Raw genomic sequence first — 56,986 nt, 5'->3', positions numbered from 1 at the left:
GGGCGGTCGTACGGCACTTCGCGGACCGCGCCCTGGAGATGCGGGACGGGCGGATCAGCTCTTCTTGACCCCGGCGATCACCTGGCGCAGCCCTTCGGCGAGCTGCTCCGCGCCGGGCGCGGTGTTCGGGTCGAACTGCCACTGCGCGATGAGACCCGTCATCAGCGTCACATAGAACATGCCGAGGGTGTCCGCGGTCTCGTCCGAGACATCCTCCTCACGCCCGCCCATGAGCATGGGGATGAGCCCGCGCCCGGCTTCGCGCTGGGCCCGCGCCAGATGGTCGCGCACCTCGGGCAGCTGGTCGCCCATGACCACGATCTCCATGCTGAGGTGCCAGAGCGAACCGGGCTCCCGCATGGTGGCGATGATGTTCGACCACACCTCCTGGAACCGCTCCAGGGAACCCGGCTCGGCGCTGGCGCTCCCGTCCCCCTCGAAGGCGTCCCCCATCCCCTCGGCCAGGGCCACATACGCCTCCGCCAGCAGCGTGTCCTTCGAGCCGTAGTGGTAGCCGATCGAGGCGAGGTTGGTCCCCGACTCCTTGACGATGTCGCGCGCCGTCGTGCGCACGAAGCCCTTGGCCAGCAGGCAGCGCTTGGCGCCTTCGAGCAGATCCTCACGGTGTCCCATGCGCTCACCCTATCTAGACAAGCGATTTATACAAGCGTCATAGACAAGCGTTTAAGACGTACGTATAGTCGCCGTCATGACGAACCCGACGAGCACTCCCGCCGGCACCCTCGCCGGTCGCCGTGAATGGACTGCCCTCACCGTCCTGATGCTTCCGCTGCTCCTGGTCTCGATGGACGTCTCCGTCCTCTACTTCGCGATCCCGTCGATCAGCGCGGACCTGGAGCCCAGCGGCACCCAGCAGCTGTGGATCTTCGACATCTACGCGTTCGTGCTGGCCGGCCTGCTGATGACGATGGGCTCGCTCGGCGACCGCATCGGCCACCGCAGGCTCCTGCTGATCGGCGCCGCCGCCTTCGGCGCCGCCTCGCTGGTGGCGGCGTACGCGAACAGCGCCGAGACCCTGATCGCCGCCCGCGCGGTCCTCGGCATCGGCGGCGCGACCCTGATGCCGTCGACGATGGCCCTGCTGCGCACGATGTTCACCGACCCCGGCCAGCGCGCGAAGGCGATCGGCCTGTGGTCCGGCGTGATGACGGCCGGGATCGCACTCGGCTCGGTGATGAGCGGAGTGCTGGTCGAGCACTTCTGGTGGGGCTCGGTCTTCCTGGTCAACCTGCCCGCGATGGCCCTGCTGCTGCTCCTCGGCCCGATGCTGCTCCCGGAGTCGAGGAACACCTCCCCCGGCCGCTTCGACTGGCTGAGCGTCCCGCTGTCGATGGCCGCCGTGCTCCCCGTGATCTACGGCCTCAAGGAGATCCCCTCGGAGGGCTGGAACGTCCGCTACGTCGTCTCGATCACCGTCGGTCTGCTCTTCGCGGCCCTCTTCGTCCACCGCCAGCGCACCACGGCCTCACCGATGATCGACCCGGCCCTGTTCCGCGGCCGCGGCTTCGCACCCTCCGTCGCCCTGAACCTCGTCTCGGCGTTCGGGATCATGGGGTCGGCCTACTTCACCACGCAGTACCTGCAGTCGGTGCTCGGCAAGAGCGCGCTGGAGTCGGCCCTGTGGGCACTGCTGCCGTCGGTGCCGATCGGGGCCGCGGCGCCGATCGCGGCCGCTCTGGTCCAGAAGGGCGTCAACCGCGCCCACGTCATCACCGCCGGTTTCGCGATCTCCGCGTGCGGCTTCGCGCTGCTGGCGTCGGCCGGTACGGACTCGATGTGGCTGGTGCTGGTCTCCTGCGCCGTCCTCGCGGTCGGCGGCGTCACCGTGATGTCCCAGATCATGGACCTCGCCATGGGCACCGCCCCGGTCGAGCGGGCCGGCACCGCGTCCTCCCTGATGGAGACGGGCTCGGAGTTCGGCGGCGCGCTGGGGATGGCGATCCTCGGCTCCATCGGTACGGCCGTCTACCGCCACGACATCCCGGCCTCCGCGCCCGACGTGGCCCACGAGACGCTGGGCGGAGCGCTGGCGGTCGCCGATCAGGTGCCCGGACTGGCGACCGTGGCCCGGGAGGCGTTCACCAACGGGATGCAGGGGGCGTCGATCGCGGGGGCGGTGGTTCTCGCGGGGGCGGCGGTGCTGGCGGCGGTGATGCTGCGGGGGGTCGAGGTGCGCCGGCCCGAGGAGGCTCCGGAGCCGGAGAAGTCGCTGGTGTGAGAGAGAAAGGCCGGGCCGGTCGAGGATGCCTCGACCGGCCCGGCCTTTCTGTCTGTCGGTCGTCAGACCAGGTTCACCGCACGAGCCGACGTCGCGCCGATCTCCTCGGCCACCTCGGCCAGCACGCCCGCCGGCACCGTGTCGTCGACGGTCAGTACGGCCAGCGCCTCGCCGCCGGCCACCGCACGGGACACCTGCATGCCGGCGATGTTGATGCCGGCCTCGCCGAAGACGCGGCCCACGGTGCCGACGACGCCCGGGCGGTCCTCGTACTTGAGGACGACCATGTGATCGGCGAGGGCCAGGTCGACGTCGTACTCGCCGACCGCGACGATCTTCTGGAGGTGCTTGGGGCCGGCCAGCGTGCCGGAGACCGCGACCTCCTCGCCGTTGCCCAGCGTGCCGCGCACGGTGACGACGTTGCGGTGGTCGGCCGACTCCGAGCTGGTCGTCAGGCGCACCTCGACGCCGCGCTCCTGCGCGAACAGCGGGGCGTTGACGTACGACACGGTCTCGTCGACGACGTCCTCGAAGACACCCTTGAGGGCGCTGAGCTCCAGCACCTTCACGTCGTGCTGGGTGATCTCGCCGTAGACCTCGACGTCGAGGCGGACCGCGACCTCACCGGCGAGCGCGGTGAAGATCCGGCCGAGGCGCTCGGCGAGCGGCAGGCCCGGCTTGACGTCCTCGGCGATGACGCCGCCCTGGACGTTGACCGCGTCCGGGACCAGCTCACCGGCGAGCGCGAGGCGCACGGAGCGGGCGACGGCGATACCGGCCTTCTCCTGGGCCTCGTCGGTGGAGGCGCCGAGGTGCGGGGTGCAGACGACCTCGTCGAGCTCGAAGAGCGGGGAGTCCGTGCAGGGCTCCTTCGCGTACACGTCGAGGCCGGCGCCGGCGACGCGGCCCTCCTTGAGCGCCGAGAACAGCGCCGTCTCGTCGACGATCCCGCCGCGCGCGGCGTTGACGATGCGCACGCTCGGCTTGACCTTGTGCAGGGCCTCGTCGCCGATGAGACCGAGGGTCTCGGGGGTCTTGGGCAGGTGCACGGTGATGAAGTCGGAGACCTCGAGCAGCTCGTCGAGGGAGAGGACCTTCACGCCCATCTGCGCGGCCCGAGCGGGCTGCACGTAGGGGTCGTAGGCCACGACCTTCATACCGAAGGCCGACATGCGCTGGGCGACGAGCGCGCCGATGCGGCCGAGGCCGACGACACCGAGGGTCTTCTCCGCCAGCTCGACACCCGTGTACTTGCTGCGCTTCCACTCGCCGTTCTTCAGGGCGGTGTTGGCCTGCGGGATGTGGCGCGCGGTGGCCAGCAGCAGACCGCAGGCCAGCTCGGCGGCGGTGACGATGTTGGAGGTGGGGGCGTTGACGACCATCACGCCGGCCTTGGTGGCGGCGGAGACGTCGACATTGTCCAGGCCGACGCCGGCTCGCGCGACGACCTTCAGCTTCTTGGCTGCGGCGATCGCCTCGGCGTCCACCTTGGTGGCGGAGCGGATCAGGATCGCGTCCACGTCGGCGATGGCGGGCAGCAGCTCGGCCCGGTCGGCGCCGTTGCACTGCCGGATCTCGAAGTCCGGGCCAAGCGCGTCGACGGTCGCGGGCGACAGCTCTTCAGCGATGAGTACGACAGGTTTCGAGCTCACGTGAGTCCTCACATGTCCAATGCGGACGGCCGTCCCGACGGCCGCATGCGGTGGAGGTGGCAAGCCGCGTGGAAGACGCACGACGCTGTGGGCCTGACGCGAATGTTGTGCGCCAGTGTAGTGGCGCGGCGGAGGTCGTCTTGCGCCTCTGCGGAAGGATCACCCGTCCGTGCTTCGACGGGCTGGACAACGGGGCCGGAGCATGGCGCTCCGGCCCCGTCATCCGAGGCTTACGCCTCCTCGTCCACCCAGCTCATCAGCTTGCGCAGCTGCTTGCCGGTGGTCTCCAGGAGGTGCTCGGAGTCCTGCTGCTTGTACTCGTTGTACTTCTTCAGACCGCCGTGGTACTCGGCCATCCACTCACGCGCGAAGGTGCCGTCCTGGATCTCGGCGAGGACCTTCTTCATCTCGGCCTTGGTGGCGTCCGTGATGATGCGGGGACCGGTGACGTAGTCGCCCCACTCGGCGGTCTCGGAGACGGACCAGCGCATCTTCTCCAGGCCGCCCTCGTACATGAGGTCGACGATCAGCTTCAGCTCGTGCAGGCACTCGAAGTACGCGATCTCGGGCTGGTAGCCCGCCTCGGTCAGCGTCTCGAAACCGGCCTTCACCAGCGCGGCCGTACCACCGCAGAGAACGGCCTGCTCACCGAAGAGGTCGGTCTCGGTCTCCTCGGTGAAGGTCGTCTTGATGACGCCCGCGCGGGTACCGCCGATGCCCTTGGCGTACGACAGGGCCAGCGCGAAGGCGTTGCCCGTGGCGTCCTGCTCGACGGCCGCGATGCACGGAACGCCGCGACCCTCCTCGTACTGGCGACGGACGAGGTGGCCCGGACCCTTCGGGGCGACCATGCAGACGTCGATGCCGGCCGGGGGCTTGATGAAGTCGAAGCGGATGTTCAGACCGTGGCCGAAGAACAGCGCGTCGCCGTCGTTGAGGTTGTCCTTGATGGACTCCTCGTAGACCTGGGCCTGGATCGGGTCCGGCACCAGGATCATGATGACGTCGGCCTCGGCGGCGGCCTCCGACGGCGTCACCACGCGCAGGCCCTGCTCCTCGGCCTTGGCCTTGGACTTCGAGCCCTCGTGCAGACCCACCCGGACGTCGACACCCGAGTCACGCAGCGACAGCGCGTGGGCGTGGCCCTGGCTGCCGTAACCGATGACCGCGACCTTGCGGCCCTGGATGATGGACAGGTCGGCGTCGGCGTCGTAGAACAGCTCGGCCACTTTGGGTTCTCTCCTTGAGTGCAGGTGTTGCTTCCCACCGTATGACGGCGGGGTGAAGTGAAGTTTCGGGGTCTCGCCATACGGGCGGCCGATGATCGCGACCGCCCGTGTCAAGCGTCACGCAGATCGGTCGAGGGCGCGCAGTGAGCGGTCCGTGATCGAACGGGCGCCGCGGCCGATGGCGATCGTGCCGGACTGGACGAGCTCCTTGATGCCGAACGGCTCCAGCATCTTGAGCATGGCCTCCAGCTTGTCGCTGCCGCCGGTGGCCTCGATGGTGACGGCCTCCGGGGAGACGTCGACGGTCTTGGCGCGGAACAGCTGGACGATCTCGACGATCTGCGAGCGCGTCTCGTTGTCGGCGCGCACCTTCACCAGAACGAGTTCACGCTGAACGGCGTTCGCCGGTTCGAGCTCGACGATCTTGAGCACCTCGACGAGCTTGTTGAGCTGCTTGGTGACCTGCTCGAGGGGCAGCGCCTCGACGCTCACCACGATCGTGATGCGGGAGATGTCGGCGTGCTCGGTGACACCGACGGCGAGCGAGTCGATGTTGAAGCCGCGGCGGGAGAAGAGCGCGGCGATGCGGGCGAGGATGCCCGGCTTGTTCTCCACCAGGACGGAGAGCGTGTGCTTGGACATGATCTTTTACGTCTCTCTCGCTCAGTCGTCTTCGTTGTCGCCGAAGTCGGGGCGGACGTCCCGGGCGGCCAGGATCTCGTCGTTGGAGGTGCCGGCGGCGACCATCGGCCACACCATCGCGTCCTCGTGGACGATGAAGTCGACGACGACCGGGCGGTCGTTGATGGAGTTCGCCTCTTCGATGACCTTGTCGAGGTCGTCCGGGGACTCACAGCGGATCGCGTAGCAGCCCATGGCCTCCGACAGCTTCACGAAGTCGGGGACGCGGGTGCCCCTGGCCTCCGGGTTGACGTCTTCGGGGCCGGAGTGCAGCACGGTGTTGGAGTACCGCTGGTTGTAGAAGAGGGTCTGCCACTGGCGGACCATCCCGAGGGCACCGTTGTTGATGATGGCGACCTTGATCGGGATGTTGTTCAGGGCGCAGGTGGTGAGCTCCTGATTGGTCATCTGGAAGCAGCCGTCGCCGTCGATCGCCCAGACCGTCTGGTCCGGGGCTCCGGCCTTGGCTCCCATCGCGGCCGGGACCGCGTAGCCCATCGTTCCGGCGCCGCCGGAGTTCAGCCAGGTCGCGGGCTTCTCGTACTGGATGTAGTGCGCGGACCACATCTGGTGCTGGCCCACGCCCGCGGCGAAGATCGTGCCCTCCGGCGCGAGTTGACCGATGCGCTCGATGACCTGCTGCGGGGACAGCGTCCCGTTGGTGGGCTGGTCGTAGCCGAGCGGGTAGGTGTCGCGCCAGCGGTTGAGGTCCTTCCACCAGGAGGTGTAGTCGCCCTGGTGGCCCTCGCTGTGCTCCTTCTGCACCGCCTGGACCAGGTCGGCGATGACCTCGCGGGCATCCCCGACGATCGGCACGTCCGCGGCGCGGTTCTTGCCGATCTCGGCCGGGTCGATGTCGGCGTGGACGATCTTGGCGTACGGGGCGAAGCTGTCCAGCTTGCCGGTGACGCGGTCGTCGAAGCGGGCTCCGAGGGCGACGATCAGGTCGGCCTTCTGCAGCGCGGTGACGGCGGTGACCGCACCGTGCATGCCCGGCATTCCCACGTGCAGCGGGTGGCTGTCGGGGAATGCGCCGAGCGCCATCAGGGTGGTGGTGACGGGCGCTCCGGTGAGCTCGGCGAGAACCTTGAGCTCCGCGGTGGCGTGTGCCTTGATGACACCGCCGCCGACGTAGAGGACGGGCCGCTTGGCGTTGGTGATGAGCTTCGCGGCCTCGCGGATCTGCTTGGCGTGCGGCTTGGTGACGGGCCGGTAGCCGGGCAGGTCCATGGCGGGCGGCCAGGAGAAGGTGGTCCGTGCCTGGAGGGCGTCCTTGGCGATGTCGACCAGGACCGGGCCGGGGCGGCCGGTGGAGGCGATGTGGAACGCCTGCGCGATCACCCGCGGGATGTCCTCGGCCTTGGTGACGAGGAAGTTGTGCTTGGTGATCGGCATCGTGATGCCGACGATGTCCGCCTCCTGGAAGGCGTCCGTGCCGATCGCCTTGGACGCGACCTGCCCGGTGATCGCCACGAGCGGCACCGAGTCCATGTGTGCGTCCGCGATCGGCGTCACCAGGTTGGTGGCACCGGGTCCGGAGGTCGCCATGCAGACGCCGACCTTGCCGGTGGCCTGCGCGTAACCGGTGGCCGCGTGGCCGGCGCCCTGCTCGTGACGGACCAGGACGTGGCGCACCCGCCGGGAGTCCATCAGCGGGTCGTACGCGGGCAGGATCGCACCGCCGGGGATGCCGAATACCGTCTCGGCGCCGACCTCCTCGAGAGAGCGGATGAGGGACTGCGCGCCCGTGACGTGCTCGGGGGCGGACTGCTGTCCTCCGGATCGGGGCCGCGGCTGCGGATGGGCCCCGGTGGCCTGCTCGGTCATCGTCATTCTCTTCTCGATGCTGAGGGTTTTTGCGAGGTTTGTACGGTGTGACGCTTTTTACGCCTGGTGTCTGTGCAACAAAAAACCCCTCGTGCCAAGAGGCAAGCGAGGGGAGCGCGCCGGGTGTGGTCGCTGGGAGTTCCGGGTCGATCCGGACGTCACCAGCTCAGCCGACGCGCTTTCCAAGTACGAGAATTCGGGTGCGCATGGCACTGACCCTCCCCCCGGCGCACACCCAGTGTCAAGCGGGTGGGACGGGAGTCTCATTATGTGAGCGAAGGGCACTTCCGCCTCCGAGAACAGCGGGCACACCACTTGTGTACACCCCCGCACCGCCCCCCGCGAACGCGGGCTCCGCCGGTCCGTGCGGAACCGGATAATGACCGGAACCGAGCGCCCGGCGCAGCCGGTACTCGTCCAATGGACCGGAAAACGCCATTCCCTGTCCATGTGTGCACCCCATCGCCCGCAGCGCCACGACCTGCTCGGGCAGATCCACGCCGTCGGCCACGGACTGCAGCCCGAGATCCCCGGCGATCCTGAGCAGCCCACTGGTGATCTTGTGCAGCCGCGCGGACTCCACGACCCCCTCGACCAGACTGCGGTCGAGTTTGAGCACGTCGACGGGGAGTCTGCGCAGTGCCGTGATCGCCGCGTATCCGCTTCCGAAGCCGTCCAGGGCGATCCGGACACCGAGCCTGCGCAGGGCGCCGAGACGGCGTTCCAGCTCGTCGAGGGAGACCCGGGGGTCGGTCTCGGACAGCTCGATGACCAGCGACCCGGAGGGCAGCCCGTGCCGGGTCAGCAGGGCCTCGATCGAGCCGAGCGGAAGGGAGCGGTCCAGCAGCCGGCGGGCGTTCATCCGGACGGACACCGGCATGGTCAGCCCGGTCGCGGCGCGCTCGGCGGCCTGGTCGACGGCCTCCTCCAGCATCCAGCGGCCCAGCTCGGCGGTCTTGTCGCTGTCCTCGGCGACCCTGAGGAACTCGGCCGGCGTGAAGAGCACCCCCTGCGAGGAGCGCCAGCGTGCCTGGGCGGCGACCGAGGTGATCCGGCCGTCCTCCAGGCAGACCACGGGCTGGTGCAGCAGCGCGAACTCGCCGTCGTGCAGTGCGGCGCGCAGGCGCGTGGCGAGCTCCGCCTTGCGTACGACGTCCTGCTGCATCTGGGGCGCGTACAGCTCGACGCGCCCCTTTCCGGCTGACTTGGCGCGGTACATGGCCAGGTCGGCGTTGCGCAGGATCTCGCCCGCGCCGAGACCCGGCTCGGAGAACGCGACGCCGATGGAGGCGGCGACGCGGACATCGTTGCCGTCGATGAGGTAGGGCTGCGAGAGCGTGATCCTGAGGCGGTCGGCGAGCTCCAGGATGTGCCGTTCACGGGCGCTGCGGTCACGGGTGCCGTCACCGACGATCAGGGCCGCGAACTCGTCGCCGCCGAGCCTGGACGCGGTGTCGCCGTGCCGGACCGCGTCCTGGAGTCTGCGGGCGGCCTGGACGAGCAGCTCGTCCCCGGCCTGGTGCCCGATCGTGTCGTTGACGGCCTTGAAGCCGTCGAGGTCGATGAAGAGGACGGCGGTGCCGCGGTCGGAGGCGCGGCGGCCGGAGAGCGCGTGCTGGACGCGCTTGGTGAACAGGGCGCGGTTGGGCAGGTCGGTGAGCGGGTCGTGTTCGGCGTTGTGCTGGAGCTGCGCCTGCAGGCGCACTCTTTCGGTCACGTCCCGGCTGTTGAAGATGAGGCCGCCGTGGTGGCGGTTGACGGTGGACTCGACATTGAGCCAGCCTCCGTCGCCGGACCGGAAACGGCACTCGATGCGCGTAGTGGGTTCATCGAGAGGGTTGGCGGCAAGGAAGCGGCGCACCTCGTGCACCACGCAGCCCAGGTCCTCCGGGTGGATGAGATTGGCCAGTTCGGTGCCCACGAGGTCCTCCGCGGGGCAGCCGTAGACACCGGCGGCGGCCGGGGAGACGTAGCGGAGGATCCCGTTGGGTGCGGCGATCATGATGACGTCGCTGGAGCCCTGCACCAGGGAGCGGAAGTGGTTCTCCTTCTGCGCCAGTTCCTGGGTGAGGGTGATGTTGTCGAGCAGCATGATGCCCTGGCGCACCACGAGGGCGAGCACGACGGTGCCGCCGGTGAGGAGCACCACGCGGTCGACGCTGTGGCCGTTGAGGACGTTGTAGAGGATGCCCAGCGTGCAGACGGCGGCGGCGAGATACGGAGTGAGCGCGGACAGGGAGCCGACAATGGGCCCCGCGGCCGGATACCGGCTGTGATCACCTCCCTGCGGGGGTGCGTGGTGATGGATGCCGCCGCGCTGTCCCGGCACATGCTCGTGGACCACGCGCGTGTGTCCCGCGCCGTCCTGCCCTTCGGTGCCCGGCTGCCCCTGGCGAGGTGCGGCCCAGGGCGCATAGGCGAGCAGGAGCGAGCCCGCGAACCAGCCCGCGTCCAGCAACTGGCCGGAGCGGTAGGCGTTCTGGACCAGCGGCGAGGTGAACAGGGCGTCGCACATGACGGTCAGGGCGAGTGCGCCGATCGCGGTGTTCACCGCCGTACGGTTCATCGCCGAGCGCCGGAAGTGCAGCGCGAGCACCATGCTGACCAGGGCGATGTCCAGCAACGGGTAGGCGAGCGACAGCGCGATCTGCGACACGCTCGACCCTTCGGACCGCGCCGCCTGGGCGAGGGCCAGGCTCCACGAGAGCGTGAGCAGCGAGCCGCCGATCAGCCAGGCGTCCAGACCGAGGCAGACCCAACCGGCCTTCGTCACCGGCCGTTTGGCGAGGACCAGCAGGCCCACGATGGCGGGCGGCGCGAAGCACAGGAAGAACCCGTCGGCGTAGCTGGGGGTGGGCACGGGCCGTTGCAGAACGACCTCGTACCACCCCCAGACCAGGTTGCCCAGGGACGCCATGGCGGAGGAGAGGGCGAACAGTATCCAGGCGAGTCGAAAGCGGACGCGCCGGTTACGGGCGTAGAGGAAGCAGGAGACGGCGGCGATGCCCGCCGCGGCACTCAGTCCGAAGTCGCCCATGATCAGCGCGACTTCCTGGGAGCCCCAGCCGAGCGCGGAACCGACGGCGTATCCCGCGCACACCAGGGCCAGTACGAGTTGGTGGACCAGGCTCGTCCGGCTGGCGGAGGCCGGCGGCCGGGGTGGCAGCGCCCCTGGCGAAGGCTGTGCCCGCAGCGCTCCGTTGAGGGTGGTCGTGGGAGGCGGCGGCGAACTCACCGAACCCTCCTGGTCCGCGCCGCTCCAGGGTCCCGGGAGTCCGGGGTCGCTGGATGCGCATGCCTCCTGCGGCTGCTGTGCCTGCGGTGGTGATGGCTGTGACGGCAGCTGTGGCTGCCGTGGTGACCGCGTCTGCGCGCGGCCGTGCGCCAGGGTCGCCGTCGGCGGCTTCGCCGCGTCGGATCGTTCGTCCATAGGCCGTGCATCGCCCGTCGCCCCCCTCACAGTCTGCAATGTCCATCCCCGGCGCCGAACGGTGCGCGGCGCAGCCCCTGTCGGGACGATACACCAGTCTCGTCACTCAGGGACATAGTTCCTCTACGCTCCGTGACGACCAGCGGGGATGCGAGCACGGACCGCGTCCGGGGGGTTGCGGAGGGTACCGGAAACGGATTACGCGCTTGTTGCTCCGCGGATCTCAGCGCTTGTGGGGCCCGTCGTAAGGATCACGTTGCGCAATGGCTCCTGGTTCACGAATCGCCCCAACTGGTCCACCAACAGCCGCTTGGCGCGCGGCAGGAACGCGGACGTCGGTCCGCCCACGTGGGGGCTGATGAGCACGCCGGGCGCCTGCCACAACGGGTGCCCCGCGGGCAGGGGTTCGGGGTCGACGACGTCCAGGGCCGCGGTGATCCGACCGCTCTCCAATTCGGCGAGCAGGGCCTTGGTGTCGACGACGCCACCGCGCGCGACGTTCACCAGAAGAGCGCCGTCCTTCATCCGGGCCAGGAACCCGGAGTTCACCAGACCACGGGTGGTGTCGTTCAGCGGCGTGGAGAGGATGACGACGTCCGCCTCCGGTAGCAGGGCGGGCAGTTCGGTGAGGGCGTGCACCGGTCCGCGCTCCGTGGTGCGCGCGGAGCGCGCGACGCGCGCCACCCGCGCGACCTCGAACGGTACGAGCCGGTCCTCGATGGCGGCGCCGATGGAGCCGTAGCCGACGATGAGCACCGACTTGTCGGCGAGCGCCGGGTGGAAGTCGCCCTGCCAGTGCTCCTGTTGCTGGGCGCGGACGAACCCGGGGATGCCGCGCAGCGAGGCCAGCGTGAGGGTGAGGGCGAGCTCGGCGGTGCTCGCCTCGTGCACACCGCGCGCGTTGCACAGCTCCACGCCGGGCACGATGTCGTCCAGTTGCGCCAGGACGTCGTCGACGCCTGCCGTGAGCGTCTGGACGAGCCGCAGGTTGCGCATCTCCTTCAGCGGGCGGACCTTCACGGGCTGCCGCTTCATGTAGGGCACGACGTACACGACGCAGTCGGCCGGGTCCCCGGGGAACTCCCGCCTGCCGTCCTCACCCCCGTCCCAGAAAAGGTAGTGGGGTCCTTCCGGGAGCCCTGCGATCTCTTCCGGCGGGATGGGGAGCCACACGTCAGCGGTCATGGTCCGAGGCTATGTCAGGTGCGTGAGGGCGCAGAGGTTAGGTTGTGGGGTGCCGGAAGAGGGAGGGTCACGAGCAGGTGGAGCGCAGGACGATCGGGGCGGCGGCGCTCGCGGTGGGGGATGTCGGACTCGGTTGCATGCCGATGAGCTGGGCCTACAGCGGGTCGCGGCAGCGGGGTGAGGAGTCGTTCAGGGCCGTGCACCGGGCGCTGGACCTGGGCTCGACGCTGCTGGACACGGCCGACATGTACGGCCCGTTCACCAATGAGCTGTTGGTGGGGCGGGTGTTGAAGGAGCGGCGCGGGGAGGCCTTCGTGTCGACGAAGGTGGGGCTGCTGGTCGGCGAGCAGCACATCGTGGCCAACGGCCGGCCCGGTTATGTGAGGCGGGCGTGCGACGCGTCGCTGCGGCGGCTGCAGACGGACGTGATCGACCTGTACCAGCTGCATCGGGCCGACCCCGAGGTCCCGGTCGAGGAGACCTGGGGCGCGATGGCGGAGCTGGTGCAGGCCGGCAAGGTGCGGTCGCTGGGGCTGTGCGCGGTGGGCGCGCGAGGCGGCCGTCGGTCCGGGGCCCGTCTGCACGACGCGACGATCCGCCAGCTGCAGCGCGTCCAGCAGGTCTTCCCGGTGAGCGCGGTGGAGGCGGAGCTGTCGGTGTGGTCGCCGGAGGCCCTGGAGTCGCTGCTGCCGTGGTGCGAGGCCCGCGGCGTCGGCTTCCTGGCGGCGATGCCGCTGGGCAACGGCTTCCTCACCGGCACCCTGACCCCCGGCGAGGGCTTCGAACCGGACGACGTCCGCGCCCGCCACCCCCGCTTCACGGCGGAGATGATGGCCGCCAACCAGCCGATCGTCGTCGGCCTGCGCCGCATCGCCGCCCGCCACGGCGACGCCGTCACACCCGCTCAGGTGGCCTTGGCGTGGGTGCTGGCCCGGGGCCGCCACGTGGTCCCGGTCCCCGGCGCCAAGCAGGAGCGCTGGGTGACGGAGAACGCGGCGGCGGCCGAGCTGCGGCTCTCCGCGCAGGACCTGGCGGAGGTGGCGGCACTGCCCGGGGCACGGGGATCCTGGGACTGACGGGATCCTGTGTCTGAGAGGCCCTTGGCGGTTCGGGTCCCGGAGATCGGGAACCTGTGAGGCCCGAGCGGTGTAAGAACAGTAGAAGCCACCGCGTCGAAGGGACCGAGATCGTGCAACGACGAGCAGTGTCGGCCGTGTTGGCCGCAACCGCGCTCCTGGTGACGGCCGGATGTTCCTCGGACGATGGCGGTGGCGGGGCGCCGGGCGGTGGTACGACAGCGAGCAGCGGTACGACGTCGGAGGCCTCCCCCACCCAGCAGGCCGCCGAGGAGACACCCCCCGCGAAGGGCTCGGTGAAGGTGCTCCGCACCGCCGCCACCGGGCTGGACACTCCCTGGGGCCTGGCCCCGCTGCCCGACGGCGATCTGCTGGTCTCCTCCCGGGACAAGGCGACGATCACCCGGATCGACGGGGAGACCGGCAGGAAGACCGAGCTGGGCGAGGTGCCGGGGGTCTCCCCCGCCGGTGAGGGCGGGCTCATGGGCCTCGCGCTGTCTCCGGACTACGCCTCGGACCACATGGTCTACGCCTACTTCACCTCGGCCTCGGACAACCGCATCGTCCGCATGCTGTACGCGGAGGAGAAGCCCTCCGGCGAGCAGCTGGGCGCACCGGACACCGTCTTCAGGGGCATCCCCAAGGGCTATATCCACAATGGCGGCCGGATCGCCTTCGGCCCGGACAAGATGCTGTACGCGGGCACGGGCGAGAGCGGCAACACCGGTCTGTCCCAGGACAAGAAGTCCCTGGGCGGCAAGATCCTGCGGCTGACGCCGGAGGGGGAGCCGGCTCCGGGCAACCCGTTCCCCGACTCCCCGGTGTACTCGTTCGGCCACCGCAATGTGCAGGGCCTGGCCTGGGACGCCAAGCAGCGTCTGTTCGCCTCGGAGTTCGGCCAGGACACCTGGGACGAGCTGAACGCGATCGAGCCGGGTGGCAACTTCGGCTGGCCGGAGGTCGAGGGCACGTCCGACGACGGCGACTTCCGCAACCCGATAGCCCAGTGGGCCACGGATGACGCCTCTCCCAGCGGTATCGCCTACGCCGAGGGCTCGATATGGATGGCGGGGCTGAAGGGCCAGCGCCTGTGGCGCGTCCCGCTGAAGGGCACCGAGGCCTCGGCAGACCCGCAGGCGTTCCTGGAGAGTGAGTACGGCCGGCTGCGCACGGTGGTGTCGGCGGGCGGCGACAAGCTGTGGCTGGTCACCAGCAACACGGACGGGAGGGGGGACCCGAAGGAGGGGGACGACCGGATCCTGCAGGTACAGGTGAGCTGACCGGGCCGTCAGTCCTGGGCGGACCCGTCCTCGTCCGGCGTCGGCCGCCGTACGACGACCTTGCCGGACGCGAGGTCTATCGGCCCGCGTCCGGGGTCGTTGTCACCGATGTCCTCCCGTGTCAGCGCCAGCCGGTTCTCTTCGTCCTGGGTGTGTTTTCGACCCGGTGCGAACAGTTCCTCGAAGGCGTTGAACACGGGACCTCCCTGGGCCGACGTCCTTTACAGCGTAAGCCTGACTCCGTTCGTCCGAATGGTGAGCCCGTGGCCCCCGCTCCCTCGGGGCGTCACCCCGCCGTCCGGCCGGTGAGCGGCTCCGCCGGGAACAGCCCCAACCGGTGTGCCACGGCCGCGGCCTCGCCCCGGCCCGAGACGCCGAGCTTGGCCAGGATGTTCGAGACATGGACGCTGGCCGTCTTCGGGGAGATGAACAGCTCCTCGGCTATCTGGCGGTTGCTGCGGCCGGCGGAGACCAGGCGCAGCACGTCACGTTCCCGGCCGGTGAGGCCGAGGGAATCGGCCGTCGGGGCCTGGGACCGCTTCGGGGCGCGGGCCATGGGGAGGCGGGCGCGCTGGGCGAGCTGGGTGACGGCGTCGGTCAGGGGACGGGCACCGAGGTGGCGGGCGACGGCGTGGGCGAGGCGGAGCAGTTCCGTAGCGCGGTCGCGTTCGTCCTCGCCGCCGGTGGTCAGGAGGGCCTCGGCGAGGCGGTGGCGGACGCGGGCGAGGTCGTAGGGGCGGTCCAGGCGCTCGAAGGCGGCGGTCACCTCAGACCAGTCGTCGGGGTCGCTCATGCCCTCGGCGCGCAGAAGCTCCGCGCGGACCCAGCGTTCGTGGGCCTGCCACACAGGGACGTTGGTGGCCAGGGGTCTGGCGGCCGTACGGATGCGTTCGAGGAGTTCGGCGCGGCCGGGGTCGGCGGCGGGCAGGCCGAGGGCGTCGGCCTCCATGGCGGCGGCGGTCCGCAGGAGGGGCCAGGCGTAGCGCTGGGTGTCGGGCGGGAAGCCCGTGTCCATGGCGCGTTCGAGTTCGGCGCGGGCGTCCAGGAGGCGGCCCTCGCCGGCGGCGACGCCGATGGCGATGCGGGCGAGGGGGATCTCGTTCTGGGGCGGCCGGTCGTGGCTGCCGAAGTGGCTTCGGGACGCGGCCAGTTGGTGGCCGGACTCGGCCAGGTCACCTCGGGCGAGGGCGAGTTCGGCGCGCAGGCGGGCATGGAAGCCGCGGGGCTTGGCGCTCTGCCCGACCCGCCCGGCGTTGACTGAGGCTTCGGCGGCCTCGTCCCAGCGGCCCAGGCTGCAGAGGGATTCGGCGAGGTTGCCCCAGGCCCAGGCCTCGCTGTCCGGGAGGCCGAACTGCCGGGTGTAGGCGAGCCCTTCCTCCAGGATGGGCACGGCGTCGGCGGAGCGTCCGACGGCTTCGAGGGCGTCCGGCAGGTTCACATAGACGCGGGCCGCGACGGCGGAGAGGCCGTGCTCGACCGTCTCCCGCTTGACCTCCAGCATCTCGCCGAGTCCCGTCTCGATGTCACCGGCGTGGACCTTGAGGCTGCCGAGGGTGAGCCGGGCGTTCATCTCGATCTCGCGGACGCCGAGCATGCGCGCGTACTCCACGGCGCGCTCGGCGGCGAAGAAGGCGTTGGGGCCGGGGACGTGCACCATGGACCAGTTGGCGACGCTGGCGAGGACCTCGGCGTGCACCTCGGAGGGCGGCAGGCCGCGTACCAGCTCCTGGGCGGTGGCCAGTTCCTGCCAGCCGTCGCCCCGGGACAGCGCCGAGATCAGCCGGGAGCGCTGTACCCAGAACCAGGCGCTGCGCAGCGGATCGCCCTCCTCCTCCAGGAGGTGCAGCGCCCGCTTGGTGATCTTCAGGGCGCGTTCCCGTTCCCCGCAGAGCCGGCCGGCCACGGCGGCCTCGGCCATCAGGTCGAGATAGCGCAGCGGGGTGGTGGCCGGGTCGCAGCCGCAGGCGGGGTAGACCTCGGCGTAGTCGACGGGGCGCAGGGCGTCCCGTACGTCCTCGGGGGCGGTGTCCCAGAGCTCCATCGCGCGTTCCAGGAGCCGCAGTTGTTCGGAGTAGGCGTGCCGGCGGCGGGCGGTGACGGAGGCGTCCAGGACGGCGGGCAGGGCCTTGGCGGCGTCGTGGGCGTGGTACCAGTAGCTGGCCAGGCGCATGACGCGGCCGTCGGCCGGCACGAGCGCCGGGTCGGTCTCCAGGGCCTCGGCGTAGCGGCGGTTGAGGCGGGAGCGCTCGCCGGGCAGCAGGTCGTCGCTGACGGCCTCGCGGACCAGGGAGTGGCGGAAGCGGTAGCCGTCGCCGTCGGGTGCGGCGCTGAGGATGTTGGCGTTCACGGCGGCCCGCAGCGCCTCGATGAGGTCGTCCTCGGCGAGCCCGGCGACGGCGGCGAGCAGCCGGTACTCGACGGTGGAGCCGCCCTCGGCGACGACCCGGGCGACCCGCTGGGTGCTCTCGGGCAGTCCCTCGACGCGGACCAGGAGCAGGTCGCGCAGTGAGTCGGTGAGGCCGGCACAGCAGCCCTCGTGGGCGGCGACGGCGAGTTCCTCGACGAAGAAGGCGTTGCCGTCGGAGCGTTCGAAGATGTCGTCGACGGTGGCCGGGTCGGGTTCGCAGGCGAGGATGCCGGCGATCTGACGGCCGACCTCGGTGCGGTTGAAGCGGCCGAGTTCGAGGCGGCGGACGGTGCGCAGCCGGTCGAGTTCGGCGAGCAGGGGGCGCAGCGGGTGGCGGCGGTGGATGTCGTCGGCGCGGTAGGTGGCGAGGACGACGAGGCGGCCGGTGCGCAGGGTGCGGAAGAGGTAGGCGAGGAGGTGGCGGGTGGAGGCGTCGGCCCAGTGCAGGTCTTCGAGGGCGACGACGACCGTGCGGTCGGCGGCGACGCGCTCCAGCACGCGGGCGGTGAGTTCGAAGAGACGGGCCATGCTCTGCTCGTCGTGGCGTCCCGAGGGCGCCTCGCCCAGTTCGGGCAGGAGCCGGGCCAGTTCCTCCTCCTGGCCTGCGGCCGCGACGGTCATCTCGTCCGGCAGTGCGCGGCGCAGCGCACGCAGCGCGGTGGAGAACGGGGCGAAGGGCAGCCCGTCGGCGCCGATCTCGACGCAGCCGCCGAGCGCGACGACCGCGCCCTGTCCGCCGGCCGCGGTGGCGAACTCCTCGACGAGTCGGGTCTTGCCGACGCCGGCCTCGCCGCCGATCAGTAACGCCTGCGGCTCGCCCGCGGCGGCACGGGCGAGCGCCTCGTTCAAGTTGGTCAGTTCATCGGCGCGACCTACGAACACGGGACTGACGGACCTGGTCTCCACGGGCCCGAGCATCGCACGGGGGTCCGACAGCGCGGCACCGGTTTTCGCGGGGAGCGTGTCCGCTTCCGCCGTCATGGTGCCCACTGCCACCACCCCGGCGTTCAGGGGGACGGCCGCCTCGGTCGGCGGGCGGCCGTCCCCCTCCCCCGCGGTCACGCGGCGCGCAGGAAGCGGAGCCGGCGGCTGAGCCCGGTATGCACCTCGCCCTCGGTGTCGTGGCCGGCTGCCTCGCGGCGGGCGGCACGGCGGCTGCGGACCGCCTCGCGGGCCAGACGCTCCTGCTGGGCCTGACGGAGCAGGTCGGCGGAACGAAGCTGGGAGAGCTCGTACTCGTACATGGTGTCCCCTTGGGAGAGTCGGTTTCGTGCTTCGCTTTCTGCGATGCCTTTACCTTCGTCTCCAAGGCGGGTCCGCCACATCGGGAGAGTTCCGCATCTTCGGCCACCGTGGGGGCCTTAGACATGCCTAAGGGGCCTCAGGCGCCGCGTAAGGTGCTTACGCTCGGCCTAAGACCCCTTGGTGACCTGCGGTGATTCAGCTCGTGGACGGCAGTCCGAGCAGGACGTCGGTGTACTTGAGGACGGCCAGGAGCAGGCCGATGACCCCGAGCGAGACGCCCGCCCAGCCGACCGACTTGATCCACGGGGCCTGCGGCTTGCCGGGCGCCCCGAAGGCGGGCCGGGCCAGCACGAAGACGCCCACGATCAGCGCGGCCAGCGCGAAGAAGCCGGCCCACAGAGCGGAGGTCTGCCAGGCGTCGCCGTAGATCTCCTTGACCTGCGTGGCGACGGTCGCGGTCGACGCCGTCTCCAGCTGACCCACGAGGGTCTCGCGGGCGGCGGCGACCGTACCGATCCAGCCACCGGTGAGGGAGACAAGACCGAGCCCGGCGGACACGACGGCGGCCGCACCCTGGCCGACGCCGGACGGGCCCTCCTTCTCGTCCTCGCCGAGGCCCTCGAGGACCTCGGCCTCGTCGCCGTCCTCGGCGTCGTCGGCCTCGATCACCTCGTCGGCGCCCACGGCGTCGCTCTTCGTGACGTCCACCTTCTCCTCGTCGGTCCTGGCCTCGGGGCCCGTCTCGGCCCCGGTCTCGTCAACAGTCTTGGTTCCCATACCTCGCACCGTACGGACGCAGTCTGAGAGGTCTCTTAATGATCGCTGTGAGCGGCACGCGCGCGTGCCTCACGCCATTCGGGCGCCAGCACCGACCAAACCTCGAGATCGTGCCGCATCCCACCATAGGGGTGCGCCTGACGGTGGACGCCGTCGCGGGTCATCCCCAGCCGCCGGGCGACATTGAGGCTGTTGGTGTTGCCGGCGGCGGCGATCCATTCGACACGGTGGATGCCGCGCCCCTCGATCACCCAGTCGATGAGCACCCGCATCGCCCGGGTGATCAGCCCGCGCCCGGTGGCGGCGGGCTCCAGCCAGCAGCCGACCTCGGCGTTGCCCTGAGCGGCGTCGAAGTTGAGGGTGAGCACTCCGCCCACGAGCTTTCCGTCCAGCCAGATGCCGTGGTAGCCGCCGGTGTCGTCGGCGCGCATCCGGGCGTAGCGCTGGAGCGTCTCGCGCGCGGACTCCACGTCCACCGCCTTGGAGCCGAAGGGGATGAACTCCCCGATGAACTCCCTGCCGCGGTCCAGGTTCGCCAGGAACTCCTCCGCGTGCCACGGTTCCAGTGGGCGCAGTTCGGCACCGTCACCCAGCGATATCGCGTACATCGATGTCCCGCTCCTTCTCCAGCTCCGCCACGACGCCGTCCAGCCTCGCATGGGCGGCCCGGCGCTCGGGCGGCTCGATGCTGATGCGCGGCATCCGGCGGTCCAGCCAGCCCGGCAGCCACCAGTTGGCGCCGCCGAGCAGGTGCATGAGGGCGGGGACGAGCAGCGTGCGCAGGACGAAGGCGTCGAGGGCGACGGCGGCGGCCAGCGCGATGCCGAACATGGCGATCACGCGGTCGCCGCTGAGGACGAAGGCGAGGAAGACCGAGATCATGATGACCGCGGCGGAGTTGATCACCCGGCTGGTCTCGGCGAGCCCGACGCGGACGGCCCGCCGGTTGTCGCCGGTCTCCAGCCACTCCTCGTACATCCGGCTGACCAGGAAGACCTGGTAGTCCATGGAGAGCCCGAAGAGCACAGACACCATGATCACCGGTAGGAAGGGTTCGATCGGTCCCGCCCGGCCGAGGCCCAGGAACTCGCTCCCCCAGCCCCACTGGAAGATCGCGACGACGATCCCGAAGGCGGCGGCGACCGCGGCGACGTTCATCGCGGCTGCCTTCAGCGGGATGCCGACGGACCGGAAGGCGAGCAGGAGCAGCAGACAGCCCAGGCCGATGACGACGCCGACGAACAGGGGCAGCTTGCCGACGATCACCTCGGCGAAGTCGTCGTACGACGCCGTCACACCGCCGACCTGGATGTCGAGCGAGGTGCCGGTCTCGGCGCGTGGCAGCACCTCGGTGCGCAGCCGGTCGACGAGGTCGCTGGTCTTCTGGGACTGCGGGGACGACTCCGGGACGATCGTGAAGTATCCGGTGCCCCCGCTCGCGTCGTAGGTCACCGGTGTCGCCGAGGCGACGCCCTCGGTGGTGCGGATGGTGGCGTCGAGGTTGTCGAGGAGGAGCTTGTCCTCGGCGCCGTCGATCTGTGTCACCAGGGTCAGCGGGCCGTTGACGCCGGGGCCGAAGCCGGCGGCGAGCAGGTCGTAGGCCTGGCGGGTGGTGGACGCCTGTGGGTTGTTGCCCTGGTCGGAGGTGCCGAGGTGCAGCCCCAGCGTGGGCAGGGCCAGGACGGTCATGACGGCCAGAGCGACCGCGCCGAGCAGCTTGGGGTGGCGTTCCACGAACGCCGACCAGCGCGCGGCGAGCCCGGTCGGCAGCTCGGGCTGGGGCCCGTGCTCGTCCAGGTGCCGTCGCTCGCGCCGGCTCAGGGCGCGCATGCCGATGAAGGAGAGCAGGGCGGGCAGCAGGGTGACGGAGGCCGCGACGGTGAGGACGACGGTGAGCGAGGCGGCTATCGCGACGCCGTTGAGGAAGCTCAGCCGGAGGATCAGCATGCCCAGCAGGGCGATGCAAACCGTGGCACCCGCGAAGACGACGGCCCGTCCGGTGGTCGCGACGGCGTTGGAGATGGACTCGGCGACACCGAGCCCGCGTTTCAGTCCGCGCCGGTGCCGGGTCACGATGAACAGGGCGTAGTCGATGCCGACGCCGAGCCCGATCAGCATGCCGAGCATGGGCGCGAAGTCGGCGACGGTCATGGCGTGCCCGAGCAGCACGATCCCGGCGTACGCCGTGCCGACGCTCACCAGCGCGGTGGCGATGGGCAGCAGCGAGGCGGCGAGCGAGCCGAAGGCGAGGAACAGCACGACCGCGGCGACGAGCACGCCGACGGCCTCGGCGAGATGTCCGCCCGAGGACTCGGTGAGGGCGATGGCGCTGCCGCCCAGCTCCACCTGGAGTCCGTCGCCGCCGGCCGCCTCGGCGGTGTCGACGACGGCCTGCGGCTGGCCCTTGTCGATGTCCTCGGCCCGGTCGTCGAAGGTGACCGTGGCGTACGCGGTACGGCCGTTCTCGCTGATCTGGGCGGCGCCCTGTTCGTCGTACGGACTGACGACGGTGGCCACTCCGGGCAGATCGGCGATCTCGTCGAGGGTCCGGGTCATGGTCTGTTCGACGGCGGAGGCACGGACCGTGCCGGACGTGGTGTGCCAGACGACGGTGTCGCTGTCACCGCCGAGTTCCGGGAAGCCTTCCTGCAGCAGCTGGGTGGCGCGGCCCGACTCGGTGCCGGGGACCTCGTAGTCGTTCGAGTACGCCGAGCCGGTGGCCACGGCGGCCGCGGTCACCCCGCCGAAGGCGAGGAGCCACAGCAGAACGGCGACGAGGCGGCGCTGGACACACCAGCGTGCGAGGGCTGCCACGAAACGTGCTCCCGGGTGGATTTATGGATCTTTGACCGGGAACAGTCGCCCAAAAGATGAATGGCCCGCAAAGAACGCATGAGCAATGCGGAGACCACTCTTGCAGCCAGAAATGATCGTTTACCGCATTGGTGCGTTTATTCACAGGAGTGGGAGGCAGATCACAGGACAGTAACGTCCTCTCTGTCACCTCAGTCGAACTGGTCGCCCAGCGCCATCACCATCACACCGACGATCAGCAGCCACAGCGCCCTGCGGGTGCGTCCCCGGGAGCCGAGCACCGACGCGAGTGCACAGACCGCGGCCCCGCTGGCGTAGGCGGCCGGGACGAGCGCCGGGCCGGATCCCGTGAAGCGGAGCGCCGAGGCCGTTATGCCCGCGAGCGTCAGCACCGCCCCGGTGGCGAGAGCCGTCCAGCGGGCCCGCCGCGCGTCCTCGGCCGGGTCCGCGTACTCCTTTGGTATCTCGGAATCGCCGCGTCCGTCCATGGCGGGCGAGCGTAGCGCGTCTCCCTGAGAAACCAGGTGCCGGACGGCCTCGTCCCCTGCTACGGTCCCCCCGTCCGCAGTCTCCGGCCTCGCGCCGCCGACCGAAGCAGGTTGATTTTTTGAAGGTCCGACCGAGCTCCTACGCATCTCTCTTCCCTACGAAGGACTCAAGGAGCCCGTTCACCGATGTCAGACATCACCCCGAGAACCTCGAGTGAGGACCTCGTCCGGCGGCTGACCCAGAGCCGCTTTCCGCGCAGCAACGGTTACGACGTCCGCTGGGTCATCGAGAACCAGATGGGCCCGAACGCGCTGTGGCTGCTGGAGTGGCTGGCGCCCGCGCTGGGCCTGGACCGGCTGCGCCCCGGCGCCCGCGTCCTCGACCTGGGCTGCGGCCGCGCCATGACCTCCGTGTTCCTCGCCAAGGAGTACGACGTCCAGGTCACCGCCGCCGACCTGTGGGTCAAGGCCGACGAGAACGCCGTACGCGTCGCCGAGGCCGGTGTCGCCGACCGTGTGCTGCCGGTGTACGCCGAGGCGCACGACCTGCCGTTCGGCGAGGGCACGTTCGACGCGATCGTCTCCGTCGACGCGTATCAGTACTTCGGCACGAACGACCTGTATCTGCCCACGCTGGCGCGGCTGTTGAAGCCGGGCGGGCGGATCGGGATCGTCGTACCGGCACTTCGGGAGGAACTGGAGGGCGACGAGCCTCCGGCGCATCTGAAGGAGTACTGGGAGAAGGACCCCGGTTTCTGGGCGTTCCACTCCCCCGCCTGGTGGCGGCGGCTGTGGACGCGCAGCGGGGCCGTGACGGTCGAGACGGCCGACTGGCTGGAGGACGGCTGGCGCGACTGGCTGCTGTGGAGCGAGGTGTGCGCCGAGGAGAGCTCCAGCGAGTTCATGGCGGACATGGCGCACTGGTCGGTCGACCTGATGCACACCGACGTCGAGCATGTGCTCGGTTTCGCGCGGGTCGTGGGACGCCGTAAGTGACAGCAGGGGCCCCGGAGGTACGACCTCCGCGGCCCCTGCCTACGACGGGCCTCAGCCCTCGCCGACGCCCAGCTTCTCCAGGATCAGCTCCTTGACGCGGGCCGCGTCGGCCTGACCGCGGGTCGCCTTCATGACCGCGCCGACCAGGGCGCCGGCCGCGGCCACCTTGCCGGAGCGGATCTTGTCGGCGATGCCCGGGTTGCCGGCGATGGCCTCGTCGACGGCGGTGCCGAGGGCACCCTCGTCCGACACGACCTTCAGACCGCGCTTGTCGACGACCTCGTCCGGGGTGCCTTCGCCCGCGAGGACGCCTTCGATGACCTGACGGGCCAGCTTGTCGTTGAGGTCACCCTTGGAGACGAGCTCGGTGACCCGGGCGACCTGCGCCGGGGTGATGGCCAGCTCGTCCAGCGAGGTGCCCGACTCGTTGGCGCTGCGGGCGAGTTCGCCCATCCACCACTTGCGGGCGGATGCCGCGTCGGCACCGGCGTCGATCGTGGCGACGATCGGGTCCAGCGCACCGGCGTTGAGGATCGCCTGCATGTCGAGCGCCGAGATGCCCCACTCCGCGACGAGACGGTTGCGGCGGGCCAGCGGCAGCTCGGGCAGACCGGCGCGGATCTCCTCGACCCACTCGCGAGAGGGGGCCACCGGAACGAGGTCCGGCTCGGGGAAGTACCGGTAGTCCTCGGCCTCTTCCTTCACGCGGCCCGAGGTCGTCGACCCGGTGTCCTCGTGGAAGTGCCGGGTCTCCTGGATGATCGTCCCGCCGCTGTTGAGTACGGCGGCATGCCGCTGGATCTCGAAGCGGGCGGCGCGCTCCACGGAACGCAGCGAGTTGACGTTCTTCGTCTCGCTGCGGGTGCCGAACTTCTCGCGGCCGTGCGGGCGCAGCGACAGGTTCACGTCGCAGCGCATCTGGCCCTGCTCCATGCGGGCCTCGGAGACACCGAGCGCCCTGATGAGCTCGCGCAGCTCGGCGACGTACGCCTTCGCGACCTCGGGAGCACGCTCGCCGGCGCCCTCGATCGGCTTGGTGACGATCTCGATGAGGGGGATGCCGGCCCGGTTGTAGTCGAGCAGCGAGTGGGACGCGCCGTGGATTCGGCCGGTGGCACCGCCGACGTGCAGCGACTTGCCGGTGTCCTCCTCCATGTGGGCGCGCTCGATCTCCACACGGAAGGTCTCGCCGTCCTCCAGCTGTACGTCGAGATAGCCGTTGAAGGCGATCGGCTCGTCGTACTGGGAGGTCTGGAAGTTCTTCGGCATGTCCGGATAGAAGTAGTTCTTCCGGGCGAAGCGGCACCACTCGGCGATCTCGCAGTTCAGCGCGAGACCGATCCTGATCGCCGACTCGACTCCGGTCGCGTTGACGACCGGGAGCGCGCCGGGCAGGCCGAGGCAGACGGGACAGGTCTGCGTGTTGGCGTCCTGACCGAGTTCGGTCGAACAGCCGCAGAACATCTTGGTCTTGGTGCCGAGTTCGACATGGACCTCAAGGCCCATGACGGGGTCGTACGACGCGAGTGCGTCCTCGTACGACTCCAGGTCGGTCGTGGTGGTCACGGTGAAACTTCCCTCTCAGCCCAGCAGGACGTCGTCGTCGCCCAGCCGCTTCAGCTCGCGGTACAGGACGGCGAGGCCGGTGACTACGGCGACGGCGGCCACGGTCGCGTCGATCAGGACCAACGTGTCGCTCTCGGCGCGCGCCTTCTTGAGCCGCTTGGCGACACCGATGGCGCCGAACGCCGTGGTGGCGATGGACAGGTACGTGCCGGACTTGGACTTCTTGAAGTCCTTGGCCTTGGTCAGCTTGCTCACAGCGACGGTGCCTCCTCCAGGAGCGGGTGGCCCCACCTTTCCACGAAGGCGGCCTCGACGGCGGCGCCGACCTTGTAGAGACGGTCGTCCTTCAGGGCCGGGGCGATGATCTGCAGACCGACCGGGAGGTTGTCCTCCGGGGCGAGACCGCAGGGCAGCGACATGGCCGAGTTGCCCGCCAGGTTGGTCGGGATGGTGCACAGGTCCGCGAGGTACATCGCCATCGGGTCGTCGGCACGCTCGCCGATCGGGAAGGCGGTGGTGGGCGTCGTCGGCGAGACGATCACATCGACACCACTGCCCTGCTCGAAGGCCTTCTCGAAGTCGCGCGTGATGAGCGTGCGGACCTTCTGGGCGCTGCCGTAGTACGCGTCGTAGTACCCGCTGGACAGCGCGTACGTGCCGAGCATGATGCGGCGCTTCACCTCGGGGCCGAAGCCCGCCTCACGGGTGAGGGAGGTGACCTCTTCGGCCGAGTGGGTGCCGTCGTCGCCCGTACGCAGGCCGTAGCGCAGGCCGTCGAAGCGGGCGAGGTTGGACGAGCACTCGGACGGCGCGATCAGGTAGTACGCCGACAGGGCGAGGTCGAAGGACGGGCAGTCCAGCTCGACGATCTCGGCGCCCAGGTCCTTCAGCAGCGCGACGGACTCGTCGAACCGCTGGATGACACCGGCCTGGTAGCCCTCACCGCGGAACTGCTTGACGACGCCGACGCGCATGCCCTCGACGCTGCCGTTGCGGGCGGCCTCGACGACCGGCGGGACCGGGGCGTCGATCGAGGTGGAGTCGAGCGGGTCGTGCCCGGCGATGACCTCGTGCAGCAGCGCCGCGTCCAGGACCGTACGGGCGCAGGGCCCGCCCTGGTCGAGGGAGGACGAGAACGCCACCATGCCGTAGCGGGACACGGCCCCGTACGTGGGCTTCACGCCGACCGTGCCGGTGACGGAGGCCGGCTGGCGGATGGAGCCGCCGGTGTCGGTGCCGATGGCGAGGGGGGCCTGGAAGGAGGCGAGGGCGGCGGAGGAGCCGCCACCGGAGCCGCCGGGGATCCTGGTGAGGTCCCAGGGGTTGCCGGTCGGGCCGTAGGCGCTGTTCTCGGTGGAGGACCCCATGGCGAACTCGTCCATGTTGGTCTTGCCGAGGATGACGACGTCGGCGGCCTTCAGCCGCTTGGTGACGGTCGCGTCGTACGGCGGGATCCAGCCCTCGAGCATCTTCGAACCGACGGTCGTCGGGATGCCCTCGGTGGTGAAGATGTCCTTCAGCGCGAGCGGGACGCCGGCCAGCGGGCCGAGCTTCTCGCCCTTGGCGCGCTTCTCGTCAACGGCACGGGCCTGAGCCAGCGCGCCTTCGCGGTCGACGTGCAGGAAGGCGTGCACCTTCTCGTCGACGGCCTCGATACGGGCCAGGTGGGCCTCGGTCACCTCGACCGCGGTGAGCTCGCCGGAGGCGATCTTCGCGGCGGTCTCGGCGGCGGTGAGCCTGATGATGTTGACGTTGTCCGTCATGGCGGTTAGTCCTCCCCCAGGATCTGCGGCACCTTGAAACGCTGCTGCTCCTGGGCCGGGGCGCCGGAGAGCGCCTGCTCGGGGGTGAGCGACGGACGGACCTCGTCCGCCCGCATGACGTTCGTCAGCGGAAGCGGGTGCGAGGTCGGCGGTACGTCTTGGTCGGCGACCTCGCTGACGCGTGCGACCGCGCCGATGATGTCGTCCAGCTGTCCCGCGAAGTGCTCGAGCTCTTCGGGCTTCAGCTCCAGACGCGCCAGCCGTGCGAGGTGGGCGACCTCCTCGCGCGTGATGCCAGGCATGCAGCGATCCTCTGGGTGAGAGTGTGTGGTTTGGGGCCAATCCTATGGGGCGGCGCCCTGTGCCCGTGAAACGGTTTCCCCGCCCCCGGCCGGCGTCGGTGAATTCAGCCCCTGGGGATGGGAACGGGTAAGGGCGGCGGGAGCGAAAATCGCCTGGCTACTCGTCGGTGGCAGCCGCCGGCAGAGCCGCCCGCGGGCGCTGCCATCCGCGTGAACCCCGGGCCCGCAGCCAGGCGGTGGCCTCCTCCGCCGGCATCGCCGCCGCGACCAGCCACCCCTGTACGGCGTCGCAGCCCAGGTCCCGCAGCCGCTCCCACGTCTCGTCGTCCTCGACGCCCTCGGCGACCACGAGGAGGCCCAGCGAGTGAGCCAGATCCACCGTGCACCGCACGATCTCCGCGTCCTCGGTGTCGATCGCCAGCCGGGCCACGAAGGAGCGGTCGATCTTCAGCTCGCTGACCGGCAGCCGGCGCAGATGCACCAGCGACGAATAGCCCGTACCGAAGTCGTCCAGCGACATCTTCACGCCGTGCCCGGTCAGCCCGGCGAGGGTGTCGGCGGCGCGCTGCGGATCTTCGAGGAGCACGTGTTCGGTTATCTCCAGCTGGAGCGAGCCCGCGGGGACGCCGTGCCGGGCCAGCCGGGCGGCGACGGAGCCGGCGAAGCCGGGGGTGTGGACGTCGCGCGGGGAGACGTTGACCGCGACGGGCGCGTACAGGCCCTGGGCGCGCCACCGGGCCACCTGGGCGAGCGCGGTGTCCAGGACGTACTCCGTGAGGTGCGGCATCAGCCCCGACGACTCGGCGATGGCGATGAACTCGTCCGGCGGCACCTTCCCGCGCTCCGGGTGCACCCACCGGACGAGGGCCTCCAGGCCCGCCACCTGTCCGTCGAAGCGGACCTTGGGCTGGTAGTGCAGCTGGACCTCGTGCGCGTCCAGCGCGCGCCGCAGGTCGCCCAGCAGACCGAGGCGGTCGGGGGTGTTGGAGTCCCGCTTGGACTCGTAGACCTCGACGCCCGTACGGTCCCGCTTCGCCTGGTACATCGCCACGTCCGCCCGGCGCAGCAGCCCCTCGGCGTCCAGGGCGTGGTCGGGGAAGACGGCGACGCCGGCGCTGGCCTCCAGGACGAGGGTGAGCCCGTCCAGGTCGAGCGGGGAGCTGAGGGCCGCCACGAGGTTGCGGGCGACCCGGGTCGCGGACGTCGTGGAGTCGGCGACGGGCAGTAAGACGGCGAACTCGTCACCGCCGAGCCGTGCGGCCTCCGCTCCGCGCGGCAGGGCCGCCTGCAGCCGGTCGGCTATCTGCAGGAGCAGCCGGTCACCGGCCAGGTGGCCCAGCGTGTCGTTGACCGACCGGAAGCGGTCGAGGTCGATGAGCATCAGGGCGGCCCGGGCGCCGATGCGCTCGGCGTCGTCCAGGGCGGTCCAGATCCGTTCGAGGAGCCATTGCCGGTTGGGGAGCCCGGTCAGCGGGTCGCGCAGCTGCTCCTCCGCCCGGGCCCGGGCTATCCACAGGGTGGAGTCGAGGGCGATGAGCGGGATCGAGAAGAGCGGCAGCAGCACCGGTTTGGCGACGGCGACGACGCAGACCAGCGGTGCGATGCCGAGCAGCGCGACCGCGACCAGGCCCTGTCTGACGAGGGCGGTGCGGGCCACGGTGGGCAGGCCGCCGGTGCGCGGGGCGTGCAGGTACCACAGCAGGGTGCGGGTGACCGCGAGGTAGGCGGCCGCGACGAGGAGCACCGCGGGGGCGGTGTAGAAGGTCCAGGTGTCGGGGTTCCAGGGGGCCTCGACGGACGGGAGGCGTCCGAACGCGGCCAGCACCAGGGCGCCGGCGCCGATGCCGAGGATGTCCACCGCGCCGTGCAGGACGCCCTGTCGCCAGCGGTTCCGCCTGGCTGTGCCGACCAGGACGACGACGGTGAGGCTGACCATCCCGGCGGGCACCCAGCCGTACAGCAGCAGCACGGCGAGGGTGAGGGCGGCGCCCGAGCCGGTGCCGCCCCACCAGCGGGCGCGGCCGAGCGCGACCAGGTGGCCGACGATGATGCCGGTCAGCACGGCCAGGGACCAGCCGACGGAGCCGGACGGGAAGAGCGCGTGGCCTTCGGTGAAGGCCCGGTAGAAGCCGGCGCCGAGCACGAACCCGGCCGCCGCGACGACCCCGGTGGGCAGTGCGGGCCAGGACAGATGCCGCTCGGACCCGGAGCCCGGCAACCCGGGCGGGTGTTCGGCGAGCTGTACGGCGTTACGTCCGCCTGCCGCGGAGTACGGTCCGAGGGCGCGCCCCTCCTCGCCCGGACGGTTCGCGGACCGCGTCGACCAACGGCTCCCCCGCCAGGCGCCCGTCAGCCGGCGCAGCCGTGAGTCCGGGGCGGCGCTCTCGGTCGGTTCCATTCCCGTCCCTCTCACAGCCGGCGGTGCCCACGCCACGCGGCCCGTTGCCCGACAAACCCTCGACGGCGCCGCGTTGGAAAGCCCTTCCCCCTGCTCTGGAGGAGCAAGGGGATGCCCCAACCGCAGCTGGGCACGGCAGGCGCACATCTCAACAGTAGGCCGCAGAAGGCTTCCACGGGCAGCGGTCGTCGACGGTTGCCCGAATGCGCCCCGGCCACCCGTATGCATCTGGTATGCGCCGATCGGGTGACCTTCAACCGCTGCTCCGCCCTACTCCTCGCCCGCGTCGCGCCTACTCCTCGGTCGGAAGCGCGACTTCGGCGGCCGCCTCGGGGCCCTGTTCCAGCAGGACGTCGAAGCCGTCCTCGTTCAGGACGGGCACCTTGAGCTGCATCGCCTTGTCGTACTTCGAACCTGGATTGTCCCCCACAACGACGAAAGACGTCTTCTTCGAAACAGAACCGGTCACTTTCGCGCCCCGAGTTTGCAATGCCTCCTTGGCACCGTCACGGGTGAAGCGCTCCAGGGTGCCCGTCACGACGACGGTGAGGTCTTCGAGGGGGCGGGGGCCCTCGTCCTCGCCGGAGCCCTCCTCCTCCAGCCGGACACCGGCGGCCCGCCACTTGCGGAGGATCTCCTGGTGCCACTCCTCGGCGAACCACTCCTTGAGCGACTTCGCGATGATCCCGCCGACACCGTCGGTGCCGGCCAGCTCCTCTTCCGTCGCCTGCTCGATCCGCTCGATCGAGCGGAACTCACGGGCCAGCGCCTGAGCGGCGACCGGGCCGACATGACGGATCGAGAGGCCGTTGAGGAAGCGGGCGAGCGGACGGCTCTTGGCCTCCTCGATGTTCTTGAGCAGCGCGAGCGTGTTCTTCTTCGGCTCGCCCTGCTGGTTGGCGAAGACGGTGACGACCTTCTCCTCGCCCGTCTTGGGATCACGCTTGGGCAGGCCGCTGTTCTGGTCGAGGACGTACGCCCTGATCGGGAGCAGCTTGTCCACGGTGAGGTCGAAGAGGTCGCCCTCGTCGACGAGCGGCGGGTCGGCAGGCTCCAGGGGACGGGTGAGCGCGGCCGCCGCCACGTCGCCGAAGTGCTCGATGTCCAGGCACTCGCGGCCGGCGAGGTAGGAGACACGCTCCCTCAACTGCGCGGGGCAGGTGCGCGCGTTGGGGCACCGCAGGTCGATGTCCCCCTCCTTCATGGGCTTCAGCGGCGTCCCGCACTCCGGGCACTCGGTCGGCATCACGAACGCGCGCTCGCTGCCGTCGCGCAGGTCCACGACCGGTCCGAGGATCTCCGGGATGACGTCACCGGCCTTGCGGATCACCACGGTGTCACCGATGAGGACACCCTTGGCCTTGACGACGTCCTGGTTGTGCAGGGTGGCGAACTCGACCTCGGAGCCCGCGACCGTGACGGGTTCGACCTGGGCGTACGGCGTGACGCGACCGGTTCGACCGACGCCGACCTTGATGTCGATCAGCTTGGTGTTCACCTCCTCCGGCGCGTACTTGTAGGCGATCGCCCAGCGGGGCGCGCGAGCGGTGGAGCCGAGGCGCCCCTGGAGACGGATCTCGTCGAGCTTGACGACCGCTCCGTCGATCTCGTGCTTCACCGAGTGCCGGTTCTCGCCGAAGTACGCGATGAACTCCCGTACACCGTCGAGGCCGTCGACCACCCTGTTGTGCTCCGCGGTGGGCAGGCCCCATTCCTTGAGCAGGTCGTAGGCCTGGGAGAGACGGGTCATGCCGTCGAAGCCCTCCAGGGCACCGATGCCATGCACCACCATGTGGAGGGGCAGGGTCGCCGTGACCTTCGCGTCCTTCTGCCGCAGCGAACCCGCGGCGGAGTTACGGGGGTTGGCGTACGGCTTCTCACCGGCCGCCACCCGGCGGGCGTTGAGCCCCTCGAAGGCCTCCATCGGGAAGTAGACCTCGCCGCGGATCTCGACAAGGCCCGGCACACGGTCGCCCTTCAACCGGTGCGGGATCTCCGCGATCGTCATCACATTGGGTGTGATGTCCTCCCCGATCCGCCCGGTACCCCGTGTGGCGGCGCGGGTGAGCCTGCCGTTCTCATAGGTCAGGTTCACCGCCAAGCCGTCGATCTTGAGCTCGCACAGGAAGTGGTAGTCGGAGGTGCCGACGTCCTTGTGGACGCGCTCGGCCCATGCGGCGAGCCCCGCGTCGTCGAAGACGTTGTCGAGCGACAGCATGCGTTCACGGTGCTCGACCTTGGCGAGGTCGGTCTCGAACTCGACGGCGACCTTCTGCGTCGGCGAGTCCGGCGTCCGCAGCTCGCTGTACTCCTCCTCCAGCGCCTCCAGGGAACGCAGGAGCTCGTCGAACTCCGCGTCGCTGATGACCGGGGCGTCCTGCGCGTAGTACCGGGTGCGATGCTCCGTGATCTGCTCAGCGAGCTTCGCGTGCTGCTCCCGCGCCTCGGCGGGCACCGTCGTCTCCGCTTGCTTGTCGCCGGCCACCGTGTTGTCCTCCCGTTACTCTGGGTTGTCCGCGAGGGATCTCGCCGCCTGGACGCAGTGGGCGAGAGCCGTGCGCGCGTAACTCGGGGACGCCCCCGCGAGTCCGCACGCCGGAGTGACCGTGACCGCCTCCGCGAGAAGCCCCGGATGCAGCCCCAACCTGCGCCACAGCGTCCTGACACCCATGACGCTACCGGCAGGGTCCGACAATGCCGTGTCCGTGCCGGGGACGACACCGGCGAAGAGCCGGGTGCCGTTCTCCACCGCCTCACCGATCGCGTCGTCGTCACGCTCAGTGAGAAGGCTGAAGTCGAAGGAGATCGCCGCCGCACCGGCCCGGCGCAGGAGGGCGAACGGGACGTCCGGTGCGCACGAGTGGACCACGACGGGGCCGCTCGCGTGAACCCCGACGACGTCGCGGAGGGCCGACTCGACGACCTGCCGGTCGACGGCGCGATGGGTGCGGTAGCCGCTGGCGGTCTTGACGTGCCCGCGGAGCACGGCGATCAGAGAGGGCTCGTCGAGCTGGAGGACGAGTTGGGCGCCGGGGATGCGGCGCTGCACTTCGGCGAGGTGCTCGCGCAGCCCCTCGGCGAGCGAGGCGGCCAGGTCCCGGCAGGCGCCGGGGTCGCCGAGGGCGGCCTGGCCGTTGCTCAGCTCCAGCGCGGCGGCGAGGGTCCAGGGACCGACCGCCTGCACCTTGAGCGGGCCCTCGTACCCCTGGGTGAACTCCTCCAGGGCGTCCAGGTCCTCACCGAGCCAGGACCGGGCGCGCTTGGTGTCCCGGCCGGGCCGGTCCCCGATCCGCCACCCGCTGGGCTCGACGCGCGCGTACACCTCGACGAGCATTCCGGCGGTCCGGCCGATCATGTCCGCGCCGGGTCCGCGCGCGGGGAGCTCGGGCAGGAACGGGAAGTCGTCGAAGGAACCGGTGGCCGTCCTGGCGGCCTCCCTGGCGTCGCCGCCGGGCAGGGAGCCCACGCCGGTCGCGGGAGCGAAGGCGAACCCGGTCACCGTCCCGGCCTCACCGTCAGGTCGTTGATCTCCGCGTCCCTGGGCAGATCGATCGCCGTGAGGATGGTCGTGGCGACCGACTCGGGGTCGATCCACTCCGAGGGGTCGTACTCCTTGCCCTCCTGCTGGTGGACCTTCGCCTGCATGGGGCTCGCCGTGCGGCCGGGATACACGGAGGTGACGCGGACGCCGTTGCCGTGCTCCTCGTCGCGCAGGGAGTCCGCCAGAGCCTTCAGGCCGTGCTTGGAGGCGGCGTACGCCGACCACTCCGCGCCGGCCCGCAGGCCCGCACCCGAGTTGACGAACACCACGTGCCCGCGCGCCATGCGGAGTTGGGGCAGGAAGTGACGGGTCAGCTCAGCAGGAGAGATCAGGTTGACGTTGAGCTGGTGACGCCAGGACTTGGGGGTCAGGTCGCCGACCGCCCCCAGGTCGACCACCCCTGCGATGTGCAGCAGGGAGTCGACCCGGCCGGGAAGCGCCTGGTGGGAGAAGGCCCAGGACAGCTTGTCCGGGTCGGACAGGTCACCGACGAGCGTCCTCGCCCCGGGGAACTCCGCCGCCAGCTCCTTCGCACGGCCCGCGTCGCGCGCGTGGAGCACGAGTTCGTCCCCGCGCGCGTGCAGACGGCGGGCCACCGCCGCGCCGATGCCGGAGCCCGCCCCGGTGATCACATGTGTAGCCATGCCGCCATGCTCGCATCACCCGGGGGTCACTCGATGCCCTGGCTCTCCTCCAGATACGCCAGCGCCCCCACCGGCTCCTCCGCGAAGAACACCAGGTCGGTCAGCGGACGCGGCAGGAAGCCCTCGTCGTCCATGCGCCGGAACTGCTCCTTGAGGCCGTCGTAGAAGCCCGCGGTGTTCAGCAGGACCACCGGCTTGTCGGTGTGGCCGTGCTTCTTCAGCTCCAGGATCTCCGTCGCCTCGTCCAGCGTGCCCGTGCCGCCCACCATGATCACCACCGCGTCGGCCTTCTCCAGGAGCAGCTTCTTTCGCTCGGCGAGGTCCTTCGCGATCACCATCTCGTCGACCCCGGGACGGACCTTGGCGGCCAGGAACTCGACGGAGACGCCCACCAGCCTGCCGCCGGCCTCGTGGACCCCGTCCGCGACCACCTTCATCAGCCCGACATCCGAGCCGCCCCACACCAGGGTGTGGCCGCCCTTGCCGAGCAGCTCCGCGAACTCCCGCGCGGGGCGGGTATAGCGCTCGTCGAGGTCGGCGGCGGAGAGGAAGACGCAGATGTTCATGAGCCCACCGTACGGGCCCGGTCCGACAGCACCGTCACGCGCATCTTCGACTGCCGGTGCGGCAGCAGCTCCCAGTCGTCCATGAAGCGGGCCTGAAGACCGTGCCGTGCGGCGAGTCGGATCAGCGTCCCCGTCCGGTAGTAGAAATCCTCGTGCAGTACCTGGTGTTCACGTCCCTCGGTGCGGTTGAAGGTGAAGTCGAAGAAGCCGCCGGGCGCCAGCACCCGGCCGACGTGCGCGAAGCACTGCTCCACGACGTGCGGGGGCGAGTGCGAGAAGACGCTGTGCGCGTGGACGACGTCGAAGTACCCGGCGGGCAGGAAGTCGAAGGTCAGGTCCTCGACGAGCGCCAGGTACGGGAGTTCGGATTGCAGACCCTCTCGTACGAGGGTGTCCTGGGCGGCCAGCAGGATGGCCGGGGAGATGTCGAGGCCGTAGTAGTGGCCGGTGTCCAGGTGGTCGACGAAGAGGCGGCCCGCGCGGAGGTTGCCGCAGCCGATCTCCAGCATCCGGTGGTGCGGCAGCAGACCGTGGCCGACCAGGTAGTCGAACTGCATCCGGCCGATCTCGTCCCAGCGCTCGCGCGAGGGGTTGTGTCCCACGGCCGCCTCGGGGCTGCGGGCCGTGTCGGCGGCCATCACCGCGCGGTAGTACGCGATATGGCCGGGGTGTCTCAGCCGCAGCCAGGCGTCCCGCGCGGCCCGCCGGGTGTGGGCGGGGACGCGCTCGGGGTGGCGCAGGGCGTACCGCACCCGATGGGCGAGGTTCCGGCGGTTCGTGAACGGGTCGGCGGCTCCCATGAGGCCTCCTGCGCACCGAGGGAAGAACTCGGCTCCAGCGTGCGCTGCACTTGGCGAGACGGCTACCCCAAGGAGGCACCACCGTGACCGCAGGGCACCGCATCACCGTCGAGAAGGGCACCGAGCACGTCCGCGTCGTCCATGGCGACCAGGTCCTCGCCGACACCGACCGGCCCCTGGTCCTGCGCGAGACAGGCCTTCCCGTGCGGTACTACATCCCCGCCGAGGACGTACGCCTGGATCTGCTGACCCCGTCCGACACCCACACGTACTGCCCCTTCAAGGGGACGGCCTCGTACTGGTCGCTGCCGGACGCGGCCGACCTCGTCTGGGCCTACCCGGACCCCAAGCCGGAGGTGGCCGAGATCAAGGACCACCTCTGCTTCTACGAGGTGGAAATCACCGATTAGTCCGGCGGCCGGTGGGAGTCTCACCGGCATGGACAAGAAGACCCTTTCCCGCGACGGCACGCCCATCGCCTACGAATCCACCGGGCAGGGCCCTGCCGTGATCCTTGTGAGCGGGGCGATGTCGACGGGCGGCACGCTGGCTCCGCTGGCCGTGCCGCTGTCGGACCGCTTCAAGGTCCTCGTGTACGACCGCCGGGGCCGTGGCGAGAGCGGTGACACGGCGCCGTACGCGGTGGAGCGTGAGGTCGAGGACCTCGCCGCGCTGATCGACGCGGCGGGTGGTGAAGCGTGTCTGTACGGGATCTCGTCGGGCGGGGCGCTGGTGCTCCGGGCGGCCGCGAGCGGGCTGCCGGTGCGCCGGGTCGCCGTGTACGAGACGCCGTTCGCGGACTTCTCCGAGCACGGTGCGAAGGGGCGGGCCGAGTACACCGAGAACCTGACCGCCGCTCTCGCTGGGGGCCGGCGCGGGGAGGCGGTCGAGCTGTTCCTCCGGCTCGTCGAGATGCCCGACGAGATGATCCAGGGCGCCCGCCGGTCCCCCATGTGGCCCGGCATGGAGGCCGTCGCACCGAGTCTGGCCTACGACAATGCCGTCCTGGGCGACGGTCTGGTGCCCCGGGACCTGCTGGCCTCGGTCACCGTCCCCGTCCTGGCGGTCGCGGGAGGTGCGAGCCCCGAGTGGCTCCAGGAGGCCACCCGGGCGGTCGCGGAGGCGGCGGCGAAAGGGTCGTACCGGAAGCTGGAGGGTCAGACCCACATGGTGGATCCGACCGCCCTCGCTCCGGTGCTGGCCGACTGCTTCACGCCGTAGCGCCCGCCCTCGCGCGCGTGGTCGTCGCGATCGTCGCCGAGCCGACCACGCGCGTGTCGTCGTACAGCACGATCGCCTGGCCGGGGGCCACGCCGCGGACGGGCTCCGTGAACGACACCCGCAGTTCGCCGTCCACCAGTTCCGCGGTCACCTGCGTCTCGCCGCCGTGGGCGCGGAGCTGGGCGGTGTAGGTGCCGGAGCCGGTCGGGGCCGTCCCGCACCAGCGGGGCTTGATGGCCGTCAGCGCGTCGACGTCCAGGGCGGCGGCGGGGCCGACCGTCACGGTGTTGTCGACCGGGGAGATGTCGAGGACGTAGCGCGGCTTGCCGTCGGCGGCCGGGGTGCCGATGCGCAGGCCCTTGCGCTGGCCGATGGTGAAGCCGTACGCGCCCTCGTGGGTGCCGATCTTCGCGCCCGCCTCGTCGACGATGTCGCCCTCCGCCTTGCCGAGGCGATTCGCCAGGAAGCCCTGGGTGTCGCCGTCGGCGATGAAGCAGATGTCGTGGGAGTCGGGCTTCCTGGCGACCGCGAGGCCGCGGCGCTCGGCCTCCGCGCGGATCTCGTCCTTGGTCGTGACCGTGTCGCCGAGCGGGAAGAGCGCGTGGGCGAGCTGCTTCTCGTCGAGGACGCCGAGGACGTACGACTGGTCCTTCGCCATGTCGGAGGCGCGGTGCAACTCGCGCGAGCCGTCCTGACGGACGATCACCTGGGCGTAGTGGCCCGTGCAGACCGCGTCGAAGCCCAGCGCGAGCGCCTTGTCGAGCAGGGCGGCGAACTTGATCTTCTCGTTGCAGCGCAGGCACGGGTTCGGGGTGCGCCCCGCCTCGTACTCGGCGACGAAGTCCTCGACCACGTCCTCGCGGAAGCGGTCGGCGAGGTCCCAGACGTAGAACGGGATGCCGATGACGTCCGCCGCGCGGCGGGCGTCGCGGGAGTCCTCGATGGTGCAACAGCCACGCGCGCCCGTGCGGAACGACTGGGGGTTCGCCGAGAGGGCGAGGTGGACACCGGTCACGTCGTGGCCGGCTTCCGCGGCTCGGGCGGCGGCGACGGCGGAGTCCACACCGCCGGACATGGCGGCGAGGACGCGGAGGGGGCGCTGCGTGGAGTGAGTCATAACTCTTCCAGGGTACGGGGCGCGGGAACCGGAGCCCACGAATATCCGTTGACGATCACATGGGGGAGAGAGAAGCATCCAAGGACGGCGACCGGCGCATCGGGCGCCGCGCCCTGCTGATCGGCGGGGCGGCGGCCGCGGCGGGCACCGGTGTGCTGGCCCGGGACGAGCTGGCGCGCCTGTGGTGGCGTACGCCCGGCGTGGAGAAGCCACGCAAGGAGGGCGAGGTCGACTACACCGGCGCACGCTGGGTCGCGGCCTCGGACGCCAACTGGCGGCGCGCGGACCGGCCCGACGACTACGGCATAGACATGGTGGTCGTCCATGTCACCCAGGGCAGCTTCGACAGCGCGGTGAAGGCCTTCCAGGACCCGGGGCACGAGGCGGCGGCGCACTACATAGTCGGCAAGAACGGCCGGGTCACACAGATGATCCGCGAGCTGGACGTGGCGTACCACGCGGGCAACCGCGACTACAACGAGCGCAGTGTCGGCATCGAGCACGAGGGCTTCGTGGACCGGCCCGAGGACTTCACCGACGAGATGTACGAGGCCTCGGCCCGGCTGACGGCCCGGATCTGCGCGCGCTACGGCATACCCGTGGACCGCGAGCACATCATCGGGCACGTGGAGGTGCCGGGGACGGACCACACCGACCCGGGTGAGCACTGGGACTGGGACCGGTACATGAAGCTCGTCCGCGAGGCCGCAGTGAAGGTGTGACGCACGACCGTCGACCGTCGCTTCGCCGAGAACCCCTCGCCCCCGGTTCCCTAAGTCAGCCCCGCCGCCCGGGCACGTTCCACCGCCGGGCCGATCGCCTTGGCGACCGCCTCCACATCGGCCTCGGTGGAGGTGTGGCCGAGGGAGAAGCGGAGGGTGCCGCGGGCCAGGTCCGGGTCGGTGCCGGTGGCGAGGAGGACGTGGCTGGGCTGGGCGACGCCGGCGGTGCAGGCGGAGCCCGTGGAGCACTCGATGCCCTGTGCGTCCAGGAGCAGGAGCAGGGAGTCGCCCTCGCACCCGGGGAAGGTGAAGTGGGCGTTGGCCGGAAGCCGGCCCCCGGAGGAAGGGTCGCCGCCGAGGATCGCGTCGGGGACCGCCGTACGGACCGCTTCGACCAGCGCGTCGCGCAGGGCGCCGATCTCCCGGGCGAACCACTCGCGCTGCTCGGCGGCGAGCCGGCCCGCGACCGCGAAGGAGGCGACGGCGGGGACGTCGAGGGTGCCGGAGCGGACGTGGCGCTCCTGACCGCCGCCGTGCAGGACGGGTACGGGGGTGTACTCACGGCCGAGGAGGAGCGCTCCGATGCCGTACGGACCGCCGACCTTGTGGCCGGAGACGGTCATCGCGGCAAGCCCTGAAGCGGCGAAGTCGACGGGGACCTGACCGAACGCCTGGACGGCGTCGGCGTGCAGCGGGACGCCGAACTCCTTGGCGACGTCGGCGAGTTCACGGACCGGCATCACGGTGCCGATCTCGTTGTTCGCCCACATCACGGTGGCGAGGGCGACGTCGTCGGGGTTGCGCTCGACGGCCTCGCGCAGGGCGTCGGGGTGGACGCGGCCGTACGCGTCGACCGGGAGGTACTCGACCGTGGCGCCCTCGTGTTCGCCGAGCCAGTGCACGGCGTCGAGGACGGCGTGGTGTTCGACGGGGCTGGCCAGGACTCGGGTGCGGGCCGGGTCGGCGTCGCGGCGGGCCCAGTACAGGCCCTTGACCGCGAGGTTGTCGGCTTCGGTGCCGCCGGAGGTGAGGACGACCTCGCTGGGGCGGGCGCCCAGTGCTTCGGCGAGGGTCTCACGGGCCTCCTCGACGGTGCGCCTCGCTCGGCGGCCGGACGCGTGGAGGGAGGAGGCGTTGCCGGTGACGGCCAGCTGTGCGCTGAGTGCCTCGACTGCCTCGGGAAGCATCGGAGTCGTCGCGGCGTGGTCGAGGTAAGCCATGGTGACCCGATTCTACGGGCCCTGTGCAGAGGACTCGGCGCAAGGGTTGGTGCTAGAAGCTCCAGGACACCGTGCTGTCCATCTGCATGAACGCCACCAGCACCAGGAGGTCGGCGACGCCCAGGCCCAGACCCAGGAAGGCGCGGCCGCGGCGGGCGGTGCCGCGCCACAGGGCGACCGAGGCCAGGGCGATGGCGATCGGGCCGAGGAAGACGTTCAGCACGAGGAGGCCCACGAGGCCGAGGATGAAGGCGGCCACGGCCATGCCGTCCGCGTCACGGACGGCGGGGCTGTGGGTGGTGCTGCGGGTGGTCGGTGCGGTGAGCTGCATGGTGATCAGTCCCCTGGGTGCGTGATGTCGGGTGGGGCGGCGGGTCAGCGGGTCGAGGCGTGGCGGCGGCCGTGCCGCTCGCGGAGCGCGAAGATGCCGAGCCAGGCGGCGATCACGGCGGCGGCGACCGCGGTGAAGGCGAACGGCGCGTGGGCGACGGTGCCCAGGACGGCACCGAAGAGCAGAAGTGCGGCGACGAGGAACAGCATGGGATGAATCCCCCTCCGAGATGCTTGCGTGGTGCTTCTCGTTACATGTCGGTGAACAGTTGTAGTAACAGTTGTTCACTGACTTGAGAGTCTAGCGCGCCCGACGGCTTCTCAATTCCAGAGAACAGTTGTTTACTGATGACATGAGTCACACCCTCGGCATCCGGCAGGCCCAGAAGCAGAAAACCCGACAGGCGCTCCTCGACGCCGCGTTGGGACTGCTGGAGGAGCAGAGCCTGAGCAGTCTGGGCCTGCGCGAGGTCACGCGCGCCGTCGGCGTCGCGCCGACCGCCTTCTACCGGCACTTCCGCTCCACCGCCGACCTCGGCGTCGCCCTCGTCGAGGAGGCGCTGGGCAGCCTGCACCCGATGATCCGCACGACGGTCACCTCGGCCGACAACGCCGAGGAACGCATAGTCCGTGCCGTCGAGTTGATCGCCCACCACGTGGAGACGCACCCCGCCCACGTCCGCTTCATCGCCCGTGAGCGGCACGGCGGGGTCCAGCCCGTGCGGGAGGCCATCCGGGGCCAACTGGCCCGGTTCGCCGTGGAGGTGAAGGAGGAGCTCGCCAAGGACGTGGAGTCCGAGGACTGGAGCGACGAGGACCTGCTGATGCTGGCGAACCTCTACGTCGACCAGATGCTCATCACCGGCTCGCTGTTCCTGGAGTCACTGGAGGGCTCGGAGCAGGAGCGGGAGCGGGTCCGGCAGGTCGCCACCAGCCAGATGCGGCTCATCAGCATCGGCCGGGACCACTGGCACGGCTGAGCCGCACCGACCGCAACGCCCAGGGGCGGCACCCCCGTTCACCGGGAGTGCCGCCCCTGTCGTACGACGTGGCAGGTCAGCTCTTCGTGGCCGACGCCGACGGCTGCTGGGTGGGGGCGCCGCTGGGCGCCGCGCCCCCACCACCACCGGGGCCACCACAGCCGCCGCCCTGGCCGCCGCCGGGGCCGCCACCGCCGGGACCGCCGCTGGGCATGCCGGAAGGCGCACCGGACGGCTGGACCGTGCCGCCCGCGGTGGGTGCGCCCGACGGGGCGCCGCTCGGCATGCCCGACGGGTTGCCACTCGGTGCGCCGGAGGGGGTCTGACACGATTGCTGCCCGGAGTTGCCGCTGTTCGAGGAGGATGAGGAGTCGCCCGAGCCGCAGGCCACCAGGGCGAGGGGCGAGAGCGCCAGCAGGGCCACTGCGGGGATGAGACGCACACGCTGCATGAGAAACAACTCCAAGGAGGATGAGGGGGTCCTGAGGGCTGGAACTCAATCAACGCGGCTTAGGGCTTCCTTGAGTGATCACTGTCCCCGGCCTGTGCGCGAGGCAAAGACCGCCTAAAGGACTCCCTGGTACAGGTCCGTGACAGAAGTGGCCGCCCGGAGCAGTTCCGCACGCACTTCGGGCGGCGAGAGCACCTCGACCCGGTCGGAGAACTGGAGCAGTTGGCGGGCCTCGCCGAGCACGCCGTACGACAGCCGAGCGGTCACCCACTCGCCCTCGCCCTGCGGGAGTTCGGTCAGCCAGGCGGCGTTGAGGCGCAGGAACAGGTCGAGTCGGTCACGCCGGACCCGGACGACGACGTCGATCCCGCCGGGACGTTCCTCGACCTCGCGGCGCAACACCTCCCACACGTCCGCGAGTTCGACACCCGCCCTGCGCCGCACGGAATCGTCGAGCACGGTCGCCGCACGCACCCGGTCCGCACGGAACAGCCGCGGACTCCCCCGCCGGTCGGCGACGAGATACCAGACGCCGGCCTTGGAGACGAGGCCGTACGGGTCGACGGTGTAGGTCCTCGGTTCCCGCTGCCCGCTGTGCCGGTAGCGCAGCCGGAGCCGGCGGTCGGCGAAGACCGCGTCCTGGAGCACGTCCAGGTCGACGGCGACCTGCGGTCCGCCCATCCAGCGGGTGGCGTCGACGAGGATGCGCTGGGCGGTCGCCTCGGCGGCGGGCCGATGGGGTGCGGGCAGCGCCGCCATCACCTTGCGCAGCGCCGAGCCGAGCGCCGCGTCCAGGCCGAGCGCGGCATGCGCGCCCTGGGCGGCCAGGATGAACAGCGCACGGGACTCGTCGGCGGTCAGTCCGGTGACGTCCGTACGGAATCCCGCGAGCAGTTCGATGCCCCCGTGCCGCCCTCGTTCGGCGTAGACGGGGACGCCCGAGGCGGACAGGGCCTCGATGTCCCGGTAGATCGTGCGTACGGACACCTCGAGGCGTTCCGCGAGTTCGTGCGCGGGGACGCGGCCGCGGGTCTGCAGGAGCAGCAGGATCGACAGGAGGCGGTCGGATTTCACCCCACCAGGGTCCCTCCTGCGGGGAAGGCATCCACCAGGAGCATCCGCTCGCGAAGGTACGCAGAGAGTACGCAGAGAGGACCGGCCATGACCGACCCGCGCCCCCTGTTCACCCGTGCCACCACCCAGGCCGCCGAAGTCGTCGGGACCGTACGGCCCGAGCAGCTGGACGGGCCCACGCCCTGTCGCGACTACGACGTGCGCACACTGCTCAGCCATATCGTCGGCGCGCTCACGAGGATCTCGGTGTGCGGTGAGCGCGGGGACGGGCTCGACGTACGGATGTTCGTGGACGGTGTCGAGGACGACGGCTGGCCACGGGCGTACGACGGCATCAGGACCAGGGTGCTGGCCGCGTGGGCGAGTGACGAGCGGTTGGCGACGCCGGTGCGGGTGCCCTGGGGCTCGGTCCTGGGGCGGGACGCGCTGCCCATGTACGTCATGGAGGTCGTGACGCACACCTGGGACCTCTCCGAGGGGCTCGGACGGCCGCTGGGACTCGACCCGGAGCTGGCCGAGTACTCGCTCGCCACGGCACAGGTCGCGCTCCCCGCCGGTGACTCACGCGAAGGGCGCCCCTTCAAGCCCGCCGTGCCGGCCCCCCAAGAGGCCGACGCCTACGGCCGGTTGGCGGCCTGGCTGGGCCGGGAGCCCCTCAGCCGAGCCTGACGCGGGCGAGCTGGCGGGACTGGGCGACCAGGCGGTCCGTGCTGTCCCAGACCTCGGCGTCCTCCTCAAGGAAGCCGCCGGCGAGGTTGCGGGTGGTGATCGAGACACGGAGGGGGCCCGGGGCCGGGCGGCAGCGGACGTGGACCGTCAGCTCGACCGTCGGGACCCAGCCCTTGAGGCCGATCTCGAAGGCGGTGGGCGGCAGCGCGTCCACCGCGAGGAGCAGCGAGAAGGGGTCCGCGTCGCGGCCGTCGGCCAGGCCGAACCAGGCCCGCATCTCGCCCTTGCCGGACGGCGCGCCGAGGGCCCAGCCCAGGGTCGAGGGGTCCAGCTTGAGCATCAGCCGGTCGGTGATGGCGGAGCTGCCGTCGACCGGGGCCGGGCCGTCCTCGGGACCGAAGCACTGGTCCATGGGCGGGAACGCGGGCGGCTTCGCCGTCGTACGGACGTCGTCGGGCAGGGAGCCCAGGTCGCCGTAGGAGGCGAGGACGCGGATGCGTTCGATCTCGTTGCCCTGCTCGTCGTACTGGAAGAGCGAGGCCTGGCCGGTGGACAGGGTGCGGCCGGTGCGGACGAGGTCCGTGCGGACGACCGCGGGGCCGGGCTGGGAGGCGGTCAGGTAGTGCGCGGAGATCGTGAACGGGTCGGCGTGCGGCAGGGCGTCCGCGAGGGCTCGGCCGAGGACGGCCAGAAGGTAGCCGCCGTTGACGGCGCTGATGATCGTCCAGCCGGCGGAGAGGTCGATGTCGTAGACGCCGGGCTCGCGGAGGGTGAGCGCGGTGTCGCGGTCGAACTCGCTGTCGCCGATCGTGGCCTGCGTGGCGGTAGCTGCTTCTGGCATGGCTGAACGGTACAACAAGTAATTACTAAGCGGTAGCTTTGGTTTCGGTCGGGCCAGGGTGAGAGCAGGGCAGTTTCCTGGTAAGTGTCCGCACTCGTCCGTAAACCCGATGCCCCGCCGCCCCCTCTGTAGGGACATGAGCCTCACCGGGACCACGTTCCTCTCCACCCTGATCGTGCTGTCCGTCGTCGCCGTCCTCGTTCCGCTCGTCCTGTGGTCACGGCTGCGGGGACCCCGCGCCCTGCGCGCCGCGGGCCGTCTGCTGATGGTGGTGTTCGCCCAGGGGACCGCCGTCGCCCTCGTCTTCGTCCTGGTCAACAACCAGAACAACCTGTACGACGACTGGGCCGACCTGCTCGGCACCGGCGACCACGTCCAGCAGGCCGCGAACCTGGGCGCCGACGGCACCGGCGGTATCGCGCTGAAACGGCTCCCGAGAGTCCGGCAGCACTTCACCGACGCCTCCGGACCCGGGATGCGGGGAGTCCGGGAGACCCAGCTCACGGGCCGGGTGTCGGGCGTGAACGCCGAGGTCTACGTCTGGCTGCCGCCGCAGTACGGCCGCCCCGCCTACCGGCACCACAGGTTCCCCGTGGTCGAACTGCTGTCGGGCTACCCGGGCTCGGCGAAGGCCTGGTTCGGATCGCTGCACGCGGCGGACCAGCTGCGGCCCCTGATGCGTGACGGCCGGGTGGCGCCGTTCATCATGGTCGCCCCGCGCATGAACCTGCTCGCGGGCGTGGACACCGGGTGCGCCAACATCACGGGCACCGTGAACGCCGACACCTGGCTCAGCGTCGACGTGCCGAAGATGGTCACGGACAACTTTCGCGCCCAGGCCGGTCCGGCGGGCTGGGCGGTGGCCGGATACTCGGCGGGCGGGCACTGCGCGACGAAGCTCGCCGTCGCTCACCCCGACCGCTACCGGGCCGCGGTGAGCATGTCCGGCTACAACGACCCGATCGGCGAACCCAACTCACTGGCCGCCGAGACACCCGCACTGCGCCGCGCCAACAACCCCTACGTGCTGCTGCGCGACGCCCGCACCCCGCCCGCGATCGCGCTCTACCAGTCCGGCCAGCCCGGCGACGGCTACGAGGCGGCCACCGGCCTCGAACAGATCGCGAAGGCGCCGACGACCGTGCACGCCGTGTACGTCCCGAGGAGTGCGGGCGGCCACAACATGGCGCTGTGGCGGCCGCAGGTGGTCCCGGCGTTCCGCTGGCTGACCGAGGAGATGGGACTGCTGCACGGCCGGGCGGGAGCTACTCCTCGCGCACGGTCGAGCGCCGGTTCCAGGCCCGCGGAGCTCGCCAGTGGAACCGCATCGCCAGCAGCCGCAGCACGAAGGCCGTGAGGGCCGCGAGCCCGCTGGTGAACGAGGTGAGGGCGTCGTAGCGGATGCACAGGGCGACCATGGTGGCGCCGACGATCGCCGGGACCGCGTACAGGTCGCGGTCCCAGCGCAGCAGCGAGGGCACCTCGTTGGCGAGCACGTCCCTGAGAACACCGCCGCCGACGGCGGTGGCGAGGCCGAGGGTCACCGACTGGGTGAGGCCGAGCCCGTACTCGTACGCCTTGGTCGTCCCGGCGACACAGAACAGGCCGAGACCGGCCGCGTCGAACACGTTCACGCCGACCTGGATGCGCTCCACGTGGGGGTGCAGGAAGAAGACCAGGAGGGCGGCGAGCAGCGGGGTGACGAAGTACCCCAGGTCCGTGAAGGCCGCGGGCGGTACCGCGCCGATGATCAGGTCCCGGAACAGTCCCCCGCCCAGCGCCGTGACCTCGGCGAGGACGGCGATGCCGAAGACGTCGAAGTTCTTGCGGACGGCCAGCAGCGCGCCGGAGATCGCGAAGACGAAGATGCCGATCAGATCGAGCGTGTGCTGGACGGAGGGGCTGAACAGGTTCTGGAACACCCCCACATTCTCACCCAGCAGTAAGCCCCCGCCTTACAAATGAAGGCGGGGGCTCGCTGACAGGACTTACTTCTCCTTGGAAGGAGCTTCAGGCTCTTCGGAAGGAGCTTCGGGCTCTTCCGTCTCCTCGGCGGCGGTCTCGGCGACCTCCGCCGCCACCGCCGCCGAAGTCTCCGCCGACTCCGCGAGCACCTCGTCCGCGACCAGCTCGGCCGCCTCCTTGGCGACCGTCAGCAGGACGGTGTCCTGCGGGGCCTGGTCCTCGAAGTTCTCCGGGTGGTGGCAGGCGACCTGCTGACCGGGCTTGAGCTCGATGAGCTTCGGCTCGGTCGTCTTGCAGATCTGCGTCGCCTTCCAGCACCGGGTGTGGAAGCGGCAGCCGCTCGGCGGGGAGATCGGCGAGGGCACGTCGCCCTTGAGCAGGATGCGCTCGCTCTTGGCGTTCCTGCGCCGCGGGTCCGGGATCGGCACCGCAGACATGAGCGCCTTGGTGTACGGGTGCATCGGCGCCCTGTACAGCGACTCGCGGTCCGCCAGCTCGACGATCTTGCCGAGGTACATCACCGCGATCCGGTCCGAGACGTGCCGGACGACCGAGAGGTCGTGCGCGATGATCACATACGTCAGACCGAGCTCCTGCTGAAGGTCGTCCAGCAGGTTCACCACCTGGGCCTGGATCGACACGTCCAGCGCGGAGACCGGCTCGTCGGCCACCACGAGCTTCGGGTTGAGCGCGAGCGCGCGGGCGATGCCGATGCGCTGACGCTGACCGCCGGAGAACTCGTGCGGGTAGCGGTTGTAGTGCTCGGGGTTGAGACCGACCACCGACAGCAGCCGCTGGACCTCCGCCTTGATGCCGCCCTCGGGCGTGACGCCCTGGAGCTTGAAGGGGGCGCCGATGATCGTGCCGATGGTGTGGCGCGGGTTCAGCGACGAGTACGGGTCCTGGAAGATCATCTGCACATCGCGGCGCAGCGGACGCATGCCGCCCACCCCGAGGTGGGTGATGTCCTTGCCCTCGAACTCGACGGTGCCGGCGGTCGGTTCGAGCAGCCGGGTGATCAGCCGGCCCATCGTCGACTTGCCGCAGCCCGACTCGCCCACGACACCGAGGGTCTCGCCGGACTTGACCTCGAAGTCGATGCCGTCGACCGCGCGCACCGCGCCGACCTGCCGCTGGAGCAGGCCCTTCTTGATCGGGAAGTGTTTCTGGAGCCCGGTCACCTTCAGCAGGGTCTCACCGGGGGCGGCGTCGCCCTTGGTGATCACCGTGCCTTCGCTCTGCGCAGGGATGCTCACTTTGTCCTCGCTCACAGCTTCGGCGCAATCTCTTCGATCCAGATACGCTCCCGCTGCTCCTGCGACATGTGGCAGGCGGCCCAGTGCTGGCTGCCCACCTCGGACAGCTCGGGGCGGACCGTGCGGGTGACGTCGTCCTTCGGGATGTCCGCGTACGGGCAGCGCGGGTTGAAGGCGCAGCCGGACGGGATGTTGATCAGCGAGGGCGGGGAGCCCTTCACCGGGATCAGGCGCTCCTGCTGGTCGCGGTCCAGGCGCGGCATCGAGCCGAGCAGACCCCAGGTGTAGGGGTGGCGGGGCTCGTAGAACACCTTCTCCGCCGGACCGCGCTCGACGCACCGGCCGCCGTACATCACCAGGATGTCGTCGGCGAGCTCGGCGACGACGCCCAGGTCGTGGGTGATGATGATGACCGCGGAGCCGAACTCCTTCTGCAGATCCCGGATCAGGTCGAGGATCTGCGCCTGGACGGTCACGTCCAGGGCGGTCGTCGGCTCGTCCGCGATGAGCAGTTCGGGGTTGTTGACCAGCGACATCGCGATCATCGCGCGCTGGCGCATACCGCCGGAGAACTCGTGCGGGTAGCTGTCCACCCGCTTGTCCGGCTGCGGGATGCCGACACGGTCGAGCATCTCCACGGCACGGCGCTTGGCGGTCTTCTTGTCCACCTTGTGGTGGATGCGGTACGCCTCCACGATCTGCTGGCCGATCGTGTAGTACGGGTGCAGCGCGGACAGCGGGTCCTGGAAGATCATCGCCATGTCACGGCCGCGCAGCTTGCGCACGTGGTCCGGGTCGGCGGTGAGCAGCTCGGTGCCGTCCAGCCAGATCTCGCCGGAGATCTGCGCCTTGCGCTTGCCGTACTGGCCGGCGGTGTGCAGGCCCATGATGCCGAGCGAGGTCACCGACTTGCCGGAGCCGGACTCGCCCACGATGCCGAGGGTCTTGCCCTTCTCCAGCTGGAAGCTGAGCCCGTCGACGGACTTGACCAGACCGTCGTCGGTCGGGAAGTGCACCTTCAGGTCGCGCACTTCCAGGAAGGCGGTCGGCGCGGGCGTAGCGGGGGTGGGCTCGCCCACGGCCGCTCCGCTCTTGCTGAGTTCGGTCATGCGAGCCTCACTCGGGGGTCGATCACGGCGTACAGGACGTCCACCACGAGGTTGGCGATCAGCACGGCTACGGAAGTGATCAGGGTGACGCCCAGAATGATGGGCAGGTCCTGGTTCTTGATGCCGTTCAGCACCGCCTGGCCGAGGCCCGGGAGGCTGAACGTGGTCTCGGTCAGGATCGCGCCGCCGATGAGGGCGCCGAGGTCCATACCGAGCATGGTCAGGATGGGCGTCATCGTGGAGCGCATGGCGTGCTTGCCGATGACGACCTGTTCCTTGAGGCCCTTGGCGCGCGCGGTTCTGATGTAGTCCTCGCCGAGGATCTCCAGCATGGTGGCGCGGGTGATCCGGGCGTACATCGCGGCGTAGAGGAAGGCCAGGGTGATCCAGGGCAGGATCATGCCGCCGAGCCAGCCGGTGAAGCTGTCCTCGAGGGGCACGTACTCGCCCTCGATCCAGCCCAGGCTGTAGGAGAAGATCGCCAGGCTCAGCAGACCGGTGAAGTAGATCGGGAGGGAGACACCCGCGAGGGCGACGACCATCGCCCCGCGGTCCCAGAGGCTTCCCCGCTTGAGCGCGGAGAGCACACCCGCCGAGACGCCGAGGATCAGCCACAGCAGTGCGGCACCGAGCGCGAGCCCCAGGGTCACCGGGAAGCGGTCGGTCAGCACCGGCCAGACGGCCTGCTCGCTGCGGAAGGAGTAGCCGAAGCACGGCGCGGAGCAGTGGATGACGTCGCCGCCGCCCGCATAGGTGCGACCCGCGAAGATGCCCTTGAAGAACTCCCAGACCTGAGCGTAGATCGGGTCGCCCAGTCCCAGCTTCTGCCGCACGCCCTCGACAGCGGCGGGGTCGGCCTGCTTGCCCACGAAGCTCAGGGCGACGTCGACACCCGCCCACTTGGGGACGAGGAAGAAGATGCCGAAGACCACCATGATGATGACCACGAGCATCACTGCGGCGGCAAACAGCCGCCTGATGAGGTAAGCGAGCACAGCTCTCGGCCCGCCGCGGACCGCGGGCCACCGGAGGTCTTCCGATGGCCCGCGATCACACGTCGCCGGCCTTCACCTGCCTTTCGTGCCGTTCGGCGGGTGTGCCGGGATTACTTCGAGGACTTCAGACCGAGGTTGACGAAGTCGTACATGCCGCTGTAGTTGTCCGACGTGTAGACGTTGGCCAGGCGGTCACCGCGCCAGTTCACGAACTTCTCGAAGACGAACGGCAGGTAGTAGCCACCGTCCATCACCGCGTGGTTGATGTCCTTGGCGAGCTGCAGCTTCTCCGCGTCACCCTGCGTCTTCACGTAGGTGTCGAACAGACCGTTGATCTTCTTGTCGTCGATCATCGCGAAGTTGTTGTTACCGCTCTCCAGGATGTACTTGCCATCCCACAGCGGCAGACCGAAGCCCTGGACGGACGGGAAGTCCGCGCCCCAGCCCATGATGATGATGCCGAAGCCCTTCTTCTTCACGTTCGAGGGGCTGCCGATGATGCCGGAGGTCTGCGAGCCGTCGTACTGCTCGATGTCGACGGAGATGCCGATCTTCTTCAGCGAGGCCTGGAGGGACTCGGCGGTGGCCACCTCGACCGGCTTGTTGTTACGCACCGCGATGGTGGTCTTGAAGCCGTTCGGCTGACCGCAGGCCTTCAGCTCTTCCTTGGCCTTGGCGACGTTGCCGTTCTTGTTGGCACCGGCGAGCTCGTACGGGTCGTAGGACTGGCCCTCGGAACCCGGAACGGTCGGCGGGAGCATGTTGGTGCCGATGTCACCACCGGCGACCGGGCCACCGCGCGCGGTCTGCAGCGAGACGTGGTCGGCACCGTAGATCACGGCCTTGCGGCAGTGCTCGTTGTCGAACGGCTTCACCGTCTGCGGGAAGACCGCGTAACGGATGTAGCCGGAGACCGGGTTGTCCAGGTTGGCCTTGTGCTCCTGGAGGGCGCTGGTGCGGCCCTGCGGGGACAGACCGGTCTGGTTGATGTCCAGGTCGTAGTCACCGGCGAGCAGACGGGCGTCCAGGTCGTTGGCGTTCGAGAAGAACTTGACCGAGATCTTGTCCGGGTACGCCTTGCGGATCGGGTCCGAGGCCTGGTCCCACTTGTCGTTGCGGACCAGGACCAGGTCCTTGCCCGGGCTGTACGACTGGAACTTGTACGGGCCGGAGGAGAACGGCTTCAGGCCGTACTTGGACTTGGTGTCCTTGTCCTGGCGGACCGGGGAGGCCGAGACCAGGGCGAGGATCTCCTGGAAGTCGGCGTTGGCCTCGGGCAGCTTGAAGACGACGGTCTTGTCGTCCGGCGTCTCGATCGCCTTCAGACCCAGCTTGTCCGCGGAGGTGTCCTTGTACGGGCCCTTGTACTCGCCCTTGGGGTCGAGGACGTCCTTCAGGTACACCGGGCCGCCGGACAGCACGTCCTGCGCCCAGACGCGCTCGATGCCGTACTTGACGTCCTTGGACGTGATCGGCTTGCCGTCCTCCCACGTGATGCCGTCACGCAGGGTGTACGTGTAGGTCTTGCCGTCGTCGGAGACCTTGGCGAGACCGCTGGCGAGGTCCGGCGTGAGCTCGGTGCCCTTCTCGCCCGGCGCGGCGGCACCCGTCACGAGCTGACGGCTGTAGTAGCGCGCGAAGTTCCACATGAAGCCGTAGTAGCCACGCGTGGTGTCCCACGAGTCGGCGTCCTGGGCACCGGCGAACTTCAGCTCGCCGCCCTTCTTGGCCAGCGAGGCCTGGGCGACCTTGTTGTTCGCGGCGTTGAAGCCGGCCGCGCCCGCGCTGTTGCCGCCGTCGTCGCCGTCATCACCGCCGCCGCCGCACGCCGCCGTGGTCAGCAGCGCGGCGACCGCGGCGACAGCGGCAAACGCCTGCTTCCGCCGCCCTGAGGTGCGTTGGGTAGTCACGATCTCGGATCCTCCGGATTTGATGAGAGACCCCGTGTTGGTGCCACGGGACGCTTTGTGTACGGCAGTTCAGCGGGAACCCTTCGGGTCCAGCGCGTCACGCACGCCGTCGCCGAAGAGGTTGAAGGCCAGAACGGTGATGAAGATCGCTACACCGGGGACCACCATGTACGTGGGGTCCGACTTGTAGTAGTCGATCGCGTTCGAGAGCATCTGCCCCCAGGAGGCCGTGGGCGGCTTGACGCCCACGCCCAGGAAGCTGAGCGCCGCCTCGGTGAGGATGTTGGTGGGGATCATCATCGTCGTGTAGACGATGATCGGCGCGACCAGGTTGGGCAGCAGTTCCTTGAACAGGATGTAGAACCGCCCGGCGCCGAGCGAGCGGGCCGCCTCGACGTATTCGCGCTCGCGCAGCGAGAGCGTCTGGCCGCGCACCACGCGTCCGATGTAGGGCCAGCCGAAGAAGCCGATGACCAGGATCATCACGAACAGGCGCACGTCGGTGCCGGTCAGACCCAGCATCTCGTTCGGCATGACCGAGACCAGCGCGATGATGAAGAGCAGCTGCGGGAAGGCCAGCAGACCGTCCATGACCCGGCTGATGGCCGAGTCGATCCAGCCGCCGAAGAAGCCGGCCAGGATGCCCAGGACCGTGCCGATGACGACGGCGACGATCGCGGACAGGAAGCCGACGAGCAGGGAGATGCGGGCGCCGTAGAGGACCCGGGCGAAGATGTCCCGGCCGTTCACCGGCTCGACACCCAGCCAGTGGTCGCCGCTGACGCCACCGAAGGACCCCTTGGGGGTGCCGAACAGCGGATCGATCAGGTCTTTGTCGTTGTACGTGTTCGGGTCCTGCCCGTACAGGCTGGTGATCACCGGCGCGAGCAGAGCGACGACGATGAGGAAGAGCACGACAATGCCGCCCGCGAGCGCCAGTTTGTCCCGCTTCAGGCGCTCCCAGGCGATCCGTCCCAGGGAACGCCCCTGTACGGCCTTGGCGTCGGCGCTGATAACCGCCGCTTCTTCGGCCGCGCTCGGGGCCGCTTCCGCGGTCGGCTCGTGCAATGGTGCCGTCATCTGGCAGGGGCCCCTCTCAACCGGCGGTAGCCGGCCTTCACTTGCCGCTGTGGCGGCGTGATCAGTCCGTCGTACACAGGGGCGAACCCACCCCTGCTGCGGGAGTCTTCAACGCTTTGGCGATCTGTTGCCAGACTTGGCGATGAAAGGATGCATAAACGTGATGCGGCTAGGAGGGTTCCGTTATCCGGACGCCGGGTAACGCCCGCCGGACGGGGACCAGTTGGGACAATGAGGGCCTCATAGGGGTCTTCTGCCCTCATCTACGCGCGCAGATACACTCCCGTAACAAGAAGAGCCTGTGCCGGTCTGGATCAGTAGCCGGCGGGCGCCGGAGGGTAGCCGTACCCCGCCGCCGGGGCCTGGGCCGGAGCCGCGGCATGTGCCTCGCGGTCGTAGAAGGGGCGGGCACTCCCGCGCATCCACATCGCGACCGGGTCGAACTCGTCGGACATGGCGACGGTCGACACCGGCAGCCCGTCCGGGACCGCGCCGATGGACTGCTGCATCATCGCGCGCACCGAGTCCACGGCGGGCGGACTGGTGTCGTACACATCCAGACCGATGGCGAGATACGGCGCCCCGAGCGCGGGCTGCACCCAGGCGCGGCGCAGCGAGCGGACGGCCGGGGTGCGGTGGGCGTTCTGCACGATCAGGCCGTAGAACTGCGGAATCTCGATCCCGGGCTCCGACAGCCGCAGCGGGCCGGCGGGCTGGCGCTCCAGGCCGGTGGCGATCCGGCGCAGGTCGAGCCAGGGGATGCCGACGCCGCCGCCGGGGGCGTGCGGGTTGAGCCAGAGGCCGAAGTGGTCGGGATAGAGGGTGCGGGCGACGTCGATCCCGTCGACGACCTCGTAGGAGCGGTTCCACCCACTGGCGCTCAGCTCCTGGGCGGAGGTGACGCACGGGGCGTATCCGTACCCGCCCACCTCCATGTTTCCGTACTGAGCGTCGGGCGAGCCCGACTGGCCGTGCCAGAGGAGCATCCAGATCTGGCCGGAGGAGGGGGTGGCGAGGGCGCGGAGGAGTGCCTCGTAGGCGTCGTATCGCCCCGGCGTCACCTGGCGCAGCATGTGCTCGACCTGGCCGGTCGCGGCGGTGCCGCTCGCGCTCACCTTCTACCGCCCCTTCGGGAAAGTTGCGTGTGTCTGCCGACAGCTTATGCGGTGGGAGCTCGGGGGTTGCGGTGGTCCGCCGGGTGCAGGCCGGTGGGGGCTTGTCGCGCAGTTCCCCGCGCCCCTGGGTGTGCTGCCCCTGAGGGCGTCTAAAAGTCCTGCTGATGAAAGGGACGTACCTTCTCTTTCATCCAGTGACCCACCGGATCATCCGCTACGTCCAACAGGACCAGGTTCACCGGCCACCGCACCGGGGTCTGGGCCAGGGCCCGACCCAGGGCGTCCATGGGGAGGGTACGTAGGTCGCCCTCCCATTGGGAGAGTTCGACTCCCACGAACATCACGGGCTCGGCCGTCTCGATCGAGGCCAGGCAGCGGCGGGCCGTCAGGACGACACCCGTCGCGGCGAACTCGGCGGAGGCGGTGGCGAGGAAGTCGACCGGGTCCTCCTGCCAGTCCGGCTCGTAGAGCTTGACGCGGCCGCCGGTGTTGGGCCCGTCCAGTGGGGTGCGGCCGATGCGGCAGAGCTCGGCGACGGCGGGCGGCGGAAGCGGGACGCCGACCACACCGTCCGGGTTCACGGCGATCCCGATGTGCGGGGGCAGACCGCGCGCGAACTCGACGGCGGGCGCGATCGTGTACGCCATGTGCCCGCCCGCGACCTGCCGGAACTGCTCCTCGGAGCTGAAGACCGGGACGTACGCCTGGCCCCCGATCTCCATGCTGGGCAGGTCCAGGGGGCCGCTGTGCGGGCCGCCGCCGCTCGGCAGCGGGATCCAGACGAAGCTCCGGCCCAGGACCTCGATGATCCGGCCGCCGGCCGCGGGCATACCGAGGGAGGCCGAGAGCACCTCCTCCAGCTCGTTGCCGGGCCATCCGCCGCCGTGCGGATGGGGGTGTGCCTGTGCCGGGAATGCCATCTGTCCGTCCGCCTGCCGAGTGCTGCCGCTTGTGGCTTTGTCTGTGGCTGAAAAGGCTAGCGGGTACGGAGGCGGCTGAGGTCAGCCCGTGAAACCGACCCGGCGCAGGGTGTCCGCCGCGTCCCGGTCGAGCAGCACCGCCGAGCCGACGCCCTGCGGCAGGTCGCCCTTGGCCACGGAGCGGATCAGCCGGGCGGCGGCCGTGCGGTGCCGCAGGAAGGCGTACTTCGAGACGCCGCGGCCTCGCTCGCGCTGGCCGGCCAGCGCGGTGTCCGGGGCGACGTCGAGCAGCAGCAGATGCAGGGTGCCGCCACGGCGGCGGGCCTCGCGGGCCAGCCAGCCGCGCACCCAGGACTGGGTGCCGCAGTCGTGCACGACGACACCCTTGCCGGAGCGCAGGGCGCGGAACAGACCGAGGTAGTGGGCGACGCGGACGAGGGGACGGTAGATCGCGTACGGCAGGAAGCGCGGCGCCCGGTCGTCCCAGCGGTCGCGGGTGTCCTGGGAGTCGATCCGTACGCCCTTGACCGCCCGCCGCATCAGGGTGGACTTGCCGCTGCCGGGCAGGCCGGTGATCACGACCAGGTCGTCCGGGGCGAAGAGCAGGGCGTGCGGGCTGTGGCCGGCGCGGTCGCGCAGGTCGCGGACGACCGGTTGCGCCGCGCACGTCTCCCGGGCCGGAGCGGCCGGCTGTGCGGGCAGCGCGACGGCCGACGTGCTGGCGTACGCAGTGGTCCTGTTCACCGTGATCGTCCTCCCCTGGGGCGGGTCACGAGTTCCCCTCCCCGTCGAGTGTAAAGAGAAGGTAATCCGCGGCGCCTCCTGTTTCCGTCCGTTTCTCGCAACAGGCCTGCTACAGGGTGCGGCGAGTGACGGTGGAGTCGGTGCGGCCCCGGTGGGAGCCACCCCTGCCCCGCCGGCCGGATGCGTGCAATGATGTCGGCGCCAACTGCATACCGGCCGTTTGAATCCGCGCGGGAGAGTTCCGGGCCGTACGTTCTCGTACGAGCGCCCGGGCGCCGAAGGAGCAAGTCCCTCCCTTGAATCTCTCAGGCCCCGTTACCGCGCGGGCGAGGCACATCTGAAAAGCGAGCCGCCCTCCGGCGGTTCCACCCAAGGTGCAAGTCATGTCCCCTGCGGTCATGGCGAACCTCTCAGGTTCCGATGACAGATGGGGAGGAACGACCTCGCCCTCCCCCACGCTCGAATGCGCTCGCGCGGGAGGTACCCCCATCGCCTTGGGAGACAACCGTCCGATGAGCAATGAACCCCGCCTTACCGCGCTCGATGCCCTGCATCGCTCGCTCGGCGCGACGATGACCGACTTCGCCGGCTGGGACATGCCCCTGCGCTACGGCTCCGAGCGCGACGAGCACAACGCCGTGCGCACGAAGGCCGGGCTCTTCGACCTCTCGCACATGGGCGAGATCACGGTGAGCGGACCGCAGGCGGCCCAGCTGCTGAACTTCGCCCTCGTGGGCAACATCGGGAGCATCGGCGTCGGCCGCGCCCGCTACACCATGATCTGCCGCGAGGACGGCGGCATCCTCGACGACCTGATCGTCTACCGGCTCGAAGAGACCGAGTACATGGTCGTCGCGAACGCCTCCAACGCCCAGGTCGTCCTGGACGCGCTCGTGGAACGTGCGGCCGGCTTCGACGCCGAGGTGCGGGACGACCGGGACGCGTACGCGCTGCTCGCCGTCCAGGGCCCCCAGTCGCCGGGGATCCTCGCCTCGCTCACCGACGCCGACCTCGACGGACTGAAGTACTACGCCGGGCTGCCCGGCACGGTCGCCGGCGTCCCGGCGCTGATCGCCCGCACCGGTTACACGGGCGAGGACGGCTTCGAGCTGTTCGTGAAGCCCGAGCACGCGGTCGAGCTGTGGCAGGCCCTGACCAAGGCGGGCGAGGGCGTCGGCCTGGTCCCGTGCGGGCTGTCCTGCCGGGACACGTTGCGCCTGGAGGCGGGCATGCCGCTGTACGGGCATGAGCTCTCCACCGAGCTGACCCCCTACGACGCGGGCCTCGGGCGGGTCGTGAAGTTCGAGAAGGAGGGCGACTTCGTGGGCCGCGCGGCCCTTCGCGAGGCCGCCGAGCACGCCAACCACGAGCCGCCGCGCGTCCTCGTCGGCCTGATCGCCGAAGGCCGCCGTGTCCCCCGCGCCGGGTACGCCGTGGTCGCCGACGGCCAGGTGATCGGCGAGGTCACCTCCGGCGCCCCCTCCCCCACGCTGGGCAAGCCGATCGCGATGGCGTACGTCGACGCCATGCACGCCGCGCCGGGCACCACCGGAGTCGGTGTGGACATCCGGGGCAGCCACGAGCCCTACGAGGTCGTGGCTCTGCCGTTCTATAAGCGCCAGAAGTAGACACTGGACGCGAGGTCGCGCGCCCGCGCGTGACCCTGCGCACATTTCCGCTGCTCACGCACGTTTCCAGCGGTCCCCCATCCACCAGCACTCCCCCGCGTACAGGAGAATTCAGGCCATGAGCAACCCCCAGCAGCTGCGCTACAGCAAGGAGCACGAGTGGCTGTCGGGCGCCGAGGACGGCGTCTCGACGGTCGGCATCACGGAGCACGCGGCCAACGCGCTCGGCGATGTCGTCTTCGTACAGCTCCCGGAGGTCGGTGACACGGTGACCGCGGGCGAGACCTGCGGCGAGCTGGAGTCGACCAAGTCGGTCTCCGACCTCTACTCCCCGGTCTCCGGTGAGGTCACCGCGGTCAACGAGGACGTCGTCAACGACCCGTCGCTGGTGAACTCCGCCCCCTTCGAGGGCGGCTGGCTGTTCAAGGTACGCATCGCGGACGAGCCGGCCGACCTGCTCTCCGCCGACGAGTACACCGCCTTTTCCGCCGGCTGAGGAGTCGTACACCTGATGTCCGCACTGAACACGCCCCTGCACGAGCTCGACCCGGAGATCGCCGCCGCGGTCGACGCCGAGCTGGACCGTCAGCAGTCCACCCTGGAGATGATCGCCTCGGAGAACTTCGCTCCGGTCGCGGTGATGGAGGCCCAGGGCTCGGTCCTGACGAACAAGTACGCCGAGGGCTATCCGGGCCGGCGCTACTACGGCGGCTGCGAGCACGTCGACGTCGCC

53 protein-coding genes, 1 pseudogene and 1 riboswitch (1 of these 55 cut by a window edge) are annotated in these 56,986 nt (G+C 70.2%); of the genes and pseudogenes, 14 read left to right on the top strand and 40 right to left on the bottom strand.

The genetic code is table 11. From position 1 onward, the window contains the following. Window positions 1–68, top strand: partial view of an ATP-binding cassette domain-containing protein gene (locus tag TN53_RS29165; protein ID WP_046261688.1) — the end only. Its footprint begins 613 nt before the window's first position; the window shows 68 of its 681 coding nt (coding positions 614–681); the start codon falls outside the window, past its left edge; the stop codon is at window positions 66–68. Here TN53_RS29165 and TN53_RS29160 read toward each other — a convergent pair. Continuing rightward, window positions 55–633: a TetR/AcrR family transcriptional regulator gene (locus tag TN53_RS29160; RefSeq protein ID WP_046261687.1), complete on the bottom strand. Its 579-nt coding sequence runs from the start codon at window positions 631–633 to the stop codon at window positions 55–57. The genes TN53_RS29165 and TN53_RS29160 overlap by 14 nt on opposite strands. Window positions 634–709: 76 nt before the next feature. Here TN53_RS29160 and TN53_RS29155 point away from each other — a divergent pair, with 76 nt between their 5' ends. Then, window positions 710–2,239, top strand: coding sequence for an MFS transporter (locus tag TN53_RS29155; RefSeq protein ID WP_046261686.1), 1,530 nt, complete (start codon window positions 710–712; stop codon window positions 2,237–2,239). 62 nt (window positions 2,240–2,301) lie between these two features. On the opposite strand, the gene serA is transcribed toward TN53_RS29155, so the two are convergent. The 6 genes from serA to TN53_RS29125 all read right to left on the bottom strand — a co-directional run bounded on the left by serA (window position 2,302) and on the right by TN53_RS29125 (window position 12,243). Further along, window positions 2,302–3,891, bottom strand: coding sequence for a phosphoglycerate dehydrogenase (gene serA / locus TN53_RS29150; RefSeq protein WP_046261685.1), 1,590 nt, complete (start codon window positions 3,889–3,891; stop codon window positions 2,302–2,304). A gap of 230 nt (window positions 3,892–4,121) precedes the next feature. Beyond that, window positions 4,122–5,120, bottom strand: coding sequence for a ketol-acid reductoisomerase (gene ilvC, locus TN53_RS29145; protein WP_046261684.1), 999 nt, complete (start codon window positions 5,118–5,120; stop codon window positions 4,122–4,124). A gap of 117 nt (window positions 5,121–5,237) precedes the next feature. Continuing rightward, window positions 5,238–5,762 carry an acetolactate synthase small subunit gene (gene ilvN / locus TN53_RS29140; protein ID WP_046261683.1) on the bottom strand — a complete coding sequence of 175 codons (525 nt, stop codon included), beginning with the start codon at window positions 5,760–5,762 and terminating at the stop codon, window positions 5,238–5,240. A gap of 21 nt (window positions 5,763–5,783) precedes the next feature. Continuing rightward, a complete protein-coding gene (locus tag TN53_RS29135; protein WP_046261682.1) occupies window positions 5,784–7,634 on the bottom strand; it encodes an acetolactate synthase large subunit in 1,851 nt (616 codons plus the stop codon). Between the two features lie 235 nt (window positions 7,635–7,869). After that, window positions 7,870–10,863: a putative bifunctional diguanylate cyclase/phosphodiesterase gene (locus tag TN53_RS29130; RefSeq protein ID WP_046261681.1), complete on the bottom strand. Its 2,994-nt coding sequence runs from the start codon at window positions 10,861–10,863 to the stop codon at window positions 7,870–7,872. Between the two features lie 393 nt (window positions 10,864–11,256). Then, window positions 11,257–12,243 (bottom strand): 2-hydroxyacid dehydrogenase, encoded by a 987-nt coding sequence (locus TN53_RS29125; protein ID WP_199924666.1) that lies wholly within the window; start codon window positions 12,241–12,243, stop codon window positions 11,257–11,259. Window positions 12,244–12,320: 77 nt separating this feature from the next. On the opposite strand from TN53_RS29125, the gene TN53_RS29120 reads away from it, so the two are divergent. Beyond that, window positions 12,321–13,319, top strand: coding sequence for an aldo/keto reductase (locus TN53_RS29120; RefSeq protein ID WP_046261679.1), 999 nt, complete (start codon window positions 12,321–12,323; stop codon window positions 13,317–13,319). 113 nt (window positions 13,320–13,432) lie between these two features. Continuing rightward, on the top strand, window positions 13,433–14,599 hold the full coding sequence (locus TN53_RS29115) for a PQQ-dependent sugar dehydrogenase (protein ID WP_199924665.1): 1,167 nt from the start codon (window positions 13,433–13,435) through the stop codon (window positions 14,597–14,599). 8 nt (window positions 14,600–14,607) lie between these two features. Here TN53_RS29115 and TN53_RS29110 read toward each other — a convergent pair whose 3' ends face one another. The 7 genes from TN53_RS29110 to TN53_RS29080 form a co-directional block, all read right to left on the bottom strand. Beyond that, entirely contained in the window at window positions 14,608–14,796 is a 189-nt protein-coding gene (locus tag TN53_RS29110) for a DUF6191 domain-containing protein (protein ID WP_046261677.1), read from the bottom strand. Window positions 14,797–14,885: 89 nt separating this feature from the next. Further along, window positions 14,886–17,924: a helix-turn-helix transcriptional regulator gene (locus TN53_RS29105; RefSeq protein ID WP_046261697.1), complete on the bottom strand. Its 3,039-nt coding sequence runs from the start codon at window positions 17,922–17,924 to the stop codon at window positions 14,886–14,888. Window positions 17,925–18,064: 140 nt separating this feature from the next. After that, window positions 18,065–18,250 (bottom strand): hypothetical protein, encoded by a 186-nt coding sequence (locus TN53_RS29100; protein ID WP_046261676.1) that lies wholly within the window; start codon window positions 18,248–18,250, stop codon window positions 18,065–18,067. 196 nt (window positions 18,251–18,446) lie between these two features. After that, complete coding sequence (locus tag TN53_RS29095) at window positions 18,447–19,028, bottom strand: hypothetical protein (protein WP_046261675.1); 582 nt, start codon at window positions 19,026–19,028, stop codon at window positions 18,447–18,449. Between the two features lie 35 nt (window positions 19,029–19,063). Continuing rightward, window positions 19,064–19,636, bottom strand: coding sequence for a GNAT family N-acetyltransferase (locus TN53_RS29090; RefSeq protein ID WP_046261674.1), 573 nt, complete (start codon window positions 19,634–19,636; stop codon window positions 19,064–19,066). After that, window positions 19,614–21,842 (bottom strand): MMPL family transporter, encoded by a 2,229-nt coding sequence (locus TN53_RS29085; RefSeq protein ID WP_046261673.1) that lies wholly within the window; start codon window positions 21,840–21,842, stop codon window positions 19,614–19,616. Before TN53_RS29085 ends, TN53_RS29090 begins: the two co-directional genes overlap by 23 nt. Before the next feature lie 191 nt (window positions 21,843–22,033). Next, on the bottom strand, window positions 22,034–22,330 hold the full coding sequence (locus TN53_RS29080) for a hypothetical protein (protein WP_046261672.1): 297 nt from the start codon (window positions 22,328–22,330) through the stop codon (window positions 22,034–22,036). 186 nt (window positions 22,331–22,516) lie between these two features. Between TN53_RS29080 and TN53_RS29075 the strand changes: the two genes are divergently transcribed. Beyond that, window positions 22,517–23,326 carry a methyltransferase domain-containing protein gene (locus TN53_RS29075; RefSeq protein WP_046261671.1) on the top strand — a complete coding sequence of 270 codons (810 nt, stop codon included), beginning with the start codon at window positions 22,517–22,519 and terminating at the stop codon, window positions 23,324–23,326. A gap of 51 nt (window positions 23,327–23,377) precedes the next feature. Here the strand turns inward: TN53_RS29075 and gatB are convergent, their stop codons facing one another. The 10 genes from gatB to TN53_RS29025 form a co-directional block, all read right to left on the bottom strand. After that, a complete protein-coding gene (gene gatB / locus TN53_RS29070) occupies window positions 23,378–24,892 on the bottom strand; it encodes an Asp-tRNA(Asn)/Glu-tRNA(Gln) amidotransferase subunit GatB (RefSeq protein WP_046261670.1) in 1,515 nt (504 codons plus the stop codon). Window positions 24,893–24,907: 15 nt separating this feature from the next. Further along, complete coding sequence (locus TN53_RS29065) at window positions 24,908–25,147, bottom strand: hypothetical protein (RefSeq protein WP_031051298.1); 240 nt, start codon at window positions 25,145–25,147, stop codon at window positions 24,908–24,910. Further along, on the bottom strand, window positions 25,144–26,655 hold the full coding sequence (gatA, locus tag TN53_RS29060) for an Asp-tRNA(Asn)/Glu-tRNA(Gln) amidotransferase subunit GatA (RefSeq protein WP_046261669.1): 1,512 nt from the start codon (window positions 26,653–26,655) through the stop codon (window positions 25,144–25,146). The genes TN53_RS29065 and gatA overlap by 4 nt, the downstream gene beginning before the upstream one ends. 5 nt (window positions 26,656–26,660) lie before the next feature. Beyond that, window positions 26,661–26,957 (bottom strand): Asp-tRNA(Asn)/Glu-tRNA(Gln) amidotransferase subunit GatC, encoded by a 297-nt coding sequence (gene gatC, locus TN53_RS29055; RefSeq protein ID WP_007384860.1) that lies wholly within the window; start codon window positions 26,955–26,957, stop codon window positions 26,661–26,663. A gap of 157 nt (window positions 26,958–27,114) precedes the next feature. Continuing rightward, window positions 27,115–29,355, bottom strand: a complete 2,241-nt coding sequence (locus TN53_RS29050; protein WP_046261668.1) for a putative bifunctional diguanylate cyclase/phosphodiesterase — start codon at window positions 29,353–29,355, stop codon at window positions 27,115–27,117. Window positions 29,356–29,647: 292 nt separating this feature from the next. Further along, window positions 29,648–31,840 carry an NAD-dependent DNA ligase LigA gene (gene ligA / locus TN53_RS29045; protein ID WP_046261667.1) on the bottom strand — a complete coding sequence of 731 codons (2,193 nt, stop codon included), beginning with the start codon at window positions 31,838–31,840 and terminating at the stop codon, window positions 29,648–29,650. A 15-nt stretch (window positions 31,841–31,855) separates the two neighbouring features. Then, window positions 31,856–32,854 carry a methionine synthase gene (locus tag TN53_RS29040; RefSeq protein ID WP_095046795.1) on the bottom strand — a complete coding sequence of 333 codons (999 nt, stop codon included), beginning with the start codon at window positions 32,852–32,854 and terminating at the stop codon, window positions 31,856–31,858. Continuing rightward, window positions 32,851–33,540: an SDR family oxidoreductase gene (locus tag TN53_RS29035; RefSeq protein ID WP_046261666.1), complete on the bottom strand. Its 690-nt coding sequence runs from the start codon at window positions 33,538–33,540 to the stop codon at window positions 32,851–32,853. The genes TN53_RS29040 and TN53_RS29035 overlap by 4 nt, the downstream gene beginning before the upstream one ends. A 26-nt stretch (window positions 33,541–33,566) precedes the next feature. Further along, the gene (locus TN53_RS29030; protein WP_046261665.1) at window positions 33,567–34,106 is read right to left on the bottom strand and encodes a TIGR00730 family Rossman fold protein; all 540 of its coding nucleotides are present in this window, start codon (window positions 34,104–34,106) and stop codon (window positions 33,567–33,569) included. Beyond that, entirely contained in the window at window positions 34,103–34,906 is an 804-nt protein-coding gene (locus tag TN53_RS29025; RefSeq protein WP_199924664.1) for a class I SAM-dependent methyltransferase, read from the bottom strand. The genes TN53_RS29030 and TN53_RS29025 overlap by 4 nt, the downstream gene beginning before the upstream one ends. Window positions 34,907–34,989: 83 nt before the next feature. On the opposite strand from TN53_RS29025, the gene TN53_RS29020 reads away from it, so the two are divergent. Beyond that, window positions 34,990–35,316, top strand: coding sequence for a DUF427 domain-containing protein (locus tag TN53_RS29020; protein ID WP_046261664.1), 327 nt, complete (start codon window positions 34,990–34,992; stop codon window positions 35,314–35,316). Window positions 35,317–35,344: 28 nt separating this feature from the next. Continuing rightward, window positions 35,345–36,127: an alpha/beta fold hydrolase gene (locus tag TN53_RS29015; RefSeq protein WP_046261663.1), complete on the top strand. Its 783-nt coding sequence runs from the start codon at window positions 35,345–35,347 to the stop codon at window positions 36,125–36,127. On the opposite strand, the gene mnmA is transcribed toward TN53_RS29015, so the two are convergent. After that, complete coding sequence (gene mnmA, locus TN53_RS29010) at window positions 36,117–37,244, bottom strand: tRNA 2-thiouridine(34) synthase MnmA (RefSeq protein ID WP_046261662.1); 1,128 nt, start codon at window positions 37,242–37,244, stop codon at window positions 36,117–36,119. The two genes, TN53_RS29015 and mnmA, sit on opposite strands and share 11 nt — an antisense overlap. 59 nt (window positions 37,245–37,303) lie before the next feature. Between mnmA and TN53_RS29005 the strand changes: the two genes are divergently transcribed. Next, entirely contained in the window at window positions 37,304–37,966 is a 663-nt protein-coding gene (locus TN53_RS29005) for an N-acetylmuramoyl-L-alanine amidase (RefSeq protein WP_046261661.1), read from the top strand. 50 nt (window positions 37,967–38,016) lie between these two features. Here TN53_RS29005 and TN53_RS29000 read toward each other — a convergent pair whose 3' ends face one another. From TN53_RS29000 to TN53_RS47925, 3 genes are read right to left on the bottom strand one after another with little or no spacing between them, the layout of a single operon-like run. Further along, window positions 38,017–39,186 carry a cysteine desulfurase family protein gene (locus TN53_RS29000; RefSeq protein WP_046261660.1) on the bottom strand — a complete coding sequence of 390 codons (1,170 nt, stop codon included), beginning with the start codon at window positions 39,184–39,186 and terminating at the stop codon, window positions 38,017–38,019. 52 nt (window positions 39,187–39,238) lie between these two features. Next, entirely contained in the window at window positions 39,239–39,517 is a 279-nt protein-coding gene (locus TN53_RS28995) for a hypothetical protein (protein WP_046261659.1), read from the bottom strand. A gap of 44 nt (window positions 39,518–39,561) precedes the next feature. Beyond that, window positions 39,562–39,726, bottom strand: coding sequence for a hypothetical protein (locus tag TN53_RS47925; RefSeq protein ID WP_046261658.1), 165 nt, complete (start codon window positions 39,724–39,726; stop codon window positions 39,562–39,564). 143 nt (window positions 39,727–39,869) lie between these two features. On the opposite strand from TN53_RS47925, the gene TN53_RS28985 reads away from it, so the two are divergent. Then, entirely contained in the window at window positions 39,870–40,496 is a 627-nt protein-coding gene (locus TN53_RS28985) for a TetR family transcriptional regulator (protein WP_046261657.1), read from the top strand. A gap of 76 nt (window positions 40,497–40,572) precedes the next feature. On the opposite strand, the gene TN53_RS45685 is transcribed toward TN53_RS28985, so the two are convergent. Both TN53_RS45685 and TN53_RS28980 read right to left on the bottom strand, forming a co-directional pair. Continuing rightward, on the bottom strand, window positions 40,573–40,947 hold the full coding sequence (locus TN53_RS45685; protein ID WP_095046794.1) for a hypothetical protein: 375 nt from the start codon (window positions 40,945–40,947) through the stop codon (window positions 40,573–40,575). Window positions 40,948–41,061: 114 nt separating this feature from the next. Next, window positions 41,062–42,021 (bottom strand): helix-turn-helix transcriptional regulator, encoded by a 960-nt coding sequence (locus TN53_RS28980; RefSeq protein WP_046261656.1) that lies wholly within the window; start codon window positions 42,019–42,021, stop codon window positions 41,062–41,064. Window positions 42,022–42,108: 87 nt separating this feature from the next. Here TN53_RS28980 and TN53_RS28975 point away from each other — a divergent pair, with 87 nt between their 5' ends. Further along, window positions 42,109–42,690, top strand: a complete 582-nt coding sequence (locus TN53_RS28975) for a TIGR03086 family metal-binding protein (protein ID WP_046261655.1) — start codon at window positions 42,109–42,111, stop codon at window positions 42,688–42,690. Here the strand turns inward: TN53_RS28975 and TN53_RS28970 are convergent. Further along, window positions 42,677–43,531, bottom strand: coding sequence for a thioesterase family protein (locus tag TN53_RS28970; protein ID WP_046261654.1), 855 nt, complete (start codon window positions 43,529–43,531; stop codon window positions 42,677–42,679). The genes TN53_RS28975 and TN53_RS28970 overlap by 14 nt on opposite strands. Before the next feature lie 136 nt (window positions 43,532–43,667). On the opposite strand from TN53_RS28970, the gene TN53_RS28965 reads away from it, so the two are divergent. Beyond that, window positions 43,668–44,888: an alpha/beta hydrolase gene (locus tag TN53_RS28965; RefSeq protein WP_046261653.1), complete on the top strand. Its 1,221-nt coding sequence runs from the start codon at window positions 43,668–43,670 to the stop codon at window positions 44,886–44,888. Here TN53_RS28965 and TN53_RS28960 read toward each other — a convergent pair. The 9 genes from TN53_RS28960 to TN53_RS28920 form a co-directional block, all read right to left on the bottom strand. Then, window positions 44,797–45,453, bottom strand: a complete 657-nt coding sequence (locus tag TN53_RS28960) for a trimeric intracellular cation channel family protein (RefSeq protein WP_046261652.1) — start codon at window positions 45,451–45,453, stop codon at window positions 44,797–44,799. The genes TN53_RS28965 and TN53_RS28960 overlap by 92 nt on opposite strands. 66 nt (window positions 45,454–45,519) lie before the next feature. After that, the gene (locus TN53_RS28955) at window positions 45,520–46,752 is read right to left on the bottom strand and encodes an ABC transporter ATP-binding protein (RefSeq protein WP_046261694.1); all 1,233 of its coding nucleotides are present in this window, start codon (window positions 46,750–46,752) and stop codon (window positions 45,520–45,522) included. Between the two features lie 11 nt (window positions 46,753–46,763). After that, window positions 46,764–47,861, bottom strand: coding sequence for an ABC transporter ATP-binding protein (locus TN53_RS28950; protein WP_046261651.1), 1,098 nt, complete (start codon window positions 47,859–47,861; stop codon window positions 46,764–46,766). Further along, window positions 47,858–48,856: an ABC transporter permease gene (locus tag TN53_RS28945; protein WP_046261650.1), complete on the bottom strand. Its 999-nt coding sequence runs from the start codon at window positions 48,854–48,856 to the stop codon at window positions 47,858–47,860. The genes TN53_RS28950 and TN53_RS28945 overlap by 4 nt, the downstream gene beginning before the upstream one ends. 110 nt (window positions 48,857–48,966) lie before the next feature. Then, window positions 48,967–50,766 (bottom strand): ABC transporter substrate-binding protein, encoded by a 1,800-nt coding sequence (locus TN53_RS28940; protein WP_046261649.1) that lies wholly within the window; start codon window positions 50,764–50,766, stop codon window positions 48,967–48,969. 69 nt (window positions 50,767–50,835) lie between these two features. Then, the gene (locus TN53_RS28935; RefSeq protein WP_046261648.1) at window positions 50,836–51,846 is read right to left on the bottom strand and encodes an ABC transporter permease; all 1,011 of its coding nucleotides are present in this window, start codon (window positions 51,844–51,846) and stop codon (window positions 50,836–50,838) included. Between the two features lie 314 nt (window positions 51,847–52,160). After that, window positions 52,161–52,961: an enhanced serine sensitivity protein SseB C-terminal domain-containing protein gene (locus TN53_RS28930; protein WP_046261647.1), complete on the bottom strand. Its 801-nt coding sequence runs from the start codon at window positions 52,959–52,961 to the stop codon at window positions 52,161–52,163. Window positions 52,962–53,110: 149 nt separating this feature from the next. Next, window positions 53,111–53,881 carry an enhanced serine sensitivity protein SseB gene (locus tag TN53_RS28925; RefSeq protein WP_046261646.1) on the bottom strand — a complete coding sequence of 257 codons (771 nt, stop codon included), beginning with the start codon at window positions 53,879–53,881 and terminating at the stop codon, window positions 53,111–53,113. Window positions 53,882–53,962: 81 nt separating this feature from the next. Further along, window positions 53,963–54,625 (bottom strand): AAA family ATPase, encoded by a 663-nt coding sequence (locus TN53_RS28920; RefSeq protein ID WP_046261645.1) that lies wholly within the window; start codon window positions 54,623–54,625, stop codon window positions 53,963–53,965. A gap of 221 nt (window positions 54,626–54,846) precedes the next feature. After that, a riboswitch (glycine riboswitch) is annotated at window positions 54,847–54,956 on the top strand. A 181-nt stretch (window positions 54,957–55,137) separates the two neighbouring features. Here TN53_RS28920 and gcvT point away from each other — a divergent pair. The 3 genes and pseudogenes from gcvT to TN53_RS28905 form a co-directional block, all read left to right on the top strand. Next, window positions 55,138–56,253 (top strand): glycine cleavage system aminomethyltransferase GcvT, encoded by a 1,116-nt coding sequence (gene gcvT / locus TN53_RS28915; protein ID WP_046261644.1) that lies wholly within the window; start codon window positions 55,138–55,140, stop codon window positions 56,251–56,253. 118 nt (window positions 56,254–56,371) lie between these two features. Continuing rightward, entirely contained in the window at window positions 56,372–56,749 is a 378-nt protein-coding gene (gcvH, locus tag TN53_RS28910; protein WP_046261643.1) for a glycine cleavage system protein GcvH, read from the top strand. Window positions 56,750–56,764: 15 nt separating this feature from the next. Beyond that, window positions 56,765–56,986, top strand: a pseudogene (locus tag TN53_RS28905) (serine hydroxymethyltransferase); the annotation flags it as partial.

This window comes from Streptomyces sp. WM6386, from assembly GCF_000972385.1.
Taxonomy (GTDB): Bacteria; Actinomycetota; Actinomycetes; order Streptomycetales; family Streptomycetaceae; genus Streptomyces.
This window is presented reverse-complemented; position numbering and strand designations above follow the sequence as displayed.

Coding starts and splice junctions, on each gene's coding strand:
- TN53_RS29075 (WP_046261671.1), top strand. CDS start 22,517: ATGTCAGACATCACCCCGAGAACCTCGAGTGAGGACCTCGTCCGGCGG.
- TN53_RS29005 (WP_046261661.1), top strand. CDS start 37,304: ATGGGGGAGAGAGAAGCATCCAAGGACGGCGACCGGCGCATCGGGCGC.
- TN53_RS29105 (WP_046261697.1), bottom strand. CDS start 17,924: ATGCTCGGGCCCGTGGAGACCAGGTCCGTCAGTCCCGTGTTCGTAGGT.
- gatA (WP_046261669.1), bottom strand. CDS start 26,655: ATGACGGACAACGTCAACATCATCAGGCTCACCGCCGCCGAGACCGCC.
- ilvN (WP_046261683.1), bottom strand. CDS start 5,762: ATGTCCAAGCACACGCTCTCCGTCCTGGTGGAGAACAAGCCGGGCATC.
- TN53_RS29155 (WP_046261686.1), top strand. CDS start 710: ATGACGAACCCGACGAGCACTCCCGCCGGCACCCTCGCCGGTCGCCGT.
- TN53_RS29025 (WP_199924664.1), bottom strand. CDS start 34,906: ATGGGAGCCGCCGACCCGTTCACGAACCGCCGGAACCTCGCCCATCGG.
- TN53_RS29000 (WP_046261660.1), bottom strand. CDS start 39,186: ATGGCTTACCTCGACCACGCCGCGACGACTCCGATGCTTCCCGAGGCA.
- TN53_RS29095 (WP_046261675.1), bottom strand. CDS start 19,028: ATGGGAACCAAGACTGTTGACGAGACCGGGGCCGAGACGGGCCCCGAG.
- TN53_RS29135 (WP_046261682.1), bottom strand. CDS start 7,634: ATGACGATGACCGAGCAGGCCACCGGGGCCCATCCGCAGCCGCGGCCC.
- TN53_RS29090 (WP_046261674.1), bottom strand. CDS start 19,636: ATGTACGCGATATCGCTGGGTGACGGTGCCGAACTGCGCCCACTGGAA.
- TN53_RS45685 (WP_095046794.1), bottom strand. CDS start 40,947: ATGCAGCGTGTGCGTCTCATCCCCGCAGTGGCCCTGCTGGCGCTCTCG.
- TN53_RS29035 (WP_046261666.1), bottom strand. CDS start 33,540: ATGGCTACACATGTGATCACCGGGGCGGGCTCCGGCATCGGCGCGGCG.
- TN53_RS28985 (WP_046261657.1), top strand. CDS start 39,870: ATGAGTCACACCCTCGGCATCCGGCAGGCCCAGAAGCAGAAAACCCGA.
- TN53_RS29050 (WP_046261668.1), bottom strand. CDS start 29,355: ATGGAACCGACCGAGAGCGCCGCCCCGGACTCACGGCTGCGCCGGCTG.
- TN53_RS29015 (WP_046261663.1), top strand. CDS start 35,345: ATGGACAAGAAGACCCTTTCCCGCGACGGCACGCCCATCGCCTACGAA.
- TN53_RS29160 (WP_046261687.1), bottom strand. CDS start 633: ATGGGACACCGTGAGGATCTGCTCGAAGGCGCCAAGCGCTGCCTGCTG.
- TN53_RS29125 (WP_199924666.1), bottom strand. CDS start 12,243: ATGACCGCTGACGTGTGGCTCCCCATCCCGCCGGAAGAGATCGCAGGG.
- TN53_RS28935 (WP_046261648.1), bottom strand. CDS start 51,846: ATGACGGCACCATTGCACGAGCCGACCGCGGAAGCGGCCCCGAGCGCG.
- TN53_RS28925 (WP_046261646.1), bottom strand. CDS start 53,881: ATGGCATTCCCGGCACAGGCACACCCCCATCCGCACGGCGGCGGATGG.
- gatC (WP_007384860.1), bottom strand. CDS start 26,957: ATGCCTGGCATCACGCGCGAGGAGGTCGCCCACCTCGCACGGCTGGCG.
- TN53_RS28965 (WP_046261653.1), top strand. CDS start 43,668: ATGAGCCTCACCGGGACCACGTTCCTCTCCACCCTGATCGTGCTGTCC.
- TN53_RS29080 (WP_046261672.1), bottom strand. CDS start 22,330: ATGGACGGACGCGGCGATTCCGAGATACCAAAGGAGTACGCGGACCCG.
- TN53_RS29030 (WP_046261665.1), bottom strand. CDS start 34,106: ATGAACATCTGCGTCTTCCTCTCCGCCGCCGACCTCGACGAGCGCTAT.
- gcvH (WP_046261643.1), top strand. CDS start 56,372: ATGAGCAACCCCCAGCAGCTGCGCTACAGCAAGGAGCACGAGTGGCTG.
- gcvT (WP_046261644.1), top strand. CDS start 55,138: ATGAGCAATGAACCCCGCCTTACCGCGCTCGATGCCCTGCATCGCTCG.
- TN53_RS28950 (WP_046261651.1), bottom strand. CDS start 47,861: ATGACCGAACTCAGCAAGAGCGGAGCGGCCGTGGGCGAGCCCACCCCC.
- TN53_RS47925 (WP_046261658.1), bottom strand. CDS start 39,726: ATGCTGTTCCTCGTCGCCGCACTTCTGCTCTTCGGTGCCGTCCTGGGC.
- TN53_RS28970 (WP_046261654.1), bottom strand. CDS start 43,531: ATGCCAGAAGCAGCTACCGCCACGCAGGCCACGATCGGCGACAGCGAG.
- TN53_RS28995 (WP_046261659.1), bottom strand. CDS start 39,517: ATGCAGCTCACCGCACCGACCACCCGCAGCACCACCCACAGCCCCGCC.
- mnmA (WP_046261662.1), bottom strand. CDS start 37,244: ATGACTCACTCCACGCAGCGCCCCCTCCGCGTCCTCGCCGCCATGTCC.
- TN53_RS29100 (WP_046261676.1), bottom strand. CDS start 18,250: ATGTACGAGTACGAGCTCTCCCAGCTTCGTTCCGCCGACCTGCTCCGT.
- TN53_RS28975 (WP_046261655.1), top strand. CDS start 42,109: ATGACCGACCCGCGCCCCCTGTTCACCCGTGCCACCACCCAGGCCGCC.